Source organism: Gordonia hankookensis (assembly GCF_014673215.1).
Taxonomy (GTDB): Bacteria; Actinomycetota; Actinomycetes; order Mycobacteriales; family Mycobacteriaceae; genus Gordonia; species Gordonia hankookensis.
In genome coordinates, this window is the sequence record NZ_JACWMS010000002.1 from 1,544,306 (window position 1) to 1,597,502 (window position 53,197).

Below are 53,197 nucleotides of genomic sequence, written 5' to 3' on the forward strand. Positions count from 1 at the left end.
GCTCGGCGCCGGCATAGAGGAGCCGTACCGACAGGTCCGCGGCCCGTTCTCCCGCCGCGACCACCTGCATCGTCTCGAACGCCTCGAAGCGCACGTCCCACAGCCAGGACAGATCTTCGCCGTCGGGGACCTGCCCGTTGACCGCGATCACGAGTCCGTCGGCGTCCTGGTCGATCATCGACAGGGCCTCCTGCCATCCGGCCGGGTTCTTGGCCAACAGGGTCCGGACGGAGTGATTGCCGATCTGATGGATGCCATAGCGGCCGGCGACCTCTCCGACGGTGCCGACCGCGGCCACTGCCTTCGCCGGATCGGCGCCCATCGCCACGGCCGCTGCGACTGCCTGCGCGGCGTTGCCACGGTTGGCCCGACCGGGCACCGACAGTGTCATCGGGGCCACGAAACCGTCTGCGCCATAGATGTTCTCGTCATCGAACCACCATTGCGGGGATGGCCTCCGGAACTGGTCGTCGCCGCTGGAGTACCAGTCGTCGCCGTTGCGGACGATGGGTTCGCCGGTGCGCGGGCAGCTCACGGAGTCGCCGACCCAGCCGGCACCGGCCGCCACCCAGATGACCTTCGGTGCGTCGAATGCGGCCGAGGTGATCAGGACGTCGTCACAGTTGGCGACGACAGTTGTCGATGGGTGCCGTGCGATGCCGTCGCGCAGTCGGCGTTCGATCATGTTGATCTCGCCGACCCGATCGAGCTGATCACGGGAGAGGTTCAGCATCACAAGGACTTCGGGATCGACGGCATCGCTGACGTGCGGTACGTGGAGCTCGTCGACCTCGAGCGCGCAGATGGTCGCCGGGCGGTGCAGGGTGAGTGTCGCGATGATCCCCGCGTCCATGTTGGCGCCGTCGGCCTGGGTGGCGACCTCGCCGAGTTCGGACAGTGCGGCGGCAGTCATCCGCGTGGTGGTCGACTTGCCGTTGGTGCCGGTCACCAGCGCGGTACGTTTGCCCGCGGCAAGGCGTCCCATGATGTTCGGATCGATCTTGGCGGCCACCAGACCGCCGATCATCGAGCCCTTGCCGCGGCCTGCGGTTCGTGACGCCCAGCGTGCCGCGGATGCGGCGGCCAGTGCGACGTTGGTGCGCATCGGTGTTCTCACGCGGTCGGGCATGGCATCGAGTCTGACACAAGCCGTGACGGGCAGTACGACGGTGCGCCGGGGGTACGCTCACGATCGTGAGTCAGGCCACAGCGATGTCGCTCCCGTTCCCCGCCCGTGTCCAGCGGGCATTGATGCGCGCAACCGGTCATGCTTCGCCCGCACTGTTGCGCTTCGCGGGTCGATGGGGCCGCGTCAACGCGGACGGGGACAGGCTGGCGCCGGAGATGGCGTTGACCGGCTGGCTGGCCGCGCACCTGCCGGCCTTCGCATTGGCCGGGAAGTCGGTCGAGCGGGCGCGTGCCGATGTGCGCGGCAATGCATCGACCATGGCCGAGAAGCTGCCTCCGATGGCGGTTGAGGAAGATCTGATCATCGACGGACCGGGCGGCCCGATCCCGGCGACGCGGTACCGGGCAAAGGTCGACTCGGTCGGCATCGTCGTCTTCTTTCACGGCGGAGGCTGGGTGGAGGGCGACCGGGTCAGCCACGACAACCTGGTCCGCCGGCTGGCGCTGTCCACCGGTGCCGACGTCCTCTCGGTGGACTACCGGCTCGCACCCGAGCATCGATTTCCCGCTGCGGTCGACGATGCACTCGCGGCGTGGCGGTTCGCGGTCACGAAGGCCCCGGACTGGGGTGTGCCGAGCGATCACATCGCCGTCGCCGGGGACAGTGCCGGAGGCAACCTCGCCGCGGTGGTCTCCCAGCAGGTCCGCGACGACGCTGTCACGCCATGCCTGCAGATGTTGATCTACCCGGTCACCGATGCGTCCACGAAACGGCAGTCGCGTCGTGAGTTCGCCACCGGGTTGTACCTCACCGATGAGCACATGGACTGGTTCCTCGACAACTACGTCCCCGACGTCGATCAGCGCACCGATCCGCGGGTCTCGCCGCTACTGGCCGACGACCTGTCCGGGCTCTCGCCCGCGTACGTGATCGTCGCGGGCTTCGACCCGCTTCGCGACGAGGGCATCGCCTACGCCGACCGACTGAAGGCGGCGGGCGTCCCGGTGACCCTCGACCGGGCAGGCAGTCTCATACACGCGTTCGCGAACATGACGCTGATCAGTCCGGATGCCCGTGCCGCCGTCGACCGGATCGGGGCCGCTCTGGCCGAGTCGCTGCGCTGAGGGTTCTGCCGCCGGCGCCGCCGGGTTCGCCATCGGCGATGCGAGGAGGCCCGCGGCGCATCCGCCGATCACGGTCACCGCACCGATGATCTCGACGACGGTGGGTGTCTCGCCCAGGAACAGCCATGCCGCGGTGATCCCGACGACGGGCACCAGCAGCGACAGTGGGGCGACACGGCTCGCCGGATACCGCGACATGAGGTGCGTCCACAGTCCCGATCCCACGACCGTGCCGAGGACGACCGTGTAGGCGAGTCCGGCGAGTGCGAGCAGCCCGCTGTGCGAACCGAGGGTGGTCATCGACTCGATACCGGCGGTCGGGCCGTCGAATACCAGGCTCATCAGGAAGAACGGGATCGGTGGGACGACCGACATCCAGAGGGTCATGCGCAGTGGGTCATCAGGTCGCGCGCCGGGAGCGGGCGCCCGCTGTTGTGCGAGCCTCGATCCGATGTTGCCGAACGCCCAGCCGAGGCCGCCCAGCACGGTCAGGAGCATGGGGACGATCGCGGCGACGCCCAGCGAACTGTGCACGGAGCGGTCGATGCCGATGACGATGATCCCCGCGACCGCCACCGCGATGCCGATGACCTGCAGCAAGCTCATCCGTTCCCGCAAGAACAGGACACCGAGGAGCACTGTGAAAGGCGCGGAGGTCTGCAGGACCAGCGACGCCAGGCCGGTCGGCATCCCCATGTTCATCGCCACGAACAGGAAGGCGAACTGCAGGATGCCGAAGCCGACGGCGTAGAGGAGGAACCATCTCACCCGGACCGTGGGGAATCGTACGAACAGCACGACCGGTACGGCCATCACCGCGAAGCGCAGTGCGGCGCAGAAGAAGGGCGGGAAGTGGCTGAGGCTGAGGTGGATCGCGATGAAGTTCACTCCCCACAGCACGATCACGCCGAGCCCGAGGAGCCGATCGCGACTTGTCATGACGACCATCGTGCTGGCGACCTTCGTCCAGGACAATCGAAATAAATCGCATCAACGGTGTAGCTGAGCTACACGAATACCGGGAAAGCCAGCGCCAACCGAGTTCCGGCGCGACGTGCGTGAGGATTGCCTCGATCACGTGCGCGTTGTATTCGACGCCGAGTTGATTCGGCACGGTCAACAGCAGGGTGTCGGCGGCGGCGATGGCCTCGTCCTCACGGAGCTGCTCGATCAGCTTGTCCGGCTCATCGGCATAGCTCCGCCCGAACCGGGCGACCGTGTTGTCGATGACGCCGACCTGATCGTCCTGGATGCCGCCCCGACCGAAATAGGCCCGGTCACGGTCGTCGATGAGCGCGAAGATGCTGCGGCTCACCGACACTCGCGGCTCGCGGGAGTGACCTGCCGCGGCCCAGGCGTCGCGGAATCGCTGGATCTGTTCGGCCTGCAGCTTGTGGAACCCGACGCCGGTGTCCTCGGTCAGCAATGTGGAACTCATCAGGTTCATTCCCTGCTGCGCCGTCCATTCCGCGGTCGCGCGGGACCCGGCGCCCCACCAGATCCGGTCCCGGAGACCAGGGGACTGCGGTTCGATGGGTAGCAGTCCGGGCGGATTCGGGAACATCGGCCGCGGATTGGGTTGTGCGAATCCGCTGCCGCCGATGACCTCGAGGAAGACGTCGGCATGCTTTCTGGCCATCTCCGCGTCCGACGAATCCTCCTGTGGCACATAGCCGAAGTACTTGTATCCCTCGATGACCTGTTCCGGGGATCCACGGCTGATACCGAGTTGCAGTCGGCCGCCGGCGATGAGATCGGCGGCCGCCGCGTCCTCGGCCATGTACAGGGGGTTCTCGTAGCGCATGTCGATGACGCCGGTGCCGAGCTCGATGGTCCGGGTCTTGGCGCCCGCGGCGGCCAGTAGCGGGAACGGCGACGCCAGCTGCCGGGCGAAATGATGCACCCGGAAGTAGGCGCCGTCTGCGCCGAGTTCCTCGGCGGCGACGGCCAGTTCGATGGACTGCAGCAGGGCATCGGAGCCGGAGCGGACCTGCGAGCCCGGCGAGTCCGACCAATGGCCGAACGACAGGAAACCGATCTTCTTCATGGTGGGTAAAGGGTAATGGGGACCGGTTGATTCCCGTTCGGGTCTCGATGCAGGCGGACAGGCGTCACACCAGGGCGGTGCTGCCCTCGACAGCGGAGCTCACCAGGTTGTTCTTGGTCAGGGCGCTGCCCGAGTCGAGCGCCGTGCGCCAGTCCGCGGTGGTCGCGACAGCGGCGAAGTTCGACTGCAACAGCACCATCAGAGTCCGGTGCAGATCTTCCGCGGACACCGTCCCGGCCTCGTTGGCGAGATGGATCGTGCCGGTCGCGTCGGAGAGGATCTCGCTGGCCAGTCCGAGCCCCTCGGCCTCGACGGCGGTCGCGATGTCGCAGTTGTTGGCCATGAACCCGACGATGGTGATGGTGTCGACGTCGTGTCCGGCGAGCCAGTCGGCGACGTCGGTGCCGGCGAACACCGATCCGAACTGCTTGCGCACGTGCCTGGCCGAAGCCGGCGCCGCCTCGACGATCGAAGGGTGCAGTTGCCAACCCGGTGTTCCTTCGGCGAAGACCGGCGTCCCATCGGGATAGGTGTGTTGTACGACGACGATCGGGATGCCCGCCGACGTCGCGGCGTCGATGGCGGTCACGATGTTCGCCAGCGCGTCGTCGCGGGATGGGTACTGGATCTGCAGGGGTCCGTCGAAGTACTCCTGCTGGACGTCGACGACGATCAGGGCGCGGCGCGGTGTGGCGGTCATGGTCACTCTCCTCGTGGGTGCCGAACGGGTATGGCCAAGCCTGCTGCGATGTGGTTCCGTTGGGGAGTGGCCCACATGCACACTTTCGATGAAATCGGGCCACATCCCGTCGGTAGAGGATGACCGACCAGATGCGGAGGGTCATGCGCACAGCAATCCATGTCTTCGACGACGCGTCGCTGTTTCACATCGCCGCGCCTCAGATGGTGTTGGGCGAGGTGGCGCGGCTCGGTCTTGCCGAGGACTGGACGACAACGTTGTGGTCGCTCGACGGCCGCGCGGTGCGGACCGCCGAGGGCAACACGTTGTCCGATGTGGCGGATCCGTCGGTGGCCGACGACGCCGACATCGTGGTCATCCCCACCTGGCCGGCGGACCTGCCGCCGATCGACGACGGACTCCGCACCGTGATGTGCGACGCGCATGCGCGTGGGGCGGTGATCGTCGGTCTGTGTCTCGGAGCGGTGGCCGTTGCGGACTCGGGTCTCATCGCCGGGCGGTCGGCGGTCACCCACTGGCAGTGGATGTCTCAACTCGCCCAGCGTGATCCGACCCTGCGGATGGATTCGTCGGTGCTCTACATCGACCACGGCGATGTGATCACGTCGGCAGGGACAGCGGCATCCATCGACGCATGCCTGCACATCGTCCGGCGATTCCTCGGTGCGTCGGCGGCCAATCGGGTGGCGCGCAGCCTGGTCGTGGCACCGCATCGTGACGGCGGCCAGGCGCAGTACATCGAGCGTCCCGTTGCCGACCATCCCGCCGGTGATCCGATCTCGGAGGTATGTGCCTGGGCGCTGGCACACCTCGATCACGATCTCTCGGTCGACGAACTGGCCGCGCGTGCGCGCATGAGCCGTCGGAGCCTTGTCCGCAACTTTCGGGACGCCACCGGGATGTCGCCGGCGAAATGGGTTCTGGACCAACGTCTGGACGAGGCCCGTGTGCTGCTCGAGCGGACGCGCTGGGGCATGGACCGTGTCGCCCACGCCTGTGGATTCGGGAGTGCTGTGACGATGAGGCAGAACTTCGTGAAGGTGTATGCGACCACACCGTCGGCCTATCGAGCGTCCTTCGGTATCGAGGCCGCCGCGACGTCTGCTCCGCAATGATGTAGAAGATCCGAACTGTTGCGGAGCATCGATAGAGTCATTCCTCATGGATGTGAAGCGGCTGCGGTTGCTGCGGGAGTTCGCCGACCGTGGGGCGGTCGGCGCCGTCGCCGACGCGATGCACATGACGCCGTCTGCGGTGTCTCAGCAGCTGAAGGTGCTCGCCAAGGAGTCCGGCGTGGAACTCCTCGAGCAAGACGGCCGGCGGATACGCCTCACCGATGCGGGTCGGGCCCTGGTCCTACGTGCCGACGAGGTGATCGCCGCCGTCGAGCGGGCCCAGGAGGAGATGGCCGGGTACCGGTCGGGGAAGAGTTCGGTGCGCTTGGCGATGTTCCCGTCGGGCGCGACGCTGTTGCTGCCGGCCGTGCTCGATCGGGCCTCAGGTGCGGGGATCGACGTGCACGCCTCCGAACTCGACGTCGGCTACTCGGATGCCGCGCCCTCGCTGGCCGATTTCGACGTCGTGGTGACCCACCGGGACGAGCGTGCGGCGTCGGTGCGTGAACCCCGTGTCGAGGTGACCGAGTTGATGCGTGAGCCGGTCGACGTGGTGGTCGCCCGTGAATCGGCGCTGGCGCACCACGACGAGGTCGACGTCGTCGAGCTGGCCGACCACGACTGGATCAGCGTGGAGGGGGGATTGCCCATCGACGATGTGCTGCTGTCGATCTCGGCGGTGACCGGCGTGGCTCCCCGGGTGACGCAACGGATGCTCGACTTCGCGACCATCGAGGCCATCGTCGCAGCCGGTCACGGTATCGCGCTGATCCCGCGCTTCGCGGTGCGGCATCCCGGGGTGAAACGGTTGGAGCTCAAGGGTGTTCGGGCGGCACGGGTGTACGAGGCGCTGACCCGGCCGTCGTCACGGGTTGCGGTGCAGGCCGTGGTGGGCCACCTCGCGGAGTCGGCTCGGCGTGAATCCGACCGTTCCCGAACATGATTCGCGTGGCGGCGAACTCGAGAGCCCGGCCGGGTCAGCTGCCGGCCGCAGACTTCGCCCGCCGACGCGGCGCCGCCTTGGTGGCCGGGGCCTTGGTGGCGCTCCGTGAACGCTTGGCCGCACTCGTCGGCGCGTTCTTCTGCTCGTCGATGAGCCGGCTGGTGTGGTCGAGAATGCAGCTGAGCCCGTACTCGAAGTTCTGCTCGTCGGGAGCACCGCCCACGCGGCCCTTGGCGGCGGCCTCGGCGAGCAACGGGGTCTGATCGGGCGTGATGATCAGATTCTCGTAGTAGGCCTGGGCGGCCGAGTCCTCGGCCTTGTTCTTCTCGTGCAGGCGCTCGAGCACCACCGATCCTCGCACGTGCAGCTGCACTGCCGAGTAGCTGTCGTAGGCATCCTCGAGGGACAGCCCTTCGCGCATCAGGTTCTCGACCGACCGCTCGATCTCCAGCGCGCCGAGCTGCGCATTGCGCGGCCCGAGCGATGACCTGATGAGGATGAGATCGCAGAGGATCGGGTTCTTCAAGAACACATCCCGCATGGCGTGAGCGTGATCATGCAGACGCGTCCGCCAGTCGTCGCTCGAGTGCTTGAGGGCTGCGGCGAGGCCGTACCGTTCGAGGGCGCGGTCGGTCATCGCATTGAGGAGGTCGTCCTTCTTGCGGAAGTACCAGTAGATACTCGTCACGCCGACGCCGAGATGCTTGCCGAGCAACGGCATGCTCAGGTTGTCGACGCCGATCTCCTCGGCGAGTTCGAAAGCGCCCTTGATGATTTCCTCGGGATCGATCGATCCCCGCTCCCGCCGTTCGCGCTTCGGGGCGTTCTCTTTGCGTGCCATCCCAACAACCAGCCTCTCTGACAGCCCGTATTGCCGCCACTGTAGCGCATACGGGATCCCCATGCCGGTGCGCTGTGGTGCGTGGCTCGGCATGAATCGGGGCGGGTCAGGTGATTTCGGCCGGTCCGCCTCCGTCAGGGCTCGAGGGTGAGTGCCGCCGACGGACAGTGTGCTGCCGCCTCGCGCAGAACCGACTCACCCGCTGTGTCTGCGGCTGCGCCGTCGATGTCGACGTAGCCGTCGTCGTTGACCTCGAAGACCTCGGGTGAGGTGGCCTCGCAGAGACCATGTCCGACGCATCGGTCGGTGTCGACGGTGATGCGCATCGTGATGGTCCTTCCGCACAGGGCCGGCCGGTCCGTCCGGTCATTCGTACTGTATGGGCAACAGTAGTAACTTGCGGCGGTCCGGTCAACGCGGAACGGCGAATCGGCCTCAGTAGGCCATGAACAGGATCTCGTCCCGGCTGTAGTCGTGATCGGGATGGTTCTCGGCCAGGTGCTTCTGCACCAGCGTCACCAGCTCGTCCTCGTCGGCGCCCTTCATCATCTCGCCGCACGGGCAGGTCAGTCGTGTCTTCATGGTGGTCACCTCGGTGTCGATCTCGTATTCGGATGTGGTCGCCGTGGGAATTCCCGGCCGGTGTGTTCGAGATTACCCGCATCGCCGTTTCGGCGACGACGGCCGTCCGGAGGTTGCCGGAACGGCCTCGGTGGCAGCTGTGATTGACAGTACTGGATGGCATACGGTAGACCCATCAGCGCAGCCCGACTCTTTGGAGGAATCATGCCCGAGACCAGCGAACTGACCTCCGCTCACGCATTCCATCCGCTCGACATATCGGCAATCGCCTTCTGGGAAAAGGACTTCCGCAACCGCGACGACACGTTCGCCGAGTTGCGTGCCGTTGACGGCCTGACGTGGCATCGTCCGACCGAATCGATGTTTCCGCACGAGGAGACCGGATATTGGGCGGTGACCCGGCACGCCGACATCCGCCATGTCAGCCAGCACCCGGAACTCTTCAGTTCGAGCAACGGGATCAGCATGGATCCGATGCCTGCGGAGATCCAGCGGAGCATGACCTTCTTCCTGACGATGGACCCGCCCGAGCACACGCGTTATCGCCGGCTGATCTCGATGGCCTTCACGCCGAAGCAGGTCCGTCGCATCGAGGCGCAGATCGAGGCGAATGCGAAGCGGATCGTCGGCGAGTTGCTGGACGACCTGGATTCCGGCGAGCCCGTGGACTTCACCGACGCGGTGTCGAAAAAGCTTCCGATGCTGACGATCTCGGAGATGATCGGCATCCACCCCGACGAGCACGAGGCGGTCGCGTTCGCCGCGGAGAGCGTCTTCAGCGCCAGCGACGACGAGTACGCCGGTGGTCTCGAGGAGCAGGCCGTATTCCTGATGACCCAACTCGGCATCCTGACCGGTGCCGGAGTGGAGTTGGCGAAGAAGCGACGGTTGGACCCGCGCGACGATCTGATGACGAACATCGTCAACGCCGAGGTCGACGGGCACCGCCTCACCGACGACGAGATCGGCGCGTTCATGGTGCTGCTCGGCTCGGCAGGCAACGACACCACCAAGCAGACGACATCACATGCCTTCAAGGCGCTGATCGACAATCCGGATCAGCGCCGGTGGCTGCTCGAGGATCTCGAGGGTCGGATCGGCGGGGCCGTCGACGAGTTCATCAGGTGGTCGACGCCGGTGATCAGCTTCGCCCGGCACGCGGCGGTCGACACCGAGATCGCCGGCACGCCGATCGCGGCAGGGGAGAAGGTCGTCTTGTTCTACTGCTCAGGCAATTTCGACGATCAGGTCTTCGACGACCCGTATCGATTCGACCTGGACCGCTTTCCCAATCCGCACGTCGGATTCGGTGGCGGGGGCCCACACTTCTGTCTCGGAAAGCAGCTCGCCGTGATGGAACTGAAGCATTTGTTCACCGAGCTCCTGACCCGACTGCCCGACGTGGAACTCGGCGATCCCGAGTACGTGCGCAGCGACTTCGTCCACGGGGTGAAGCGGATGCCGATTCGTCGGGTCTGATCCGGCGGGTCTGATCCGACGAGTCTGGGGGCGAGCGGGTGTCAGTGGGCCGGAGTGACCTCGGGCAGTTGATCGTCGACGCGAACCGGAACCGGGCGTGTGCCTGCATGTGCGAGCAGGCCGATCATCGCGCCGATCCCGACGGTGGTGACGATCAGAACGGAGAGCAGGGCAAAGATGAGTGTGGTGTCCATATGAGACCATTCTCCGCGTGAACTGCCCCGATGGCACGCCTCCGGGCGGAATCGTTCGGAGGTTCACAATGGGTGCGCAGATGTGACACACGACCGATGCAGCCCAGTCGCGCGCTTCCGGAACACTAACACCTCCGGATTCAGCCGAGCGCCTTGGCCTTGAGTTGCGCGAACTCCTTCTCGTCGATCGTCCCCGCGTCCAGCAGGGCCTTGGCGTCGGCGATCTGTTCGGCCGATGATCGTCCGCTGACCGAGCGGATGTAGTCGTCACTCTGTTGTCGTGCCTGTGCCTGCGCCTCGGCCGCTCGGTGCGACATGCCGCGCCCGCGAGCGATGAGGTAGACGAGGGCCGTCAACCACGGCACGACGATCAGGAACACCACCCAGACCGCTTTCCACCAGCCGGACAATGCCCGATCTCGGAAGAGGTCGGTGATGATCCAGAACAAGATCATCAGGTAGGCCAGGAAGGCGAACACGACCAGCGTGTACCAGATGAAGTCCCAGAATGAATCCCACATGGTCGTCTCCTTCGATCACGAGGCGCCCGGATACCCCCGAGGTACCGGGCTCGCCTCATTATGCGAGTGATCCGACCGTCGGCGGATCATCCGGAGCGGATGAGTTCGTCTGCATCGGACATCTTCATACCGCCTGGGTGATGCCTGCTGGTCGGGACTGCTGTCATCGTCGGATGATGGACACGGCAGTCGATGCGACGGGCGGTGAGCCGATGATGCCCGCCGGTGCCGACTATCTCTCGATCACCGAGCGCGTGGCGTCCGGGCGCGCCGCCAGGAGACGGGTGGCGCCGGGTGACCTCGGCGAGGTGCCGCCCGGTGTGCTCGATGCGGGCACCCACCGAGACCCGATGGAGTTGCTCCTGCAGCAGGCGGATTCCAGGGTCCCCGAACTGGTACCGATCCGCCACGGGCGGATGGCGCGGTCCCCGTTCACGTTCTATCGCGGCGCCGCACTCCCGATGGCCGACGATCTCTCGCGGACGCCGCACAGTGGCATGACCGTACAACTCTGCGGGGATGCCCATCTGAGCAACTTCGGCTTCTTCGCGACCCCGGAACGTCGACTCGCCTTCGACGTCAACGATTTCGACGAGACGTATCCGGGCCCGTTCGAATGGGATGTCAAGCGGTTGGCCGCGAGCCTGGTGGTGGCGGCGCTCGACAACGGATTCGGACGCAAGGAGGGAAAGGCCGTCGCACGGGAGTGCGCCCGCGAATATCGCGAGACGATGGCCGCGCAGGCGGATCTCGGAACCCTGGACAGCTGGTACAGCCACACCGAGCCGGCCGGGAGCCTGGACGGGATCCGGCAGACGATCAATGCCGCGACCGCCAAGAACCTGGAGAAGCAGATCAAGAAGGCGTGGCGGCACAACAGCCTCCAGGCACTGTCGAAGTTGACCACGGTGACCGACGGGAAGGTCGGTTTCGTCAGTTCTCCGCCGCTGATCGTGCCGGTCGAGGAACTGCTGGAGCCGACCGCGATCGAAGGCGCCTACGCCGAACTCCACGGGCGGCTGCGCGACTTCCGAGAGACGATGCCCCCGCATCATCGTGTCCTGCTGGACAAATTCGAACTCGTCGCGATGGCGCGCAAGGTGGTCGGCGTGGGCAGCGTCGGAACCAGGGCCTGGGTTTTGTTGTTCCGCGGCAAGGGCGATGGCGATCCGTTGTTGTTGCAGGCGAAGGAGGCGCAGGAGTCGGTGCTCGCACGTTATCTCGGCGGTCCCGAGCACCTGAACCAGGGTGAGCGGGTGGTCAACGGCCAACGGCTGATCCAGGCGGTCAGCGACGTGTTCCTCGGCTGGGACTCCGGTGTCGGCTTCGACGGCGTGTACCGGGACTTCTACCTCCGCCAATTGCGAGATGGCAAGGGCTCGGTCGTGATCGAGACCCTCGATCCTGCCGCACTCCGGGCTTACGGGCGGGTGTGCGGTCGAGTCCTCGCATATGGACATACGCGGTCCGGGGATCCGGTCGCGATCTCGGAATACCTCGGGTCGACCGACGAATTCGATCGTGCCATGGGACGATTCGCTATCAGATACGCGGAATGCAACGCCCGCGATCACGCCACATTCGTGGCGGCCATCGACCGTGGAGCGATCGCAGCGATCGCCGACTACTAGGAGGCCCGGACGTGGCGGAAGCCGGATCCGACAGTGCTCACCCTCGTGACGCTCGCCCTCGTGACGCTCGCCCCCTCGACGCCGACGAACGTGCCGAACTCGAGCGCCTGAGGGCCGAGGTGGCGGGCCGAACCGGCCGCCGGCGGGAAGGGCCGTCGATATGGCGGCGTATCGGGGCGACCGTATTGGTCATTTTGTGTGCGCTCCTCGCACTCACCTCCGTGACCACCCGTTATGTCCGTGGCGAGCTCCTCGACACCGAACACTATTTGACCACCGTGACACCGTTGGCCTCCGATCCTGCTGTGCAGGCGCAGGTCTCCGCCGCGGTGACCGAACAGATCGATTCGCGGGTCGACATCCAGCAGATGACCCAGCAGGCGCTGCAGCAGATCGTGGACCTGACCCCCGCGGACCGGCCCCGCGTCGATCAGGCGCTGGTCGGTCTGGCGCCCGTTCTCGCATCGCAGGCCGAGTCGTTCGTGCACAAGACGGTGGACGACTTCGTACGGTCGTCGACCTTCAAGGACCTCTGGGTGGCGGCGAACCGCGCCGCGCATCGATCCGTCGTCGCCGCGGTCACCGGCGAAACCCAACGCGACGCGGTGAACATCGGTTCCGACGGGACGATCAGCATCCAACTGGGTCCGATCATCGAACAGGTGAAGCAGCGACTCCAGGACCGCGGTTTCGCCTTTGCCGGCAGCATCCCGCAGGTCGACAAGCAGTTCGTCGTGTTCCAGTCGCCCGACCTGGCCAAGGCGCAGCGCTGGGTGCGGGCGCTGGACAAGATCGCGTCCATCCTGCCGTGGCTGGCCATCCTCGCGGCCGTGGGGGCCGTGGTGCTGATCGGGTCCGGACGACGTCTTCGCATGCTCGCGATCGTGGGGATCGCGATCACCCTCAGCATGCTCGTCCTCGCCATCGGACTGCTCGTCGGAAGGTCGATCTATCTCGGCCAGGTTCCGCCCGACGTGCTCTCACCAGATGCCGCACGGGTCATCTTCGACACCGTCGTGGCGCCGTTACGTCTCGCGTTGCGGGCGGTCGCGGTGGTGGGCCTCGTGGTCGCGGTGGCGGCGTTCCTCGCCGGTGGTTCGCGGGCGGCCCTTGCGGTACGTCACGGATTCACCCGAGGCGTCGGAGCCGTCGACTCGCGTCGGGCCGCACGAGCGCCCAACACGTTCGAGCGCGTGCTCTGGCAGGCGCGGATCGCGGTGCGGATCGGCGTGGTCGCGATCGCCGCGCTCGTGTTGATGTTCTGGCCCTATCCGACGGGTCTGGTGGTCATCTGGACGGTGGTGATCGCGTGCGTGGTGTTGGCGGCCCTGGAAGTGGCCATGCAGCCTGCGCGCCGTGCCCCTGTCCCGGTGGTCGAGGGCCCGGCAGAGCCGGTGACGGCCGATGACGAGACGACGGGACCAACCGACCCGCCCGTCAGTGCCCGCGGTGACCAGGCCTGATCATTCGTCGCGGCCCTGACTCTCGCCGGAATGTTCCGGCGAGTGTTCCGGCCCAGCCACCCCGGAGCTGTCTCGACGACGGGAGATCGCGCGTTCGAGCAGGGCAGCGGACTCCGGATGAGGCGTCGAGCGAACGATGGGATGACCGATGACGGCCCGCCGATTCGCCCGTCCGGGACGCAGGGCCATGATCACCACCTCCTCCGTGCCTACGGCGAGGCTTCGCCGCGCGCACATCTGATCGTCACAGATCGGACACCGTGGTGTCGCCATTCCATTCGAATGAGTGAAGGGCGCGCCGACTTTACGGATTAGAATCTGTGCAGGTCCCCCCGGCCAGTCGGGGCGTCGTAGACGGGATCCGTGTGAAGGAGCCGATCGGTCACCTGGCGCCGGATGCCAGGCTGCGCATCTCGCGCCCGGAACTCCCTCCGGGCCACGTTCGGCTGCGTCGAATCGACCGTGCGTTGACCGCGTGCCGGCCGGGGCAGGTCGCCGTGGTGTCTGCGGGGCCCGGTTATGGGAAGACACTTGCGGTTGCCGCGTGGAGCCGTCACGTCGCGACGGAGCCGGTGGCGTGGCTGGCGGCCGACGACTCGGATGGCCTCCGGTCGTTCTGGGGCGGCGTCGTCGGGGCGCTGTCGGCCGCCGGTGCTCTTCGTGATCGCACGGCCGTGACCGACGTGGTCCCGGGCGTCGGGTTCGACCGTAGCGAGGTCGAGCTCGTCATCGACGGGCTCGCGGCCACCGAGACGCCGGTGACGTTGGTGCTCGACGACCTCCATCGGATCGCCGACCAGGCCGTTCTGGAGTCCGTCCGTCATCTGATCTCCCGTCAGCCCGCGCAACTGCGGCTGATCCTGATCACCCGTGCGGCCTCTGAGCTCCGGCTCCAGAAGCTGCGACTCACGGATCGGCTCACCGAGATCGGTTCCGACCGGTTGGCGTTCACGCACGCCGATGCACTCGAATTCTGTACGCGCGCAGGGGCAGAACTCTCCGCGGAGGATCTCGATACATTGCTCGTGCGGACGCAGGGGTGGCCCGCGGGCCTCCGACTCGCGCTGCTGAGTACTCATGACGCAGACGTCCACGACGCGCTGACGCAATTCGGAGGCCTCAACGAGACCGTCGCGGCGTATCTCGTCGAGGAGGTGCTGGAGAATCTGGCACCGACCGATCGGAAATTCCTGTTGTCGAGCAGCATCGTGGAGATGATGACCGGTGACCTCGCGCGTGCGCTGACCGGTCGGATCGACAGCCGACATGTCCTGGACAGTCTGGTGGAGGACAACCTGCTCACTGTCCGGCTGTCCGATCGGCCGGACTGGTACGCCTACCACCCACTGTTCCGGGAACTGTTGCTGGATCGTCTTGCGGCCGAGAACCCCGATGCCCCTGCGGATCTCCATCGTCGAGCGGCGGTCTGGTTCATCCAGAGCGGAGATCCGATCTCGGCGATCCGGCATTTCGGTCTGGCCCATGCGTGGGCCGAGGTGGCCGAGGTGTTGTGCCGGATCGCTCTGCCCCTGGTGTTGTCGGCGCAGGCGCCTGCCCTCGCAGCGGCGCTGGCACCGACCGCCGCGCAGGCTGACCGGCAGCCGACCGCCGACACCCTGATCGTGGCGTCGATCCTGGCGTATCACCGCAGTGACTACGGCACGATGACCCGAGACGCCGACGACGCGACGAGCGCCTTGCGTGGCGGGCCGACTCCTCCTGCGGCAACACAGATCGTGCTCGCGCTGACGCGGATGGTCCGCGCCCGGCTGAGTTCACTCGACGATGTCGTCGAGCGGTGCGACGAGGTGCTCGGACTGGTGGCCGGAGTGTCGCGGAGCGAGGTGCCTGCCGCCCAGGCCTATGCGTTGATCGCCAAGAACAACCGTGCCATCGGGCTGTTCCACCGCGGTGAGATCGCTGTGGCCACACAAGAACTCCAATCCAGTCGGGTCAGTGCCGAGGGTGCAGGGCTGAGTCTGATGGCGATGGCGGCGGATGCATACCTCGGGCTCGTCGATCTCGCCGACGGCGCGTTGCCGGACGCCCGTGCCCGGACGACGGCGATCAGGTCGCTCGCCGAGCGTCGCGGGTGGACCCGTCAGCCCCAGGCGATGGCGCTGTACGCAGCCTCCGCCCTGACTCACCTCGAGAGTCATGAGCTCGAGGCGGCCGAGCGCGCGATCGCCATGGGGCGCAGTGCCGTCGAGCTCGGCACGGACAGTGGGGCCTGGTTGGTCCTGGAGATCTCGGCGGTCTGGCTCGCGGTGGTGCGCGGTGATCTCTATGCTGCGCGAACTGCATCCAAACGGCTCGAGGCGGTGCGCGAGCAGTCAGGCCGGCTGCCTTCGCTGCTCAGCACGTGGTACCAGGCCACGACGGCTGAGGTGCAGATTCTCGCAGGCGACGCCGACGCCGTGATAGCCCGGATGCGCGATGCGGCGCGTGCCGACTCGTACGCCGGTGCCCTGACGAGGGTCACCCTCGCCAGGGCGTATCTCTCGGCGGATCGACCCGGTGACGCGGCGGACTTGTTGGGTGCGACGAGTTCCTATGCGCCGCATCGTCTGCAGGCAGTCGAGGCCGCGGTGCTGTCGGCGGTGGCCTCAGCGCGCCTGCAACGGGAGTCGGTGGCGCTCGAACGCATCGGCGACGCGACACGGCTGGCGGCACCGATCGGTCACATACGGCCGTTCGTGACGGCGGGGCCGCCGGTGCGGGCGCTGCTCGAGAGGCACCAACACTTGGCCGACGATGACGTCGGGTTCATCCGGCAGCTCATCGCGGCGTGCGGTGGCACGGTCGGACCGGTCGATGGCGCACCGGTTGGTGTGCTCACCGAGCGGGAATTGGTGGTCTTGCGATACCTGCCGACCATGTACAAGGCTTCGGAGATCGCCGCAGATCTGTTCGTCTCGGTCAACACCGTGAAAACCCATCAGCAGTCGATCTATCGGAAGTTGGGGGTGTCGACGCGTCGTGAGGCGGTCGACCGAGCCCGCGAACAGAATCTGATCTGATCGTCCGCCACGGCGTCATCCAGGGGGCTCGGTGGCCAGAGCCGCGACCACCGCTCCGGTCGGGATGCGTCCCTGGGCGATGATCTGCGATCCCGACCTCTGCGCGAGCGTGACAAGAGGGCGGGCGCACAGGTATTCCCAGACGATCACGATTGCGCTCCGCCCCGGTGTCACCGCAGTCGCGATGTTCTCGACATCCTCGAGGGCCAGGATCTCGGCGAGAGATGTCACGAAGTCCGCGGAGCGGGGATCCTCGACCCCCTCGACCTCGGTCACATCGACCGTGCCGGTGGCGTCGACGGAGATCGCCACCAGGTCGAGGATGCGCATGGAGCCGGTCGCCATGATCCCGGCGAACTCGGCGATCATCTGATCGATGAGAGTCGTTGTGTCGTCGGGGAGTTCGACGACGATGTAGTCGATCGGCCCGAGCTCGGCCCGGTCGGCCATGCTGACCCCTCTCGTGGAGTGGACCGTGCTGCGCGGACGGTGCGCCCGATCCTCACCATGGAGTCTGTCCCGCTACGGGGTGGAAGTCGTCATCCGGAAAGGATGACGATCGTGTCGCATGCCGACAAGGGTGTGGGCCGGCACCCGGTCAGCGGGGATCGCCCGCTGTTCGATGGGTCCCGGCCCACGCCTGGACACGATGAGTCGGGGGTCACCCGACCATCGTGGGTCTGATGGCGCGCCGATGGGGTTGGCGCGTCGATGATCTCGATACGCGGCTCCTCCGTCGCCGCTACTCGATCGGCGGGGCGGACGCGGCTCCTCCGTCGCCGCTACTCGATCGGCGGGTGGAGGTGGCTGCGGGGTGGAGGAGTTCCGGCGGTGCCGTTGGTTGTACTGGGTCGCTACGGGGCCCAGGTGCGCGGTGCGGCGGCGGCATCGTCGGCGACCGGCGCGGTCACGCGGTTCGCGCGGTTGACCGCCGAGACCACCGCACGCAGGCTGGCCGTCGTGATCGACGACGCGACGCCGACGCCCCAGACGGTCTCGCCGTTGACCTCGGTCTCGACATAGGCCGCGGCGCTGGCGTCTCCGCCTGCGGTGAGTGCGTGTTCGCTGTAGTCCAGGACCCGTACGTCGAAGCCGACCGTGGACAGCGCGTCCACGAACGCCGCGAGCGGCCCGTTGCCGCTACCACTGATCTCACGCTCGACGCCGTCGACCTTGACCACCACGGTGATGCTGTCCTCGCCGCCGTCGACCTCGGCCGCATCCACCTTCTGGCGCATGCGCTCGAGCGGTCGGACCGGGTACAGGTACTCCTCGGCGAACACATCCCACATGGCCTTCGGGTTGACCTCGCCACCCTCGCCGTCGGTGATCTTCTGGATCTCGCGGCTGAACTCGATCTGCAGGCGGCGCGGCAGGTTCATGCCGTGGTCGGCCTTCATGATGTAGGCGACGCCGCCCTTGCCGGACTGGCTGTTGACCCGGATCACGGCCTCGTAGTTGCGGCCGACGTCCTTGGGATCGATCGGCAGATACGGCACCTGCCACAGGATGTCGTCCATGTCCTGGTCGGCGTCATCGGCGTCGATCTTCATCTGGTCGAGGCCCTTGTTGATGGCGTCCTGGTGGCTGCCCGAGAAGGCGGTGTACACGAGGTCACCGCCGTAGGGGTGGCGTTCGGGAACGTTCAGCTGGTTGCAGTACTCGACGGTGCGTCGGATCTCGTCGATGTCGGAGAAGCTGATCTGCGGGTCGACGCCACGGCTGAAGAGGTTCATGCCCAGGGTCACCAGGCAGACGTTGCCGGTGCGCTCGCCATTGCCGAACAGGCAGCCCTCGATGCGGTCGGCGCCCGCCTGATAACCGAGTTCGGCTGCGGCGACGGCCGTTCCGCGATCGTTGTGCGGGTGCAGGCTCAGGATGACCGAGTCGCGACGGGCCAGGTTGCGATGCATCCACTCGATGGAGTCGGCGTAGACGTTCGGGGTCGCCATCTCGACGGTGGCCGGAAGGTTGAGGATCATCGGACGCTCGGGGGTCGGCGCGATGATCTCGGTGACGGCGTCGCAGACGTCCTTGGCGAAGCTGAGTTCGGTCCCGGTGTACGACTCCGGCGAGTACTCGTAGCGCCAGTTGGTGTCGGGGTACTTCTTCTGCTCGTCGAGCACCTTGTGCGCCGCGTCGGTGGCGATCTTCTTGATCGCGCCCTTGTCGGCGCGGAACACCACACGTCGCTGCAGTACCGACGTGGAGTTGTAGAAGTGGACGATCACGTTGGCCGCGCCGCGGCACGCGTCGAAGGTGCGCTCGATCAGCTCGTCGCGGCACTGTGTGAGCACCTGGATGGTGACGTCGTCGGGGATCGCGTTCTCTTCGATGATCTCCCGGACGAAGTCGTAGTCGGTCTGGCTGGCCGCCGGGAAACCGACCTCGATCTCCTTGTAGCCCATACGGACCAGCAGATCGAACATCCGTCGTTTGCGGGCCGGGCTCATGGGGTCGATCAGGGCCTGATTGCCGTCGCGCAGATCCACCGCGCACCACATCGGCGCACCGGTGATGGTCTTGTCGGGCCAGGTCCGATCGGGGACGGCGACGTTCTCGACCTCATCGGCGAACTGACGATAACGATGAGAGGGCATCGCCGAACTGCGTTGGGTGTTCCAGACCGGTTGGCCGGAGGGAATCGGGCCGGAAGGCTCGACGATGCGGCTCGTGCCGGAAGTGAATGAGTCTGCTGCTGCCATGGTTGGTCAATCTCCGTGAATCGAATGGGGAAGATGACCGGCGCATGAATAGGCCCGCGACGGAGGGCCGGTCATTCAGACCCCGCCGCGGCAACCGAGAAGGAGCGCGCGCTGCATGTCTCGGACTGTACTCCCCACCGATGGTGCCGATCAAATGCCGTCGGCCCCGGGGCCGGGTGGGCGCAATCGCCGCCGGTGGATTCCGACATGGGGGCACAAACCCGGCAAAAAGGCTCTGACCAGCGAGAAATATGCGCGGACTGTTGGGCGATTCTCAGTTGTATCTCATGTGGCGCCGCTAGTTTTCGTCGCATGCCCGGCCCGTCGGGCCGTGCATGTCACGCGACGGCTCTGCCGTTCGACCGACAACAAAGGATGTGTACATGACTCAGTCAACTCGCCCCGGAAAGCGGTTCGCCCGCGGTGTCGCCTGCAGCGTCGCCGGTGCAGGCATCGCGTCGGCCATCGCGGTCGGAGGCGTCGCGACTGCGGCCCCGACGACGCCCGCGCCGCACTCGAGCGTGCCGGGTACCCATTGCAGCGTGTCCCAGGTGGAGAGCGCTCTCGCGAAGCAGGACCCGGCATTGTGGAAGCGCATCGACGGCAACCCGAAGATGAAGAAGCACTTCGAGTCGGCGATGACTATGACGAAGGATCAGAAGCAGGCCAAGCGCGCGGAGTTCCGCAAGAACCACCCGACCCGCGCGTCGATCAGACAGTTCATGCGGGATCACCACATCATGCCGCCCATGCGTACGGAGATGAAGAAGAACCACGACGCGATCATGAAGGCCAAGGCGACCTGCGAGCAGTTCTGATCGTTCCGGTGTCCCTGACCCGGTGTGCCCCTGATCGGGTGCGCGGGGTCAGGGACTTCCGAAGGCGTGACCCCAGGTCTCGCTGAACGCCACCTCGTCGAGCGGTAGTCGGGTGCGCGGGCGTTCGTCACGCTCGCGGATCTCGGGCGCCACGGTCGCGGGATCGGCGAGCCTGCCGATGCCCAGCAGGACCAACGGTCGGCGGTCGTCGGGGATGGCGAACAACTCCCTCACACGAGTGGGGTCGAACCCGGCCATCGGGTGACCGTTGAACCCGAGATCCGCGGCTTGCAGGATCATCTGTGCCACCGCGAGTCCCGTGTCGACCGCGGCGTAGGTACGGGCCTTCTCGTCGTCGGGTTCGGCGGCCGTGCACACCAGGACCAACGCCGCCGACGCAGGCGCCCACCCGATGTTTCCGCGGGTCAGGGCATCGGTGAGCTTCACGAACGTGGCATCGCCCCGGACCCCGACGACGAACCGGACCGGCTGGACCCGACCCCAGGTCGGCGCCCAACGGCCGGCCTCCAGGATCAAGGTCACGTCGTCGGTGGAGATCGTCGCGCCGGGGTCGTAGCCTCTCGCGCTCCAGCGTCCTTCGATCAGTTCGTGCACGAGGGCAAGGCTAACGCCTCCGACCCGATCAGTCCTGCCGCACGTCGGCCGCGGTGCGCTCGCGCATGACGACGGTCAGCACGACCGCGAGTGCGCCGAGTGCGATCACGCTCGCGAGGGATGCGGCATGCATCCCGTCCACGTAGGCGTTGCGTGCCGCGTCCGCCAATCCTGTTCCGCCGTCGCCCATCTCGAGGGCGCGGTGCATCGTGTCACCGAGGGTGTCGCCGAAGGTCCAGCCATCGGAATTCTCCCGGAACACCAGCGTTGCCAGCGAGCCGAGCAGCGCGAGCCCCAGTGCGGTGCCCAGTTCGAAGCTCGTCTCGGAGATCCCCGATGCCGCACCCGAGCGCTCGACCGGTACCGATCCGACCACCACATCGGAGACCAGGCTGAACTGGATGCCGTAACCGATGCCCGCGATCGAGGTGAACACGAGGTAGATCCACAGCGGGCTGGACATCGACAGCGCGAGCAGGCCGAGGTTGCCGACCGCTGCGAGCAGCACCGACCCGACAAAGGCGGCCCGTAGCCCGAGCGCCGCGACGACCCGGGACGCACCGATCGAGAAGACCGCCACCGCGACCGCCATCGGCAGCCCCGCGAGTGCCGCGGTGAGGACATCGAACCCACGAACCGACTGCAGGTAGACGCCGGTGAGGTACGACATCCCGCCGAGTGCCATCATGCCGACCAGCGCCACCGAGACAGCGGCGCTGAACTGCGGGTTCCGGAACAAGGCGAGGTCGAGCAGTGGTGCGGCCACCCGCCTTTGATGGGCCAGGAACAGCGCGAGCATCACGACGCCGAAGACGCCGATCGCGACGACCGTTCCGCTGATGCCGTCGGCCGCCATCGTCTTCACCGCGTAGACGAGCGGCAGGATGCCCAGCATCGACAGGGCCACGCCGACCACGTCGAACCGTGTGGTGTTGGGCGCGCGGTACTCGGGCACCAGTCGAGGACCGGCGATGAACAGCACCGCCAGCACCGGCACGTTGATGAGGAACACGACGCCCCACCAGAAGTGGTGCAGCAGCACGCCGCCGATCACCGGACCGAGCGCACTGCCGCCGGCGAACGCGGCCGTCCAGACGCCGATCGCCCTGGCCCGGTCCCGGGCATTCGGGAACATATTGGCGATCAGCGACAGGCTCGAGGGCATGAGCGTCGCGCCGCCGACGCCCATCAGGGCGCGGGCGGCGATGAGCACACCGGCAGTGGGTGCGAATGCGGCAATCACCGAGGCGACACCGAACAGCGCCGCGCCGGCCAACAGGATGCGCCGACGACCGAGGCGATCGCCCACGTTGCCCATCGTGATGAGCAGGCCGGCGATGAGGAATCCGTAGATGTCGAGGATCCAGAGCTGCTGGGCGGCGGACGGGTCGAGGGCTTCGGTGATCGCCGGAATGGCCAGGTAGAGGACCGAGAAGTCCATCGACACCAGCAACACGGGGAGAGTGAGGACACCGAGTCCCCACCACATGCGTCGGTCGGCGCCGGAAGGATCCCGTTGGCGCTGATCTGACGATGGGATGAGGGTGGACATGTCGAACTCTCCTGGATCTCGCAATACTGGCGAAGGCGTACGCCGCCCGTTGGCCGCGTACGCCGTACGCCTCGAAGGGTACGAGAATGGGTACGCTGTACGCAAGTGAAATATTCCCACAGGTCACCGGGGTGATCGGTGGGCGACATCGGGGAGAGGGAGCGACGATTGCCGTCTGACGAGAAATCCGCTGCGGACAAGTCCGCGGTCGGCGCGAAGCTGACTCTCGAAGCGATCGTCGATGCCGCGATCGACGTCGCCGACCGGGACGGCATCGGCGCGTTGTCGATGCGCAGGATCGCCGACCAACTCGGCGTCGGCGCGATGTCGCTGTACCGGCACGTCGATGACAAGGACGCTCTGCTCCAGCAGATGTCGGAGGAGATCGGCAGGCGGTTCCCGTACCCGGTCGACGAGGCAGAGCCGTCGTCGTGGCAGGAGCGGGTACGGATCATCGTCGAGATCGACTGGGAGTTGTATCGCCGCCACCCCTGGGTGGTGCTCGCCTACTCGTCACCCAGGCACAGCTTCGGTGATGAGTCCCTGCGCTGTCTGGACTGGTTCGCCGCGGGCTTCCTGGATCTCGGTGTCGACCTCGTCGAGGCCACCGGGATGGCGCTCGCGGTCTGGACGCACGTGCACGGCGTCGCGCTGGTGGCCGTCAGCGACGACCTGCTGCGCACCGAGAAACCCTCGGAGCGGCCGGACGGACTCGAGGACCTGATCGGTGGCCGGAGCAAGGCCGTGGCGCCGCATCTCTCCGAACTGTCCGGATGTGACACGGCGCCACGGCTTCTCGATCCGCGATCCCGCCTCGATGACGGGATCGCCTATCTGTGTGCCGGATTCACTGCACGGGGGCGGCAGGCGCAGGAGTAGGCGTCCGACGCTCACCTTGGGTGATCGCCATCAGCACCGCACCAACCGTGAGCAGGATGGCGGCTGCCAGCACCGTCACCGTCATGCCGTGTGCGAAGGTGGTCGTCGAGGGTGAGAGGCCGCGTGTCGCGGCCCCGAACACGGCGACCATGATGGCGAGACCGACGGTGCCGCCCAATTGTTGTGCGGTGTTGACCAGCCCGGATGCGGCTCCGGCGTCGTCGGGGTGCACCCCCCGCAGCGCCGCGGTGGTCAGCGACAGGAACGCCGTGCCGCCGCCGGCGCCGATGAGCACGAACGGTCCAAGCAGAGCGAGATACGGTGTCTGGGCATCGAGGGTGGTCAGCCAGAACAGTCCCGCTGCCGCCACCGAGAACGCGGTGATGAGGAGGGCTCGCGTGGTGAACCGCCCCACCAGTATGCGGGCGGTCACCTGTGAGGCGGCAAAGGTGGCCACCGTCATCGGGAGGTAGGCGACGCCGGTCTCCAGCGGACCGTAGTGCAGGACCTCCTGTAGATACTGGGTCAGGAAGAACATGATGCCCATGAACCCGGCGACCATCACCAGCCGGCCCAGGTGGGCCGAGCTGCGAGAAACGCTTGCGAACAGCCGCAGTGGCGTGATGGGTTGTGGTGCACGGCTTTCGGTGTAGACGAAGCCGATCAGGAAGGCGAATCCGATGATCAGCGCCACGATCGTCACCGATGATGACCACCCGTGCTCGGCAGCGTTGACCAGACCGTAGACGATCGCTCCGATACCTGCCGTCGAGTACAGGGCGCCCTGGAGGTCGAACGCCCCCGGCTGGGCCGTGGTTCGTGGCAGCGACAGCAGGCCGGCGACGATCACGACCGCACCGATGGGCACGTTGACGAAGAACACCCAGCGCCAGTCCAGCCATTGCACGAGGGCGCCGCCGAGCACGAGTCCCAACGAGAATCCGCCGATCGACACCGCGGTGAACAGCGCCAATGCGCGAGTCCGTTGGTGTCCCTCGGGGAATCGGGTCATCAGCAGGGCCAGCGCGGCCGGCGCGGCGAGTGCGGCGCCGACGCCCTGAAATGCCCGGGCCACCAACAGCATCGAGGTGTCCGTGGCGAAACCGCCGAACATCGATGCCGCGACGAACAGGCTGAGTCCGCCGAGGAAGGTGCCCCGACGACCCAGGATGTCGCCGAGTCGGGCGCCGAGGAGGAGCAGGCCACCGAAGGTGAGGGTGTAGGCGTTGAGGACCCAGGACAGACTCGAGGTCGAGAAGCCAAGGGACCGTTGGATATCTGGTAGGGCGACGTTGACGATCGTCGCGTCCACGACCACCATCAGCTGGCATCCGAGAACCGCGAGGAGAACCAGTGCGTCGGTGTTGATCCGTGACCGCAACCGGTGGGTCCGCGACGGTTGTCCCGGAATCCGGATGCGTTCGAGGGATGGCGAAAGAGACATTGATGAGCTCTTTTCGAGTAGGGATTGTGGAGTACACTCAGCGGTGAAACGGAAGCTTCCTCCGATTAATATACGGAGGATTCCTCCGTTTAGCAACAGCAGCGTGGAACTCGTGCTGTACCGACCGTGAGGAGTGGATGTCGTGGGCGCCCGATCCCGTCCTGCCGCGAAGACCGTCGACGAGACGAATGCGCCGGCTCCGACATCCCAGCGGCCCACCCGGGCGGATGCGGCCCGCAACTACGACAAGTTGGTCGCAGCGGCGCAGGAACTGTTCGCCACCGAAGGCACCGACGTCGCCCTGGACAAGGTCGCCGCCGAGGCCGGGGTGGGTGTGGGGACGCTCTATCGCCATTTCCCGAACCGCGCCGCGTTGCTCGAGGCGACGTTCCGCAGCTACTCGGCGCAGATCGTCGCCGACGGCTGGCGTCTGCTGGACAGCGAGTCCGCCGTCGCCGCACTCGAGGGCATGTTCGCCGCCTATATGGCGACCGCGGGAACGAAGCGTGGGATGCGCGAGGCCATCCTCGTCGCGGTCGGCAATGATGCCCCGGTCTTCGAGGAGACCCGCACCAACTCGCGGGAACTGATGACCGCGATCCTCGAGGCCGGTCGGCGCAGTGGAGATTTTCGCGACGACGTGGAACCGGCCGACATCACGCGTCTGATGGGCGGTTTGTCGATGACGTGCGTGGCAGAGGACACCGAGGAGACCCGCAGGCGGCTGATCGGTGTGGTCCTCGACGGTCTGCGACCGCGGGGGCGGTGATCGGTAGGCCTGCGAACGAGAGCCGGGTCGTGCCACCACCCCCCGCTGGTCGAGCCACCACCCGCCCTGCCGGTCGTGCCACCACCCGCCCTGCCGGTCGAGTAGTCGCGAGGAACGAGCGACGTATCGAGACCGCGCGCGATCTCGATACGCGCTCACTCCGTTCGCGCTACTCGATCGGCGGATGGGGCGCTCACTCCGTTCGCGCTACTCGATCGGCGGGTGGGGCGCTCACTCCGTTCGCGCTACTCGATCGGCGGGTGGGGCGCTCACTCCGTTCGCGCTACTCGATCGGCGGGTGGGGCGCTCACTCCGTTCGCGCTACATCGCGTGTGGGTACACCGTGAGCATGTGAGCTCCGAACCACGCGCTGCCGATGACGATCGGCACCATCGTCGCGATCCCGACGGCTGGGCGCCAGCGGGCGAGGACCATCGCGACGGGTACCAACAGGACAAAGGCCGGTAGGAGCAGTCGGGCGCGGCTCATCATCAGCCCGCTCGACAACACGATGGACGCGATGACCAGCGCACCGTAGAGCAGCACGGGCCACGGCAGCCTCGACCACGCCGCGATGACCAGCATCGCCATCGTCGACAGGATGATCCAGGCGGACGCCACCGGCGCGACCTCCCCTGCGTGCACGAGTGCATCGTTCACGAAGTCGAAGGTGGCGCGGCCCCAGTCGAACTCGGTGCCCCAGCCGACGGTCTGGATGGTGAACCATCCCGTCGGCGATCCGGTGTGGGCCCACACGACGGCAAGGTAGCCGAGATACCCGAGAGGACTGATCACCACCGCCGCCCACGCCCGCCAGCCGTCGCGTCGCGCCAGCAGTGCGGCCAGCATCACCACTCCGATCAGCACCATCGCGGTGGGCCTGCTGGCGCCGGCGAGGCACGCGCAGATGCCTGCCAGCAGCCAGTTCCGCTCCAGGATGCCGATCAGCGCCCAGACCGCGAGGGCGCAGAACAGCGCTTCGGTGTAGGCCATGTTCAGCACCACCGACATCGGCGTCGCGGCGAAGAGGGCGACCAGGAACAGGCCCGTGCGACGGGGATCGGCCGCTCCGATCGGGGACTTGTCGGCCATCGCGCGGGCGCACAGGGCGCCGAGGCGGGCAGCACCCACTGCGGCGATGCAGCCCAGGACCAGATTCACCGTGATCGCCGCTCCGTAGGGAGTGATCAGCGGCAACTTCGCCACGGCGCCGACCAGCATCGGATAACCGGGGAAGAAGGCATACGCGGTGTCCGAGGTGTGCAGGCCACGGGCGTCGGTCTGGGTGAACGGAACGTCGGAGTATCCGTATTGGGCGATCGCCACCATCCACTTGCCGTCCCAGAGCCACAGCGCGTCGCCGAGCGTGGTGTCCCGAAGCGCAGCGAAACGCGCGAGAACCAGGATCCCGACAGCGCGGATGGCGAGGAACAGCAGGACGGGCTGGAGCCAGGTCCGGACCGGCGTGCGACGGCCCAGCCTCGGGCGGGACGGGTGGTCGTCGGAGCCCTTCCGCGCTGTGCGTTGACCCGGCCGACGGTCATCTGGTTCACGACGACCAGCAGGGGTCGTGCCGACGTCGGTTCCAGTTGCCACCTGAGCGATGTTAGGGCGGCGCGACCGCCGACGACCAGAAGACCGTCCGACTCCGGGTGTCCACCGGACTTTCTGCACGTCCGGCGCTCGCACCCACGTCGTGTCTGGCCTGCGCGAACGGCGCTCGATTCGGGCGCTTACCGCGCCGTCGGTAAGGTGATGCCCGCAAGGAAGGCCCCGAATGCTCAATCGGAGACCGATCCCGAGCAGGGGCGATGCATCCGAACCGATGCATCCGACAATCCCGGAAGGTGGTTCGACGTGGCACTCGTTGTGCAGAAATACGGCGGATCGTCGGTCGCGACGGCCGAGCGCATCCGTCGGGTCGCCGAACGCATCGTCGAGACCAAGAAACAAGGCAACGACGTGGTCGTGGTGGTGTCCGCGATGGGCGACACCACAGACGAATTGCTCGACCTCGCGAACCAGGTGTGCCCCGCGCCGCCTGCGCGGGAGATGGACATGCTGCTGACGTCCGGCGAGCGCATCTCCAACGCGCTGGTCGCCATGGCCATCAGCTCCCTCGGTGCGCAGGCGCAGTCGTTCACCGGCTCGCAGGCAGGTGTGATCACCACCGGCACCCATGGCGCCGCGAAGATCATCGACGTGACGCCCGGTCGTGTCCGCAGCGCCCTCGATGACGGCAAGATCGTCCTGGTCGCCGGATTCCAGGGTGTCTCCCAGGACACCAAGGACGTCACCACGCTCGGCCGTGGTGGCTCCGACACGACCGCCGTCGCGCTGGCCGCGGCGTTGAAGGCCGATGTCTGCGAGATCTACACCGACGTCGACGGCATCTACACCGCCGACCCGCGCATCGTGCCGAACGCGCGCCATCTGCAGACCGTCTCCTTCGAGGAGATGCTCGAGATGGCGGCGTGCGGTGCGAAGGTCCTGATGTTGCGTTGTGTGGAATACGCACGCCGATACAACGTTCCCGTTCACGTGCGCTCGTCGTACTCGACAAAACCCGGCACGATGGTGGCCGGCTCGATGGAGGACATTCCAGTGGAAGAAGCGATTCTCACCGGAGTTGCACACGACCGCAGCGAGGCGAAGGTCACCGTGGTCGGTCTCGATGACAAGCCGGGATACGCCGCCAAGGTGTTCCGGGCCGTCGCCGAGGCGGACATCAACATCGACATGGTGTTGCAGAACGTCTCCAAGGTGGACACCGGCAAGACCGACATCACGTTCACCCTGCCGCGTGAGCTCGGCCCGACCGCGGTGGAGAAGCTGACCAAGCTGCAGAACGAGATCGGCTTCACCGAGTTGCTCTTCGACGACCACATCGGCAAGGTCTCCCTCGTCGGTGCGGGTATGAAGAGCCACCCGGGCGTGACCGCGACCTTCTGCGAGGCATTGTCGGATGCCGGCATCAACATCGAACTGATCTCCACCTCGGAGATCCGCATCTCGGTCCTCTGCCGTGACACCGAACTCGACGACGCCGTGCGCGCACTGCATCAGGCCTTCGACCTCGGCGGCGAAGAAGAAGCCGTCGTCTACGCAGGAACGGGGCGGTAGGCGTGGGTATCAGCATCGGAGTTGTCGGCGCGACCGGTCAGGTCGGCGGCGTCATGCGGACCCTGTTGGCGGAACGCAAGTTCCCCGCCGACGAGGTGCGATTCTTCGCGTCGGCGCGGTCGGCAGGCAAGAAGCTGCCGTGGGGCGACGGCGAGATCGTGGTCGAGGATGCCGCGACAGCAGATCCGTCCGGCCTCGACATCGCGCTGTTCTCCGCAGGCGGCACGATGTCGAAGGAGCAGGCGCCGAGGTTCGCCGCGGCCGGCGTCACCGTCATCGACAACTCGTCGGCCTGGCGCAAGGATCCCGACGTCCCGCTGATCGTCGCGGAGGTCAACGGCGAACTCGCGAAGAATCCCCCGAAGGGCATCATCGCGAACCCGAACTGCACCACGATGGCCGCGATGCCGGTACTCAAGCCGCTGCATGATGCCGCGGGCCTGCAGCGCCTGGTCGTGTCGTCGTATCAGGCGGTCTCGGGCAGCGGACTGGCAGGCGTCGAGGAACTCGCGGGGCAGATCCGCGCCGGCGCAGACGACGCCGAGAAGCTGGTCCTCGATGGTGGCGCGGTGTCGTTCCCGGAGCCGGTCAAGTATGTCGCGCCGATCGCCTACAACGTGGTCGCCCTCGCGGGTTCGCTGGTGGACGACGGGTCGGGCGAGACCGACGAGGACCAGAAGCTGCGCAACGAGTCACGCAAGATCCTCGACATCCCGGGTCTGCTCGTCAGTGGCACCTGCGTGCGCGTGCCGGTGTTCACCGGCCACTCGCTGTCCATCAACGCCGAGTTCGCGAATCCGCTCTCGCCGGAACAGGCCAGGGAGATCCTGGGCGGCGCAGCCGGTGTCGAGGTGGTCGATGTGCCGACGCCGCTCGACGCGGCAGGCAAGGACGTCTCACTGGTGGGCCGGATCCGTCAGGACGAGGGTGCACCCGAGGGCCGTGGGCTGGCGCTCTTCGTGTCCGGCGACAACCTGCGAAAGGGTGCCGCCCTCAACACGATCCAGATCGCCGAACTGCTGGTCTGAAGGGCGCTCGCTCAGGAATCCGTCGGTTCGACGACGGCAGACGCCGCTTCGACGATGATCGCCCGCATCGCGGTCTCCGCCGCCACCGGATCTCCGAGCCGGATGGCGCGGGCGACATCGTCGTGCAGCGCAATGGCTTCCGGATTGGGCCGGTCGGGCATCATGCCGTGATGGGTCCGACCGGCCAGCACCTCGTAGACCACCTCGGCGAGCGCGCGGAACATCTCGTTGCCGCTGGCCTCGAGGAGTCCGCGATGAAAGATCTTGTCGGCCAACAGATACGCGTCGAGATCGCCGGTGCGACCATGCACGGCCATGTCCGACGCCGCCGCCGCCAGGATGCGGCACTGATGTTCGTCGGCGCGTTCGGCGGCCAGCGCGGCGGCCACCGGTTCGAAGCCCCTGCGTAGTTCGGAGAGCGTCAGCAAGAACTCGGTGCGGTCGTCGCCGTCGAGGCGCCAGCGGATCAGTCGCGGGTCGAACACGCTCCACCGCGTCCGCGGCTGGATGGTGATCCCGACGCGACGTCGGGATGCGACCATCCCCATCGACTCCAGCACCCGGATCACCTCACGCGCGACGGTCCGTGAGACGCCGTGCTCGGCGCAGATCCCGTCCAGCGTCAGCACGCTGCCGACGGGTTGCGCACCCGAGACGATGGGCCGGCCGACCGCGCCGAGGATCTGGTCGTGCAGCTCTCCCGCCCCTGATGTGTCCTGACTCACGATTTCATCTTCTCATTAGCACCGCTTGCACACCAATTGGCATACGTATTAGACCGACCTATTGCAAAAGTAATACGTTTAAGGCACTCTCTGTGACCAGCGGCACAGCGACGTGAGGAGTGCAGATGCGATCACCAGTGGTGGTGATGGGAGTTTCCGGATCCGGGAAGTCGACGGTCGGAGCGGCGTTGGCCCAGCGCCTGAGGGTGCCGTTCGCCGACGCCGACGACTTCCACTCGCCGGAGAACATCGCCAAGATGTCGGCCGGACATCCGCTCGACGACGATGACCGGCGTCCGTGGCTCGAGGCCATCGGGGACTGGCTCGCCGATCACGCCGACGGTGGCGTGATGAGCTGTTCCGCGCTGAAGCGCGCCTACCGGGACGTGCTGCGCACGCATGCGCCGACGGTGTGCTTCGCACATCTCGACGGTTCGATGGAGGTCATCGCACGCCGACAATCCGCACGTCCCGGGCACTTCATGCCGCCGGCGCTGCTCGAGTCGCAGTTCGCCACGCTCGAGCCGCTCGGTCCCGGTGAACGGGGCGTGGTGATCGACGTCGATCAGAGCATCGACGCGATCGTCGACGACTTCGTCGGTGCGCTCTCGATCGGGGAGGCGAACTCATGATCTCGACCATGACGTCGACAGCATTGCTCGCCGCCGACGCCGAACTCCCCGAACCGGTTGCCGGTGGCGGTCAACTCGTCATCGCCGCAATCGCCGGGATCGCGGTCATCGTCCTCGCGATCACCGTCGGCAAGGTCCATCCTTTCCTCGCCCTCATCGGTGGCGGTGCAACCGTGGGACTCGTTGCCGGCGAAACGGTTCCGAAAGTCATCGAATCCTTCACCGACGGCTTCGGCACGACCGCCGCCGGAGTGGGCATCCTGATCGCACTCGGAGCCATGTTCGCCAAGCTCCTCGCCGACTCGGGTGGTGCCGACCAGATCGTCGACACGATTGTCGGGCACGCATCGCCGCGCATGCTGCCGTGGGCGATGGCCCTCGTGGGCGCGATCATCGGGCTCCCGATGTTCTTCGAGATCGGGCTCGTGTTGCTCATGCCGGTGATCTATCTGGTGGCCCGACGATCCGGTCTGGGACTGATCACGATCGGCATCCCGGCACTCGCCGGTCTCTCGGCGATGCACGGATTCGTCCCGCCGCATCCGGGTCCGCTTGTCGCCATCGACGCCCTCGGTGCCGATCTCGGTACCACCCTCGCCCTCGGAGTGGTGGTGGCCATCCCCACGATCATCGTGTCGGGCCCGCTGTTCGGGGTGCTGGCGGGTCGCTGGGTGACGGTCCCGGTACCGGACACGTTCGACGCGGATCCCGCAGACGGTGCGACCACGAGACGGCCGAGCTTCGCGATCACGATGTTCAGCGTCCTGCTGCCCGTCGTCCTCATGCTCGGCAAGGCTCTCGCCGAGATCTTCGTCGACGACGAGGATCAGATCGTGCGGCGGGTGCTCGACATCCTCGGGACACCCCTCGTGGCGCTGCTCATCGCTGTCGTCGTGGGGATGTTCACCCTCGGCCGCGGGTCGGGAATGGATCGCGAGACGATCTCCACATGCACGGGTGCCGCGCTGCCCGCCATCGCAGGCATCCTGCTGATCGTGGCGGCGGGCGGCGGTTTCAAGCAGGCCCTGGTGGACACGGGTATCGGGACGTTGCTCGCCGATTGGGCCAAGGACGCGAACATCTCGGTGATCTTGCTCGCCTGGGTTCTCGCGGCACTCATCCGCCTCGCGACCGGGTCTGCCACCGTCGCGACGATCACGGCGTCCTCGTTGATGCTCGGACTCGTCGAGGGGCTGGGTTCCGGTGAGATCTCGTTGGTGGTCCTGGCCATCGGGGCAGGCTCGGTGTTCCTGTCCCATGTGAACGATGCAGGGTTCTGGCTGGTCAAGGAGTACTTCGGCATGAGTGTCGGGCAGACGTTCAAGACGTGGTCGGCGATGGAGACGCTGTTGTCGGTGTCGGGTCTGGTGGTGGTTCTGGCGTTGGGGCTCGTCATCTGATCGCCGGTAATGGCCCGGGTCACCTGACCAAGTTACTGTGCGGTAGCTTACTTCTCCATGAGACAGACACGGGGGAAATTCTCTCGGGCCCGGATGCGGCGCCCGAGTTCGGTGCTACGCCTGGCTGCGCTTGCGACCAGTGCCGTGCTCGCGGGCGCGGGCCTCACGATGGCCGCGCCCGCGGCGTCGGCGGCGGGCGACTTCTACACGCCACCGGCGTCGTTCGCGAGTGATCCGGGATCGGTCATCAAGAGTGAGCCCAGTCCGCTGCTCCTGCAGATCCCCGGAGTCGCCGGCCAGTGGCCGGGTACTGCGAAGCGCATCATGTACACCTCGAGCTACCAGGACGGGAAGCCGGTTGCGACGACGGGTACCGTCATCGAGCCGACGGCGCCGTGGCGTGGCAAGGGACAGCGGCCGACCGTTGTGGTGGGGCCTGGCACCATCGGTCAGGGCGACCAGTGCGCGGCCTCCAAGCTGATGGCGTTCCCGATGTCCGTGGATCTCACGAAACCCAGTGTCGCGGTGAACTATACGGCGCCGGAGATGTACCACATGCTCACCCATGGCGTGCGGGTCTTCGTGACCGACTACATCGGTATGGGCACACCGGGCATCCACACCTACGTCAACCGTCGAGAAACCGGCTACGCCATGCTCGACGGCGCCCGGGCGGCTCTGCGCGCATCCGGTGCGGCGACCGACTCGCCGGTCGGCTTCGCCGGATACTCGCAGGGTGGCGGCGCCGCGGCGTCGGCCGCCGAACTCGCCGAGACATATGCGCCCGATCTCAACGTTCGGGCGACCTATGCCGGGGCTCCGCCCGCCGATCTTTCCAAGGTCATCGGTGCCATCGACGGAACCACGATCGCGGGCGCGATCGGTTTCGCGATCAACGGTCTCACCGCCCGCTATCCGGTCGTGTCGAAGGTCGTGAGCGAGGAGACCAATCCGTCCGGACGTGCGGCGTTGCGCAAGATCTCCGGCCAGTGCATCGGTGACATCATCCTGAGCTTCGCGTTCCAGAACACGAAGAACTGGACGCGAACCGGCGAGCCGCTCGGCTCGGTCATCAATCGTTATCCCGAGGTGGAGAAGGTGGTTGCCGAACAGCGGATCGGGCACCTCAAGCCGAACGCCCCGGTGTTCCTCGAGGGTGGCCTCAACGACGATGTCATCCCGTACGGGCAGGTCTCCCAGCTGGCACAGGACTGGCGCGCCCAGGGCGCCGACGTCCGCTTCGTCACCAATCCGACACCACCGATCCTGACGAAGACGATCGTGAACCATGTGGTGCCGATGTTGGCGACATTCCTGCCGGGGATGGATTTCATGCTCACCGAGTTCAACCGCTGAGTGCTGGAGATGCTTCCGACGCAGCGCAAAATGTGATGTGCTGTCGCGGTGTCGGGGCGTAATGCGTTGCGTGGTGTCGGTTCTCGGTGGATGGTGACGGTGGTCGCGGCCGTGGCTGTCGCGGTGGCGGCCGGGGGGACGGCCCAGGCCGCGCCCGCCGCGCCGCAGCCCGCCACGGGCGTCGGCCCGACCGGCACCTCGCTGATGCACGGAGACCTGTGGTCCACCGACTCGACGCCCTACCCCGGTCCGGGCCGGGGTGCACGGCTCGCGGCATCGTCGGTGCCCGGCGGAGCCTGCGCCGCAACGTTCATCGGGCGCGACGGCATGCCGGTGTCGCTGTGCACGCAGTTCGTCGGCGCCTCGCCGCCGTCGGTCGCCGTGCCCACGGTGACCCTGTTCGATCCGGCGACCGCTGCTCCCGTCGCACGTCTGCAACTGGCCAAGGGCGGCTTGCTCGGGGGCGTCTACGGCTACCTCGACGACCGGGACCGGGTGGTCGTGGCCGACGGGTCGGGCGCCATCCTCCGTGTCGCGCACCGGAAGACGGCACGCGGATGGCAGGTCTACATCGCTGAGCGGATCGATGTCGCGCAGCACATCCCGGCGGGGGACGCGATCACCGGCCTGGCGCCCGATTTCTCGGGACGGGTCTGGTTCGCGACGACCCACGGTGTCGTCGGGACAGTGGACGGGGACCGCACAGTCCGGTCGATGCATCTCCCGCGCGGGGAGGAACTCGGCAACGGGATCTCCGTCCGCGCAGACGGGGCCTCCGTCCTCACGACGCACGCGCTCTACGAGATGCGGGCAGGCGCGAACGGCGTCCCGCGAGTGGTGTGGCGCCGCGCATATGACCGGGGGACCGCCCGCATGCCCGGCCAGTTGACCTGGGGATCCGGCACCACGCCGACCTACTTCGGGCCCGGCGGCGATGGCTGGGTCGCGATCGTCGACAACGCCCGGCGGCCGCAGCTGATCGTCTACGACAGCGACACCGGCTCGACCGTCTGCCGGATGCCGGCCTTCGACCGATCCGGCCAGGGCACCGAGAACTCGCCGATGGCCTGGGGTGATTCGTTGGTCATCCCGAGCACCTACGGCTACCAGTACCCGCCGATGGCGGTCACCGGACCGAGCGTGCCTGCCAACGCGCCGTTCGTCGGTGGATCGACCCGCATCGACGTGTCCGCGCAGGGCTGCCGCCGGGTCTGGGAGAACAACGACCGGATCGCGACGCTGCCCAGGCTGTCGCGTGCCGACGGTCTCATCCACGCACTCGGCTACGGTCCGTACGTGCCGGGTGCGGTCCAGCAGCTCGGTCCCGTCGACTACGTGGCCACCGACTTCGCGACCGGACGCCGTGTCCGGACCCTGAAGGTCGGCGATGCGCCCATCGACGAGCCATTGGAGCTGACGGGGACCATCGCCCGCGACGGGACGATGTGGCAGGCGACCCTCGGCCGGATGCTGAAGATCGCTCGATGACCCGGCCGGGACGGCTCGTGGTGCATGGGACAATCGGCCCATGACCCAACCCGACGACCCCGATCGCATCCCGTCCCAGGCCGAGCTCGATGCGGAGGACCTGGCGGAGATCGCGCGGAGTTCGAAGGACCGCGACCAGGCGAATCTGTATCCGCCCCGTACCGACGACCCGGGGCCCGCGCCGGTGGCGCTCACACTGCACGCCCGCGTCGCGTTCTGGGGTGCGGCGGTGGCCGGCCTGCTCAGCGTCGTGTACGGCTTCGTCAACCTCGGACTGATCAGCGACGCACTGCGGCAACGACTGCTCGACGGTGTGATCGACGACCCGCGCAATGCGAGTTCGCAAGGTCAGGTCGACTCACTGGCCGGCTTCTTCCCGCCGTTCATGCTGATCATGATCGTCGTGTTCCTCGCCGTCGAATACGCGCTGCTCGTCGCCGCGGCGCATCACCACAGCCGCAACTGCCGGAACTTCTTCCTCGCGGCCGTGGTGGTCAACCTGCTGTGCATCCCGATCGGGATCGACCTGCTGTTCCAGTACCCGCAGGTGTGGTCGGCGATGGTCGTGATCTCGTGGATCCAGTTCGCGCTGCTGATCGTCGCGGCGATCTTCACCGTGCGCCGCAGCGTCAATCAATGGCTCCCGGAATCCACCCGGATGCGTCCGACGAAGATGATGCGGGCGCGGTGATCCCGATACGGCCTCGGCCGGCGCCTCGGGTCCCGATCACCGGAGCGCGAGCAACTCCTTGGTGAACTCCGCCTCGTCGATCCGGGTGCTGCGGCCATCCTCGACGACGATCTGCCCGTCGACCATCACGGTGTCGACGATCGACCGTGAGCCCGTCGTGAGCAGTGACGCCCCGGGATCCCGGACGGGCAGCGTCGCGTAGTCGCGGTCGAACCGGATCAGGGTCAGATCCGCAGGCGTCCCGACGGTCACGCCGCCGACCACCGCCGGCAGCCCCAGCGCGACGTTGGCGCCACCACAGGCGATGTCGAGCATCTCGCCGAAGCCCAACAGGTCGGCGCGCTTGTGCACCGCGCGCTGCACATAGGACGCGATCCGGAAGGTCTCGAGCATGTCCTGGGTGTCGTTGCTCGCGGCACCGTCGACACCGAGTCCCACGGCGAGTCCACGGTCGAGCATCGCCGGAACCGGTGCGACTCCACTGCCCAACCGCATGTTCGACAGCGGGTTGTGCGAGACGGCCACACCACGGTCGGCGAGGATGCCCTGACCGACGCCGTCGAGCTCGACGCAGTGGACGGCGAGTACCCGCTCCCACAGGAATCCGTTGCTGTCGAGGTACTCGACCGCGCCCATCCCGGCATGCTCGAGACACATCCGGTCATCGGTCGGTGTCTCCAGCAGGTGGATCGACACCGGCAGATCACGCGTCTGCGCGAACTCACGCAGGGCGATCATCCCGGTCTCGGTCACCGACCGGGGGTTGGGCACGGCGAGCGCGAGCGTGATCGGCATGCCTTCGACCTGAGTGCGTAAGTGATCGATGTGGTCGAGGACGTCGCCGAGTGGCTGCATCAGGCGCGGCTCGAAGCCCCATTTACGCGACGCATCACCACGATCCGCGACACCCCGTCCCAGTACGGCGCGAATCCCGGTGTCGCGCACTGCCTGGATCACCGCGCCGTGAACCTCGTCGGACGGATGCGGCCACATGTGTTCGACGACGGTCGTGGTGCCCGACCGCAGTGCTTCGAGACAGGCCGAAACGGCCGCGAGGTAGGCGCGCTCGGGCGTGATCGCGACCGATTCCTCACCGACCGCCAGCAGCCACTCGAGGAGCGGGGTGCATTCGGCGATCCCGCGCATCAGCGACTGCTGCAGATGCGTGTGCGTGTTGACGAATCCCGGTATCAGGAAACCGTTTCCGTCACCGGGAGTACTCGCGTCGCTGATCGCCGCGACGATCCCGTTCTCGATCCGGACATCCTGGTGCGCCACCCATCGTCCGCCGGTGTAGACGCTGACGTCGTCGAAGGTGTTCATTTCGCGAAGTTGGCCGCGATGCGCTGGGCGATGTAGTCGCCGCCGGTGATGGGTGGGTACTTGCCTGCCGCACTCTCGATGACCGCGTCGGTGTTCGCCTGGGCGAAGAACGCGATCGAGTAGCGCGGGCCGGTGTCCTCGCCTCGGCGCGGTGCCCGCACCCGGTGGAAGTTCGAGGGGAGGCGGTCGTCCGACCAGCGCATCAGCATGTCGCCGATGTTGCAGGTGATCGCGTCGTCGGACGGTTCCACCGGTGTCCAGGCCTGGCCCTGTGCTTCGGCGCCGGGAAGCACCTGCAGACCGCCCTGGCCGGTCCGCTGGAACAGCAGGGTGAGCGCATCGAAGTCCGTATGGGCACCGGCGCGCCACGCGTTGTCGGCATCGAGCAGGTCTTCGGGGAAAGCGTAGTAATGCAACAGGCGAAGCGTGCTCTGGTAGGTGTCGACGCCGGGATCATGTGCGCGGGTGAAGAACTCACTGTCGAACCCGAGCCTGGTTGCGAAACACCCGAGCAGATCCATCGCGAGGCGCCAGCATCTGCGCTCGAACTCGAGGATCGTCGTCCGGAATCCCGCGAGTTCGGTGTCGGACGGCCAGAGTCCGTCCATCCGGGGCAGGGTGAGCTGGTAGGACTCCTTCTGGTCGGGCGTGCCGACAGACGGGCGGACCTGGGACGTGTGTTCCCACCCGGCGTTCTGCCCCTTCTTCAACGGGTACTGCGCCTTGACGTCGCCGGGCAGTGCGAAGAACTTGGCGGACATGTCGAACGCGTGCGCCACCTCGTCGAGGTCGATGCCGTGGTCGACGACCTGGAAGAATCCGATATCTGTTGCTGCGGACCACAGTTCGTCGGTGATCTGTTCCCGTCGGGCATCGAAGTCGGCGAGGCTGATGCGACGGACCTCGCGGTCGGTGGTCTCGGTACCGAGACCACCCATGGATGCCTCGCGATTGAGTTCGGCCATCCCATAGGGCGCGTCCGGTCCGGACGTGGTGGCCTCGGGGCGGTGATCGTCGGACAGTGTGGTGATGTCGGACATGGGCGTTCTCTCTCGTGTGCGTGAGTCCGCGTGCGCTTTTCGACGCGACGCCTGAGAGGAGGGTCATCGCGGACGCGAACAGTGGGAACTCCGGCCCGCTGCTACACACGTTCTCGTCCATGACAGGTTAGGCCACGACGGCACGAGGCGCGACTCGACCGCGGGTCCGGCGGCGCGAGGTTAGGTTCCCCTCATTTTCTGGAGTTCATCTAATTTCTGGAACAACTCCAGATAAAGGGGTACGATGAAGTCATGTCCGATCGTCACATGCTTCATCGACAACTCCGAGAGGCCGGTCTGCGCGTCACTGCGCCCCGGCTCGCGGTGCTGGAGATCCTGCATGAGCATCCGCATTCGACGGCGGACTTCGTGACCACCGGTGTTCGCGAGAGTCTCGGTGCGGTGTCCACGCAGACCGTGTACGACGTGCTGCGTGCATGCACCGATCGTGGCCTCTTGCGGAGGATCGAGCCTGCGGGATCGCCGGTGCGGTATGAGACGAGGACGTCGGACAATCACCACCACCTGATCTGCCGAATGTGCGGCGAGATCATCGACATCGATTGCGTGGTGGGTGAGGCACCGTGCCTGTCCCCGGACCGTGACCACGGATACCGCATCGACGAGGCGGAGGTCATATTCTGGGGCGCGTGCCCGGATTGTCGGCGCGCGCAGGCCGGACCGGTTTCGTAACACCCTCGACCACAGCCGAATTCATTTATTGCATCGCAGCCCAACAGATGCCGTTCATCCGAAAGGGGATGTGCCGTATGACGCCACGCACCACCACCAACTCCGGGATTCCCGTCGCCAGCGACAACGAGTCGTTGACCGCCGGCGCGCAGGGGCCCATCCTGCTGCATGACCATTACCTCATCGAGAAGCTCGCACAGTTCAACCGTGAGCGGGTGCCCGAGCGGATCGTGCATGCCAAGGGCGGCGGTGCATTCGGCGAGCTGGTCGTCACCGGCGACGTCTCGAAGTACACCAAGGCCAAGCTCTTTCAGCCGGGCGCGAAGACCGAGTCGCTGGTCCGGTTCTCCACCGTCGCGGGTGAACAGGGCAGTCCGGACACCTGGCGTGACCCACGCGGTTTCGCGATCAAGTTCTACACCGAGGACGGCAACTACGACCTCGTCGGCAACAACACGCCGATCTTCTTCGTCAAGGACCCGATCAAGTTCCCGGACTTCATCCGCTCGCAGAAGCGGCTACCCGGATCGGGCCTGCGTGATCACAACATGCAGTGGGATTTCTGGACGTTGCGGCCCGAGTCGGCGCACCAGGTCACCTGGCTGATGGGCGACCGGGGAATCCCGAAGTCATGGCGGCACATGGACGGATTCGGATCGCACACCTATCAGTGGGTGAACGATGCGGGCGAACGATTCTGGGTCAAGTACCACTTCAAGACCGACCAGGGTATCGACTTCCTGACGCAGGACGAGGCCGACCGGCTGGCAGGTAGCGATCCCGACCATCACCGCAAGGACCTCTACGAGGCCATCGAACGGGGCGAGCATCCGAGCTGGACACTCAAGGTACAGATCATGCCCGTCGAGGACGCGGAAGCCTATCGCTTCAATCCGTTCGACCTCACCAAGGTCTGGTCCCAGCAGGACTATCCGCTGATCGAGGTCGGCACCTGGACGCTGAACCGCAACCCGCAGAACTTCTTCTCCGAAATCGAGCTCTCGTCCTTCGAGCCGTCCAATGTGGTTCCGGGCGTCGGCTTCTCCCCGGACAAGATGCTGCTGGGTCGCGTGTTCAGCTACGCCGACGCGCACCGATACCGGATCGGAACGAATTACGCCCAGCTGCCGGTGAACTCGGCCAAGGCCGCCACGGTCAACACGTACTCGAAGGAGGGCGCGATGGCCTATGAGTTCAGCGCTCCCGAGGTCCCGGTCTATGCGCCGAACTCATTCGGTGGCCCGCATGCCGAACCCGACGAGGCAGGCGACGAAGGGCTGTGGAGCTTCGACGGCGCTGCAGTCCGCGCCGGCTACATCGAACATCCGGAAGACAGTGACTGGGCACAGGCGGGCACCATGGTCCGTGAGGTTCTCGACGACGCGGCCCGGGAACGCCTGGTGGGCAACATCGTCGGCCATGTTCTCGACGGGGTTCGCGAGCCGGTTCTGTCGAGGGTGTTCGACTATTGGAAGAACGTGGACGCCGATCTCGGCAAGAAGGTCGAAGAAGGTGTCCGACAGGGGCTTTGATCGGTGAGGGTGACCTGCGCGATGAAGCTCACAGTTCAAGCCGAAATCAATCGAGACCGAGAACTGCTGAAATAGAGGGCAGTTCACCGAAGAGACATCGACCCACACGAGGAGATCACGATGGCAATCGAACCGGTGTACACGATTTCGTCCAAGGCGTCCGGCGGAGGCCGCGACGGAGAGGTCGTCTCGGCGACCGGCCAGATCGATCTGGAGCTCCGTCCGCCCAAGGAGATGGGTGGCAGCGGTGACGGCAGCAATCCGGAGGAACTGTTCTCCGCAGGCTATGCGGCATGCTTCCTGGGTGCGCTGCGCGCCACGTCGAAACAGGCGGGTTCGCCCGTCCCGGAGGACTCGACGGTTTCGGTGACCATCGGCATCGGCAAAGATCCGGCCGACGGCGGATTCGGGCTGACCGCGACGATCGAGGCCCACATCCCGGGCGTCGACGAGGCGACCGCCCAGAAGCTGGCCGACGGCGCCCACGCCTTCTGCCCGTATTCCAAGGCCACGCGCGGCAACATCGCGCAAACCGTCACCGTCACGGTATGACCTCAGACCTCAGTTGAGCACGGCAAGGGGCCGTGTAGCGAAAGGAGTGGCGACATGACCACCAAGACCCCCATCACCAGCACATTGACCGAGGAACAGCAGGCGGTCACCGGCCAGGCCCTGCAGGACACCCTGGTCGACCTGATCGATCTCTCGCTGATCGCCAAGCAGGCCCACTGGAACGTCGTCGGACGTCAGTTCCGCTCGGTCCACCTCGAACTCGACGAGCTCGTCGCGGTGAGCCGTGAGTTCACCGACGCAGCGGCCGAGCGTGCCACCGCCATCGGGGTCAGCCCCGACGGACGCGCGGAGACCGTGGCCAAGACCGCCCACACCACGGGCTTCGGCGAGGGCTGGACCAAGGACGCGGACGTGGTCGACGGCGTCGTCGAGAACCTCAGGTCCGTCATCGCCGGACTGCGCGAGCGGATCGACGCCACGGAGAAGGCCGACCCGGTGACGCAGGATCTGCTGATCGGTTTCGCATCCAAGCTGGAGCAGCTGCATTGGATGTGGCAGGCGCAGGTGGCCTGACGATCCCGCCCGGCGACGACCGACAGTCCCGGTCGTGGTGGCCGTCTGCCCCGGTCGCCGACGCGCGCCATCCGTTCTACGTGCACGAATCCCGTGCACGACGGAGCGGACGGCGCGCGTTTCGTCGTTTCCGGGCCAATAGTCCGGGTGTGACCGGGCGCACTCCGCCGATTCGGCCGCATGTAGCGTGTCAGCGTGGACAGTTGGGGAGCAGTTGTGGGGTTGGGACTACTCGCGGCAGCGGTGAGCGTGATCGCGTTCGTCCGCTACCGGGAACGAGAGACGACGATTCTGCAGCGAGATGTTGCACTGGCCCGCGAACTGCGTGACCTCGCGGGTGGCGACGACATTCGTGTCGCCGCCGTCGACGAGTTCGAACTGGCCATCTATCAGCGCCTGTTCTATGCGTCGGTGGTGGCGCCGCGTATCCGGAGTGCCGCCTGGGCGCTCCTGGGTGCGGTGTTGGCGGTCGCCGCGGCGCTGGCGACCGGGCCCGGTGACGGTCTCCTGTACTCGGTCGTGCACATCGTCGCCGTCATCGTCGCGGTGGGCTTCGGGGTCGCGGCTGTGGCCTTTGCCGCGTTGGCCGTCTTCCACACCGCTACGACACCGCGGGTGTCCTTCGCCGACTCGTACGCGAACTCCGCCGAGTCGGAGTAGCCGTTCCTCAGCGCGCGAAGCGCTTCCGATAGATCGTCGGGGTCACCCCGACTGTGGCGTTGAAATGGTGTCGGAGCAGGGTGCCGGAGGCGAAACCCACCGAGCCTGCCACCTCGTCGACGGCCAGATCGGTCGACTCCAACAGCCGCCGCGCGTGCAGGACCCGCTGTTCGGTGAGCCATTTGTGCGGTGAGACGCCGACCTCGTCGACGAACCGCCGGGCGAAGGTGCGCGTCGACATGTGCATCCGGCGTGCCAGCTCGTCGACGGAGATCTCGTGGTCGATGTGCTCGATCATCCACTCCAGCACGCCGGCGAAGCCGTCGGACTCGCATTCCGGGATGGGGGACTCGACGAACTGTCGTTGGCCGCCGTCGCGATGCGGCGGTACCACCATGCGGCGTGCGATGCGGTTGGCCACCTCCGGACCGAATTCGTCCCGGACGAGATGCAGCGCCGCATCGATGCCCGCGGCGGTGCCGGCGCTCGTGGTGATGGGACCGTCGTCGACGAACAGGACGTCGGTGTCGACGATCGCCTTCGGGAATGTCTCCGCGAGCTTGGTGCCGAACCGCCAATGGGTGGTGCAGCGCCTGCCGTCGAGCAGGCCTGCGGCGCCCGCCGCGAACGCGCCGGAACACACCGTCAGCACGCGGCCGCCGTTGGCGACCACGCCACGCAGCGTGTCGAGTATCTCGGGCGGGAACTCGGGGTCGGTACTGCCGCCCGGGATGGCGACGAGGTCCGCATCGAGACAGTCCTCGAGTGTGGCCGGGGGTACCACGTAGGCGCCGTTGCCGATGCTGAGCGGGACGCCGGGATCGGGAGACCCGATCACGAACTCGAACGGGGGCACGCCGTCGTCGGTGCGGTCGAGTCCGAACACCTCGTTGACCACGCCGAACTCGAACAAGGAGACCCGTCGGTAGAGGAGCACGGCGACCTTGTTCAACATCTCACCAGTATGGCAGAAAATTTGTGAACGATGTCATTCAAGCCACTGTTGGCGGGATGTTGACGGAGAAATACTTTCTGTCATGAACACCATCCTGATGATCACCCTGCTCCTCGTCATCGTCGCACCGGCCGTCGTCTTCGTGTACCGCGCTGACCGACTCACCTCACATCTGACCCGTGTGCCGTTCGGATTCGGCCCCGATTCCGAACGCATCCACGACGAACTGGTTGTGCTGAACCTCCGACGGAGGGATTGCGCGTGAACTCGAACGCCGTGACCGGGTGAATCCGCGTCGCCCGGGCGCGTCGAGTGGGAGAATCCCCGTTCGGGGGACGAGGAGACGCAGATGCCCGCGACGATTCCCGAATTGGCGGCTTGCCCGGAGCCGGCCGGCCGAGCCGACCCGGTTCGGATACTGACTGCGCAGGCGACCTCGCGTGTCGCGGAGCTGATCCCGGTGCGCAATGCCAGGATGGCGGCGACCCCGTTCACCTTCTATCGCGGCGCCGCTGCCGTGATGACAGCCGATCTTGCCGCCACACCCGATTCGGGGGTCAACACTCAGCTCTGCGGCGACGCCCATCTGAGCAATTTCGGTCTGTTCTACACGCCGGAGCGCCGGATGATCTTCGACCTCAACGACTTCGACGAGACGAGCCCGGGGCCCTTCGAGTGGGACGTCAAGCGGCTGGCGGCCAGCTTCGTGGTCGCGGCGCGCTACAACGGCTACGACGCGAAGACCAGCCGGGCGATCGCCCGTGAAGTGGCGAAGTCGTACCGCAAGTGGATGATCGCCAGTGCCGACCAGTCGACCATGGACTGCTGGTATGCGCGGATCGACGCCGACGAGCTGTTGGCGGAGGTGGGCTCCACCCTCGACACGTCCACGGCCGCCCGCACCGTCAAAGGCCTCCGCAAGGCCCGCCACCGCAACAGCCTGCAGGCGGTCGGCAAACTGTGCGTCACCGACGACGAGGGCAACCTCCGGATCCGGAGCGACCCGCCACTACTGGTGCCCATCGACGAACTGTTCCCCGATCACCACGCCGACGTCGTCGCCGAACGGATCGCGGTGCGCATCGAGGGGTACAGGTCGATGCTGCCGGACTATGTCCGCGCGCTGTTCGACCAGTTCACCGTCGTCGACAGCGCACGCAAGGTGGTCGGCGTCGGCAGCGTCGGCACCCGTTCCTGGATCGTGCTGATGCGTGGGCGGCAGGGCGATCCGCTCTTCCTGCAGCTCAAGGAGGCTCAGCGATCGGTGATCATGGACCATGTTCCGGTACAGCCCTATCCGAACCAGGGGCAACGAGTGGTCGAGGGGCAGCGCCTGTTACAAGCGGCCAGCGACCTCTTCCTCGGCTGGACATCGGGATTCGACGAGAACGACGAGAATCGCGATCTCTATGTGCGGCAATTGCGTGACGGCAAGGGATCGATCGTCGTCGAGGCCTTGACCCCCGGCGAGATGAATCTCTACGCGCGTCTCTGTGGTCGCGTCCTGGCGCAGGCGCATGCCCGTACAGCTGACCGACTCGCGATCATCGACTACCTCCGGAGCGGTAAGGGATTCGCCTCGGCCATCTCCGATTTCGCCGCGGCATACGCCGATCTCAACGACGCGGACCACGCAGCGCTCGTCGCCGCGATCGAGCGCGGCGACGTACCGTCGAACGAGCTGCGCTGAGCGCCAGGGCTGAACGCGGCACCACCGGAGGGCACACGCCGGGCGAACAGTCCCCCAAATCAGCGAGACGTCCGATCGACTCGGGCATGATGAGGGATGGGGGAACGCAGAAGGGTGTGTCGTGGAGCGCATGTCGGCCGGTGTCACGGACGTCCACGGTGCCGAAGCAGGTCCGTTCGTCGCCGAGCGTCCGCGGATCTCGGCACTCCTCGATCAGGCGATCGCGTCGACCGCACACCCCGCTGACGGTTCCCGCCACGGACCGATCGTCCTGGTGAGTGCCCCGGCGAACACCGGCAAGACCTCGGCGGTAGGTGGCTGGGTCCGCACGCTACGGGACGTGTCTACCGTCGAGGTCGCTGTCTCGCCCGCCGAATCCATGGAACGGATCTGGCGTCGGTGCCACGAGCGGCTCGAGGCAGCGGATACCCGGTCGGCATGGGCCGCTGGGCAATTGTCGCCCGGTGGACCGTCGACGGACTTCGCCGACACGGCTCAACGACTCGAGGAGGGGCTGGCACGATCAGATCGGCCGGTCGTCATGATCATCGACGACGTCGACCGATTGACCGACCCCGTCGGAGTGCACAGTCTCGACACCTTCATCGCCGCAGTGCCGGCGCATGTCGCCGTCGTGCTGATCGCGCGACACGATCCGCCGATGTCGTGGCATCGGTACGCCCGTGACGCGCGTTTCACACGGCTGGGTGAGGATGTTCTGTCATTGACGGCCGCCGAGATACGCGACGTGATGCTCCGTCAGCACACCGAGCTGACCGACGGCGCGGCCGAGCGCTTGTTGTTCCTGACCGGCGGATGGGCGGCCCTGGTCAGGGTCGCGGCGAATCACCTCGCCGGGAGAACCGACATCGCCGGCGCGCTGGACCAACTCGAGCGATCCCCACGACCGGTTTCCGATTATCTGGTCGGTGATCTGATCACCGCGTTGCCGGCAGATCTGTTCGACTTCGTATCCGCGACCGCGGTCCTGCCCGAGTTCGAGGTGGACCTCGCCGACACGATCTGCGCGGTCGACGCCGCTCGTGCACTCCGCGGCCTGGTCGACCACGACTTCCCGGTAATCGCGGTCGATCCCGCCTCGGTCAGCAGGTCGTACACGTACCCGGGTATCGTCCGTGCATATCTGCGAGGGGAATTGCGGACTCGACAACCCGCCGCACGGGAACAGATCCTCACGACTGCAATCGCCTGGTCTGTGCGGAACCGACGCAACCGCACCGCAATCCGGCTCGCACTCGACCTTGACGATGACCGAGTGCTAGAGGCGACACTCCTCGAGTGTGGATTGCCGATGGCGATCGACGGTGACCTGAATCAACTTCTCGCACTGCTTGACTCCGCTCATACCGCACTGTCGACCAGCCCTGTCCTGCCGCTGCTGCACGCGTTGATCGCGTGTGACACCGACGATCTCGATCGTGCGGCGACTCATCTAGACCACGCGGTGACCCTTGCTCCTGCGCTCGGTCGTCCCCACGCGCAGCGCGACTCGATGGTGCATCTGTACCGGACGCTGCTGGTACAGGTGTCCGCCCGGCTCCGGGTCCGCGATGTGGCGGAACTGATCCCGGCGCTGGATGATCCGCCGGCCGACGCCACGGAGGATCTCGCCATCGTCGGACTGATCGCAGCCGGTGTCGGATGGCGTGCAGTGGGAGAACATGATTCGGCAGAGCGTCGATTTCGGCGGGCGCTGGCCCTGGCCGAGGGGGCCGCGCGGCCGTCCCTGCGCGTACGGACCGGCACCGAACTGGCGGCCCTGGCCTGGTATCGGGGTGACGCACTGTCGATGAAAACCCTTGCAGTCCAGGCAATGTCGCTGACTCGCACTCACCCCATCGGGGCGTACGAGATCGCGCGGTGCGCCTCGATGGTGGCGATGGCCGACTACCTACTGGGTGACTCTGGTGACACCGCCGGTTCCGCTGCTCTGCCATTCATCGGGCAGCTGCACGAGCCGGACGCGGTCGGTGCTCTGACAGAGCTCAGCGACCTCATAGCGACCTTCGACGGCACCGCCGGACGCCATGCGTCGGCGGACCGTGCACGCCGAATCCTCGCGGTGATGCTGGCCGACGACACCGCCCCGGTGCCGTCGTGTGTGCTGCTGACGAGCGTGGCCAACATGTGCCTGGAGGTCGGTCGGCCGGACTGGGTGAGCGAGGTGATCGCCATCGCGGATCGCTCATTCGGACCTCGCCCCGAGGTTCGACTCGCCTCCGCTGCGGTCCAGGTCTTTCACGGCCGCTGGGAGTCGGCTCGCCGCACATTGGCCCCGGTCCTCCGTGCTGTGGAAGGTCTGCATCCGCACACCGCGTCGTCGGTGTGGACGCTGGAGGCAGCGGTGGCGTGCGAACTGGGCGAGACCCGTGCCGCACACCTGGCGCTGGATGCGGCACTCGGCGTCGCGGAACGCACCGGTGTGGTGGCACCGGTGGTCGAGGCAGGCGCCGCGGTGACGGACGCCCTGGCGCGTGATGCCGGCACCTTCGGGCATCTCGACGGCCTCGCGGATCGGGTCCTGTCGCTGGCGACCAGGCGTGACCGGGTCCACCACGCACACCTCACCCCGTCCGAGATGAGGGTGTTGGGCATGCTCCCGTCGGCCAAGACGGCAGGCGAGATCGCCGAGCTCCTGTCCGTGTCGGTGAACACGGTGAAGACACACATGCGGGGTGTGTACCGGAAGCTGGGCGTCGGATCACGGCGCGACGCGGTGAGCGTGGCCCGTTCCACCGGGCTGATCTGAACTGCGCCGCAACGGCGATCAGCGGACGCGAAACTCCAGGAGCACCAGTCCCAGGGTGTCGATTCTGGCCATCACTCCCCGGACGGCAGCGGTGTCGGTGAGCGCACCGGTGAGTCGGGTGGTCGTGTGTCGGTGATCGATGTCGGCGGTCAGCTCCGGGAAGCATGCGATCGCACGGTCCGACAACGTCCCGTCGACGACGAACTCGTATTCCTCTGCGCTCACGTCCACCTGCCGCCATGGTCCGGGGTCCGATTCCCCTTGCTGATGGTCCTCCACCGGCCGTCGTCGGGGCATCATCCGTGGGGGATGAGGTGTGTGTGTGGTTCCTCGTCGCCGGTGCCGTGACACCCACTGGTCGACCCCAAAAAGCATGCAACACAACGGCAATTGCCGAACGGGTCGTGTGTCGGAGGGCTCGTTCACCATATTCGGGAGCGGTGCCGGGATATTTCACCCGCGGAGGGTGAGGCGTGGCGGCAGGACAGGTGCGAGTGTCGCAATGCTGGGCTCTCTCAACGAACCGTCGCCGGCGGCGGTTCTCGGTGTAGGAGTGTGCTGGATGGGTGAGCATTCCGGAGAAGACGATTCCGCGACCACAGGACGAGCCGCTACGGTTGCCACCCCACGGCCGGTGAACTACATCACCTGGACGGCGCTCGCTCTGATGACGGTGTCGTCGGTCGCGAGTCTCCGGCCGGCCCCGACCATGGCCGTGTACGGGCTGGCCTGTGTGTTCCTGTATGTGCTGCCCGCCGTCTTGTTCCTGATCCCGACGTCACTGGTGTCGGCGGAGCTCGCGTCCGGGTGGTCCGGCGGTGTCTATCGCTGGGTCACCGAGGGGATCTCGCCCAACATGGGCTTCGCCGCGGCGTGGCATCAGTTCGCGATGACGATCTTCTACTACCCGACGTTGCTGTCCTTCGTCGCGAGCACCCTGGCCTACGTGATCAATCCGGACCTCGCGTCGAACGGGGTGTTCACGGCGGTCGTGATCATCGTCGTCTACTGGTCGGGTGTGCTGTTGGCGCTGCGTGGCGGTATCGGTGTGATCGCCAAACTGGCGTCGAGCGGTGTCCTGATCGGCACGCTCATCCCGGGCGCCCTGCTGGTCCTGCTCGGCATCATCTACCTGCTCCAGGGCAACCCGTCGGCGGCGCCGATGACCGGCGGTCATCTGCTCCCGGCTTGGACCGGCATCGCCAGCATCGTGCTGATCGTCAGCAACTTCGGCGCCTACTCGGGCATGGAGATGAATGCCGTGCACGTCAACGAGCTGAAGGAGCCGGCGAAACAGTTCCCGCGCGCCATGTTCGTGGCGGTGGCGCTCGTCCTGGTGATCCTGATCCTGCCACCCTTGGCGATCTCGTGGGTCGTGCCCTCCGACCAGATCAGTCTCACGGCGGGGGTGATGCAGGCCGTCGAGGTGGTGTTCGCGCATTTCGGCCTGCAATGGCTCGTGCCTCTCATCGGGCTGGCCATCGTGATCGCGTCCCTGGCCGGATTCATGACCTGGCTGTCCGGTCCGTCCCGGAGTCTGTTGCTCGTCGCGAAAGACGGTGGGTATCTGCCGCCTTACCTGCAGAAGACAAACAAAGTCGGTGTCCAGCAGAACATCCTGGTCGTCCAGGGCTGGGTGACCACCGTGCTCGCACTGCTGTTCGCCCTGGTCCCTGCGGTGTCGAACGCCTACTGGATCTTCATGACCATCACCACGTCGGTCTATCTGCTCGTGTACTTGTGGTTGTTCATCGCCGCATATCGGCTGCGCAAGATCGCCCCCGACCACCCCCGCGGATACCGCGCACCCGCCCTGCCGCTGCTGTGCGCGGTCGGATTCCTCTCGTCGGTCGCCGCGATCGCGATCAGCTTCGTGCCGCCCTCACAATTCGGCGGCGGCAGTCCATGGGTGTTCGTCGCGATCGTCGGCGGCGGCATCCTGCTCCTGGGCCTCATCATCCCGGCAGCGCTCATCGCGTTCCGGAAACCCAGCTGGCATCTCCCGGTCGAGACCGAGGAGGAGAAGGCATGAGCCCCAAGGCGATCTACTGGACGGTCGGCGCGGTCCTGGCGGTACTGCTGATCGTGATGCTGGTCAGCTTCGACTACGACCGCAACAGTCCCGAGGCACGTGCCAAGGCGACGAGTCTCATCTCCTCGTATGAGGCGAACGGGCTGGCGACACCGTTTTCGGTGGATCAGGTCGCCGAGGTTCTCGGCGACGACGGCGGCACGGTGTGCGCAGCAGCCGGGAGTGAGGCGCAGCTGGGGCAACTGAAGACGCAGATCGGCGTGGGTGGTGAATTCTACGTTCGACCGATCATCTTGAAGCAGAACGTGTTCGAAGGACTTCGGCTGATCGTCGAGGTCTACTGCCCGGAGAACATCTCAAACGTCCGGGATTTCATCGCTGATCAGCGTTACGCACAATGATCCACGCGGAATCCGCAGGCGTGGGTTCGCGCAGGTGGGTCTCGCTGGCGGCGACCTGTACCGCGGCCGGGCCGGGATGCCGGGACTGCAGACGAGACCGGAAAGTCATGAGAGCCTGGAAACAACAGTCGAGATCGAGGGACAGCGATGAGTGACGAAGCCTTGCGCGAACGAATCCGTGCTCTGATGCCGCAGGCTCAGGCAGATCTCACCGAGATGGTGGGATTCCGCTCGGTCCACGATCCGGCGCAGTCGCCGCCTGAGGAGTGCGACAAGATGGTCGACTGGCTGCAGGAGACCTTCACCTCTCTCGGGTTGGCCGAGGTTGCGGCGCATGAGACGTCGGATGGGAGCAAGGCGGTCACCGGCACCCTCGCCGGGCCCGATGACGCGCCGACCGTTCTGCTGTATTTCCACCACGATGTGCAGCCTCCGCTGGACGACGCCGCATGGGATTCGCCGGTTTGGTCGCTCACAGAGCGGGGTGGTCGCTGGTACGGACGCGGGGCGGCCGACTGCAAGGGCAACATCGCAACCCACCTGACCGCGTTGCGTGCACTGGACGGCGACATCCCGGTGAACATCAAGATCATCGGTGAGGGGTCCGAAGAGCAGGGCACCGGCGGTCTCGAAGATTTTGTGCCGAAGAACCCCGAACTGTTGCGGGCAGACGCGATCCTGGTTTGCGATGCAGGCAACTTCGCAGTGGGACGACCGAGCCTCACCACGAGCCTCCGAGGCATCGCGAACATTGTCGTCACCGTCGAAACACTCTCGTCGGCAATGCATTCCGGGATGTTCGGGGGTGCCGCACCGGATGCGTTGGCGGCGCTGATCGCGATGCTCGCAAGCCTCCGGGATGCCGACGGCAACACCACGGTCACCGGCCTGGCAACCGATGCGGTCTGGGAGGGCGTCGACTATCCGGTCGACGCGTTCAGGCGGGACGCCACCGTGCTCGACGGCGTCGACCTCGTCGGCTCGGGACGGGTGTCGGACATGGTCTGGGCGCGTCCGGCTGCGACCGTTCTGGGGATCGATTGCCCGCCGGTGGTCGGATCGTCGGCGGCCATTCAGGCAAAAGCCCGCGCGCGCATCAACCTCCGCGTGCCGCCGGGTATGAACGCCCGTCGTGCGCAGGATGCGCTCATCGCACATCTCGAGGATGCGGCCCCGTGGCACGTGAAGGTGTCCTTCGAGCGGGAGGCCGACGGGTCGCCCTTCACGGGTTCCACCTCAGGAGCCGGTTTCGACACGATGGTCGACGCGATGACGACCGCCTACGGTACCGACGTCGTGCTGCAGGGGCAGGGTGGCTCGATCCCGTTGTGCAACGTGTTCGCCGAGACGTTCCCCGATGCAGAGATCATGCTGCTCGGCGTCGAGGAACCGCTATGCCTCATCCACGCACCCAACGAGAGTGTGGACCCCACCGAGATCGAGAACATGGCGATCGTGGAGGCGATGTTCCTCCGCGACTATCCCGCTCGCCTCAACCGGAGCTGAAACGTGCCACCAGAAGGTCTTTCAGTTGCGGACGGCTGGCCGCGACGAGGGTGAACACCGCCTCGCGTGCCAGCCGCTCGGGGTGGCTGCCGCGGAGCAGTCCGCGTCCGCCGTCGGCGGCCACCAGCGCGGCCGCGGCGTCGAGCGCCAGCGTGGCTGCTTCGGCCCTGGCCGAGATCAGCAGGGCCGCATCGGGAATGCCCTCGTCGAGTCGGGTGCGCGCGACGCTGCCGCGTTCGCGCAGGGCGCGGGCGGCGTCGGTGTGGCCGGAGATGTCGAGCAGTGCCGCGCACCGTCGGAGCAGCCCGAGCGGCAGCGTGCCGTTGATCCGGACGCCGATGTTCTGCGACGCGAAGAAGTCATCGAGGTTCACCCGGCTCACCACTCGGTCGTCGGGAACCGTGAGACCGTCGAGTTTCAGTGACACCGTGTGCGTCCCGTCGGCGGCGCCCAGGTGGATCGGGGTGACGCCGATGGCCGACGGCGCCGGCTCGATCGGCAGGATAGCGGCGATCACGTCGTCGGTGGCCACGTCGCGCGCGGACACCTGCAGCAGATCGACGATGCCCCAACCACTCACGAACGGCGCATACCCGTCAAAGCGCCACCCGCCATCGACGCGGGTGGCCCGCATCCGGGGTGGTGTGGGTACCACGCCGGCGTAGGCGACCCCCGCACGCAGCCGCCCGGACGTGGTGGCCTCGAAGAGCTCGTCGCGCAGCGCCCCGTTTGTGGTGCCTGCCAGGGCGATCACCACGCCGTGATGCTGCAGCCAGGTGAACGCGGTGGTGAGGCAACCGCTGGTCATCACCTCCATGATCTCGATGACCTGGGCGAATTCAAGGCCAGGACCACCGGATTCTTCTGGTGCCGCGATGCCGAACAGTCCGGCGTCGGCGATCGCGTGCCAGTGACCGGCCGGGATCACGCCGGTACGGTCGACCTCCGGCGCTGCCGGGAAGAGGAGCTCGTCGGCGAGGCGGTAGGCGTCCTCGACCAGTCGTGTGCGCCGGTTCTCGGGATCGGTGGTCACCTCGCCAGACTACGGCGGCGAACAATCCCCGGGTGCCGGTTCTTGTCGGTGCTCCCCGATACGCTGTTGTCAGTTGATGGTGATGCGGGTTGTCGTTTCCGATGACGGGCAGATGTTGGTGGTGTCCTGTCGGTGTCGATCTGTGAAGGCCTCGCTGTCGTGTTCGTGTGTTCTGATCCCGCTGCCGCCGATGCGGCGATCACCTCGGCGGCATCGACGGTTGTCGGTGCTGGCGCGCGTGATCATCTGCGGGCGAGCCGCCAACACGAAGCCTGCTCACTGCTGGCGGCCTATCGGTTGGGCCGGTCGGTGTATGAGGACATGCTGGTGTCGTTGAGCACCACCCAACAGATGAGGGTGCGGGGCGCCGCCGACAAAGCCGCGATCGGTGAGATCTCCCTACAGTTGGGATTCTCCCGCACCAAGGCCGGCACCTGGTTGCACCTGGGCGACGCGCTGCAA

Annotated in this window: 48 protein-coding genes and 3 pseudogenes (1 of these 51 only partly in view); 29 read left to right on the forward strand and 22 right to left on the reverse strand. The window is 66.6% G+C overall.

Translation table 11 applies throughout. The features are described 5' to 3' along the window. Nucleotides 1–1,129, reverse strand: the 5' portion of a protein-coding gene (locus tag IDF66_RS14265; RefSeq protein ID WP_190267341.1) for a Mur ligase family protein. 158 nt of this gene lie to the left of the window's left edge; only the first 1,129 of its 1,287 coding nucleotides appear in the window; its start codon is at nt 1,127–1,129; its stop codon lies off the left edge, out of view. Between the two features lie 65 nt (nt 1,130–1,194). Between IDF66_RS14265 and IDF66_RS23840 the strand changes: the two genes are divergently transcribed. Continuing rightward, entirely contained in the window at nt 1,195–2,253 is a 1,059-nt protein-coding gene (locus tag IDF66_RS23840) for an alpha/beta hydrolase (RefSeq protein WP_317628700.1), read from the forward strand. Here the strand turns inward: IDF66_RS23840 and IDF66_RS14270 are convergent. The 3 genes and pseudogenes from IDF66_RS14270 to IDF66_RS14280 form a co-directional block, all read right to left on the reverse strand. Then, nucleotides 2,245–3,192, reverse strand: a pseudogene (locus IDF66_RS14270) (EamA family transporter); the annotation flags it as partial. The gene IDF66_RS23840 and the pseudogene IDF66_RS14270 sit on opposite strands and share 9 nt — an antisense overlap. A 91-nt stretch (nt 3,193–3,283) precedes the next feature. Then, nucleotides 3,284–4,300, reverse strand: a pseudogene (locus IDF66_RS14275) (LLM class flavin-dependent oxidoreductase); the annotation flags it as partial. A gap of 64 nt (nt 4,301–4,364) precedes the next feature. Beyond that, entirely contained in the window at nt 4,365–5,000 is a 636-nt protein-coding gene (locus tag IDF66_RS14280) for a cysteine hydrolase family protein (RefSeq protein ID WP_190267343.1), read from the reverse strand. Nucleotides 5,001–5,143: 143 nt separating this feature from the next. On the opposite strand from IDF66_RS14280, the gene IDF66_RS14285 reads away from it, so the two are divergent. Beyond that, nucleotides 5,144–6,115: a GlxA family transcriptional regulator gene (locus tag IDF66_RS14285; RefSeq protein ID WP_190267344.1), complete on the forward strand. Its 972-nt coding sequence runs from the start codon at nt 5,144–5,146 to the stop codon at nt 6,113–6,115. A 46-nt stretch (nt 6,116–6,161) separates the two neighbouring features. Next, the gene (locus IDF66_RS14290; protein WP_190267345.1) at nt 6,162–7,058 is read left to right on the forward strand and encodes a LysR family transcriptional regulator; all 897 of its coding nucleotides are present in this window, start codon (nt 6,162–6,164) and stop codon (nt 7,056–7,058) included. 34 nt (nt 7,059–7,092) lie between these two features. Here the strand turns inward: IDF66_RS14290 and IDF66_RS14295 are convergent, their stop codons facing one another. The 3 genes from IDF66_RS14295 to IDF66_RS14305 form a co-directional block, all read right to left on the reverse strand. Next, nucleotides 7,093–7,899 carry a TetR/AcrR family transcriptional regulator gene (locus IDF66_RS14295; protein ID WP_190267346.1) on the reverse strand — a complete coding sequence of 269 codons (807 nt, stop codon included), beginning with the start codon at nt 7,897–7,899 and terminating at the stop codon, nt 7,093–7,095. Nucleotides 7,900–8,033: 134 nt separating this feature from the next. Then, complete coding sequence (locus IDF66_RS14300; protein ID WP_190267347.1) at nt 8,034–8,225, reverse strand: ferredoxin; 192 nt, start codon at nt 8,223–8,225, stop codon at nt 8,034–8,036. Between the two features lie 109 nt (nt 8,226–8,334). Beyond that, complete coding sequence (locus IDF66_RS14305; protein WP_164310371.1) at nt 8,335–8,481, reverse strand: DUF1059 domain-containing protein; 147 nt, start codon at nt 8,479–8,481, stop codon at nt 8,335–8,337. A gap of 204 nt (nt 8,482–8,685) precedes the next feature. Here IDF66_RS14305 and IDF66_RS14310 point away from each other — a divergent pair, with 204 nt between their 5' ends. Then, nucleotides 8,686–9,960, forward strand: coding sequence for a cytochrome P450 (locus tag IDF66_RS14310; protein WP_190267348.1), 1,275 nt, complete (start codon nt 8,686–8,688; stop codon nt 9,958–9,960). Nucleotides 9,961–10,001: 41 nt separating this feature from the next. Here IDF66_RS14310 and IDF66_RS14315 read toward each other — a convergent pair whose 3' ends face one another. Together IDF66_RS14315 and IDF66_RS14320 are read right to left on the reverse strand one after the other, a co-directional pair. Then, nucleotides 10,002–10,154: a hypothetical protein gene (locus tag IDF66_RS14315; protein WP_190267349.1), complete on the reverse strand. Its 153-nt coding sequence runs from the start codon at nt 10,152–10,154 to the stop codon at nt 10,002–10,004. 140 nt (nt 10,155–10,294) lie between these two features. Next, complete coding sequence (locus IDF66_RS14320) at nt 10,295–10,675, reverse strand: SHOCT domain-containing protein (RefSeq protein ID WP_164310374.1); 381 nt, start codon at nt 10,673–10,675, stop codon at nt 10,295–10,297. A gap of 176 nt (nt 10,676–10,851) precedes the next feature. Between IDF66_RS14320 and IDF66_RS14325 the strand changes: the two genes are divergently transcribed. Together IDF66_RS14325 and IDF66_RS14330 are read left to right on the forward strand one after the other, a co-directional pair. Then, nucleotides 10,852–12,306 (forward strand): DUF2252 domain-containing protein, encoded by a 1,455-nt coding sequence (locus tag IDF66_RS14325; protein WP_223309458.1) that lies wholly within the window; start codon nt 10,852–10,854, stop codon nt 12,304–12,306. A 221-nt stretch (nt 12,307–12,527) separates the two neighbouring features. Further along, entirely contained in the window at nt 12,528–13,769 is a 1,242-nt protein-coding gene (locus IDF66_RS14330; protein ID WP_190267350.1) for a hypothetical protein, read from the forward strand. Here IDF66_RS14330 and IDF66_RS14335 read toward each other — a convergent pair whose 3' ends face one another. Continuing rightward, nucleotides 13,770–13,958 carry a hypothetical protein gene (locus tag IDF66_RS14335; protein ID WP_190267351.1) on the reverse strand — a complete coding sequence of 63 codons (189 nt, stop codon included), beginning with the start codon at nt 13,956–13,958 and terminating at the stop codon, nt 13,770–13,772. Between the two features lie 176 nt (nt 13,959–14,134). Here IDF66_RS14335 and IDF66_RS14340 point away from each other — a divergent pair, with 176 nt between their 5' ends. After that, on the forward strand, nt 14,135–16,789 hold the full coding sequence (locus IDF66_RS14340) for a LuxR C-terminal-related transcriptional regulator (protein ID WP_190267352.1): 2,655 nt from the start codon (nt 14,135–14,137) through the stop codon (nt 16,787–16,789). 15 nt (nt 16,790–16,804) lie between these two features. Here the strand turns inward: IDF66_RS14340 and IDF66_RS14345 are convergent, their stop codons facing one another. Both IDF66_RS14345 and leuA read right to left on the reverse strand, forming a co-directional pair. Then, nucleotides 16,805–17,239, reverse strand: a complete 435-nt coding sequence (locus tag IDF66_RS14345; RefSeq protein ID WP_190267353.1) for a DUF6325 family protein — start codon at nt 17,237–17,239, stop codon at nt 16,805–16,807. A 404-nt stretch (nt 17,240–17,643) separates the two neighbouring features. After that, complete coding sequence (gene leuA / locus IDF66_RS14350; RefSeq protein WP_190267354.1) at nt 17,644–19,494, reverse strand: 2-isopropylmalate synthase; 1,851 nt, start codon at nt 19,492–19,494, stop codon at nt 17,644–17,646. 383 nt (nt 19,495–19,877) lie between these two features. Between leuA and IDF66_RS14355 the strand changes: the two genes are divergently transcribed. Then, on the forward strand, nt 19,878–20,312 hold the full coding sequence (locus IDF66_RS14355) for a hemophore-related protein (protein ID WP_164310381.1): 435 nt from the start codon (nt 19,878–19,880) through the stop codon (nt 20,310–20,312). A gap of 48 nt (nt 20,313–20,360) precedes the next feature. Here the strand turns inward: IDF66_RS14355 and IDF66_RS14360 are convergent, their stop codons facing one another. Both IDF66_RS14360 and IDF66_RS14365 read right to left on the reverse strand, forming a co-directional pair. Further along, nucleotides 20,361–20,927, reverse strand: a complete 567-nt coding sequence (locus IDF66_RS14360) for a nitroreductase family protein (RefSeq protein ID WP_190267355.1) — start codon at nt 20,925–20,927, stop codon at nt 20,361–20,363. Nucleotides 20,928–20,955: 28 nt separating this feature from the next. Next, complete coding sequence (locus IDF66_RS14365; protein WP_190267356.1) at nt 20,956–22,479, reverse strand: MFS transporter; 1,524 nt, start codon at nt 22,477–22,479, stop codon at nt 20,956–20,958. Between the two features lie 168 nt (nt 22,480–22,647). On the opposite strand from IDF66_RS14365, the gene IDF66_RS14370 reads away from it, so the two are divergent. Further along, nucleotides 22,648–23,358, forward strand: a complete 711-nt coding sequence (locus IDF66_RS14370; protein ID WP_164310384.1) for a TetR/AcrR family transcriptional regulator — start codon at nt 22,648–22,650, stop codon at nt 23,356–23,358. Here the strand turns inward: IDF66_RS14370 and IDF66_RS14375 are convergent. Further along, nucleotides 23,327–24,802: an MFS transporter gene (locus tag IDF66_RS14375; protein WP_190267357.1), complete on the reverse strand. Its 1,476-nt coding sequence runs from the start codon at nt 24,800–24,802 to the stop codon at nt 23,327–23,329. The genes IDF66_RS14370 and IDF66_RS14375 overlap by 32 nt on opposite strands. A gap of 142 nt (nt 24,803–24,944) precedes the next feature. Between IDF66_RS14375 and IDF66_RS14380 the strand changes: the two genes are divergently transcribed. Next, nucleotides 24,945–25,571, forward strand: coding sequence for a TetR/AcrR family transcriptional regulator (locus IDF66_RS14380; RefSeq protein ID WP_164310386.1), 627 nt, complete (start codon nt 24,945–24,947; stop codon nt 25,569–25,571). A gap of 321 nt (nt 25,572–25,892) precedes the next feature. Here IDF66_RS14380 and IDF66_RS14385 read toward each other — a convergent pair whose 3' ends face one another. Then, nucleotides 25,893–27,167: a zinc-binding metallopeptidase family protein gene (locus IDF66_RS14385; RefSeq protein ID WP_387998353.1), complete on the reverse strand. Its 1,275-nt coding sequence runs from the start codon at nt 27,165–27,167 to the stop codon at nt 25,893–25,895. A 261-nt stretch (nt 27,168–27,428) separates the two neighbouring features. Between IDF66_RS14385 and IDF66_RS14390 the strand changes: the two genes are divergently transcribed. Both IDF66_RS14390 and IDF66_RS14395 read left to right on the forward strand, forming a co-directional pair. Further along, a complete protein-coding gene (locus IDF66_RS14390) occupies nt 27,429–28,694 on the forward strand; it encodes an aspartate kinase (RefSeq protein ID WP_164310387.1) in 1,266 nt (421 codons plus the stop codon). Between the two features lie 2 nt (nt 28,695–28,696). Beyond that, complete coding sequence (locus tag IDF66_RS14395) at nt 28,697–29,722, forward strand: aspartate-semialdehyde dehydrogenase (RefSeq protein ID WP_164310388.1); 1,026 nt, start codon at nt 28,697–28,699, stop codon at nt 29,720–29,722. A gap of 11 nt (nt 29,723–29,733) precedes the next feature. Here the strand turns inward: IDF66_RS14395 and IDF66_RS14400 are convergent, their stop codons facing one another. Further along, nucleotides 29,734–30,447: a FadR/GntR family transcriptional regulator gene (locus IDF66_RS14400; RefSeq protein WP_190267358.1), complete on the reverse strand. Its 714-nt coding sequence runs from the start codon at nt 30,445–30,447 to the stop codon at nt 29,734–29,736. Between the two features lie 125 nt (nt 30,448–30,572). Between IDF66_RS14400 and IDF66_RS14405 the strand changes: the two genes are divergently transcribed. The 5 genes from IDF66_RS14405 (at nt 30,573) to IDF66_RS14425 (ending at nt 36,014) form a co-directional block, all read left to right on the forward strand. After that, a complete protein-coding gene (locus IDF66_RS14405) occupies nt 30,573–31,079 on the forward strand; it encodes a gluconokinase (RefSeq protein WP_190267359.1) in 507 nt (168 codons plus the stop codon). Nucleotides 31,080–31,087: 8 nt separating this feature from the next. Beyond that, the gene (locus IDF66_RS14410; protein ID WP_190267360.1) at nt 31,088–32,479 is read left to right on the forward strand and encodes a GntP family permease; all 1,392 of its coding nucleotides are present in this window, start codon (nt 31,088–31,090) and stop codon (nt 32,477–32,479) included. Between the two features lie 57 nt (nt 32,480–32,536). Continuing rightward, complete coding sequence (locus IDF66_RS14415; RefSeq protein WP_417398482.1) at nt 32,537–33,835, forward strand: lipase family protein; 1,299 nt, start codon at nt 32,537–32,539, stop codon at nt 33,833–33,835. Nucleotides 33,836–33,925: 90 nt separating this feature from the next. After that, the gene (locus tag IDF66_RS14420; protein WP_190267511.1) at nt 33,926–35,323 is read left to right on the forward strand and encodes a hypothetical protein; all 1,398 of its coding nucleotides are present in this window, start codon (nt 33,926–33,928) and stop codon (nt 35,321–35,323) included. A 40-nt stretch (nt 35,324–35,363) separates the two neighbouring features. Then, on the forward strand, nt 35,364–36,014 hold the full coding sequence (locus IDF66_RS14425) for a hypothetical protein (protein ID WP_190267361.1): 651 nt from the start codon (nt 35,364–35,366) through the stop codon (nt 36,012–36,014). 36 nt (nt 36,015–36,050) lie between these two features. Here IDF66_RS14425 and IDF66_RS14430 read toward each other — a convergent pair whose 3' ends face one another. Both IDF66_RS14430 and IDF66_RS14435 read right to left on the reverse strand, forming a co-directional pair. Beyond that, nucleotides 36,051–37,337, reverse strand: coding sequence for an amidohydrolase family protein (locus IDF66_RS14430; RefSeq protein WP_190267362.1), 1,287 nt, complete (start codon nt 37,335–37,337; stop codon nt 36,051–36,053). Continuing rightward, nucleotides 37,334–38,377, reverse strand: coding sequence for an isopenicillin N synthase family dioxygenase (locus IDF66_RS14435; protein ID WP_190267363.1), 1,044 nt, complete (start codon nt 38,375–38,377; stop codon nt 37,334–37,336). Before IDF66_RS14435 ends, IDF66_RS14430 begins: the two co-directional genes overlap by 4 nt. 252 nt (nt 38,378–38,629) lie before the next feature. Here IDF66_RS14435 and IDF66_RS14440 point away from each other — a divergent pair, with 252 nt between their 5' ends. From IDF66_RS14440 to IDF66_RS14460, 5 genes are all read left to right on the forward strand, one after another. Further along, entirely contained in the window at nt 38,630–39,070 is a 441-nt protein-coding gene (locus IDF66_RS14440) for a Fur family transcriptional regulator (protein WP_190267364.1), read from the forward strand. Nucleotides 39,071–39,147: 77 nt separating this feature from the next. Then, nucleotides 39,148–40,602, forward strand: coding sequence for a catalase (locus IDF66_RS14445; RefSeq protein WP_190267365.1), 1,455 nt, complete (start codon nt 39,148–39,150; stop codon nt 40,600–40,602). A gap of 120 nt (nt 40,603–40,722) precedes the next feature. After that, nucleotides 40,723–41,154 carry an organic hydroperoxide resistance protein gene (locus IDF66_RS14450; RefSeq protein ID WP_164310397.1) on the forward strand — a complete coding sequence of 144 codons (432 nt, stop codon included), beginning with the start codon at nt 40,723–40,725 and terminating at the stop codon, nt 41,152–41,154. A gap of 54 nt (nt 41,155–41,208) precedes the next feature. Continuing rightward, a complete protein-coding gene (locus IDF66_RS14455) occupies nt 41,209–41,688 on the forward strand; it encodes a Dps family protein (protein ID WP_164310398.1) in 480 nt (159 codons plus the stop codon). A gap of 195 nt (nt 41,689–41,883) precedes the next feature. Continuing rightward, on the forward strand, nt 41,884–42,348 hold the full coding sequence (locus IDF66_RS14460) for a hypothetical protein (RefSeq protein ID WP_190267366.1): 465 nt from the start codon (nt 41,884–41,886) through the stop codon (nt 42,346–42,348). Nucleotides 42,349–42,355: 7 nt separating this feature from the next. Here the strand turns inward: IDF66_RS14460 and IDF66_RS14465 are convergent, their stop codons facing one another. Then, nucleotides 42,356–43,303 carry a GlxA family transcriptional regulator gene (locus IDF66_RS14465; RefSeq protein ID WP_190267367.1) on the reverse strand — a complete coding sequence of 316 codons (948 nt, stop codon included), beginning with the start codon at nt 43,301–43,303 and terminating at the stop codon, nt 42,356–42,358. An 82-nt stretch (nt 43,304–43,385) separates the two neighbouring features. On the opposite strand from IDF66_RS14465, the gene IDF66_RS14470 reads away from it, so the two are divergent. The 3 genes from IDF66_RS14470 (at nt 43,386) to IDF66_RS14480 (ending at nt 47,763) form a co-directional block, all read left to right on the forward strand. Continuing rightward, entirely contained in the window at nt 43,386–43,568 is a 183-nt protein-coding gene (locus IDF66_RS14470) for a hypothetical protein (RefSeq protein WP_164310401.1), read from the forward strand. Nucleotides 43,569–43,652: 84 nt separating this feature from the next. Continuing rightward, nucleotides 43,653–44,993, forward strand: coding sequence for a DUF2252 domain-containing protein (locus tag IDF66_RS14475; RefSeq protein WP_190267368.1), 1,341 nt, complete (start codon nt 43,653–43,655; stop codon nt 44,991–44,993). A 130-nt stretch (nt 44,994–45,123) separates the two neighbouring features. Continuing rightward, nucleotides 45,124–47,763 carry a LuxR C-terminal-related transcriptional regulator gene (locus tag IDF66_RS14480; protein ID WP_223309693.1) on the forward strand — a complete coding sequence of 880 codons (2,640 nt, stop codon included), beginning with the start codon at nt 45,124–45,126 and terminating at the stop codon, nt 47,761–47,763. A gap of 18 nt (nt 47,764–47,781) precedes the next feature. On the opposite strand, the gene IDF66_RS14485 is transcribed toward IDF66_RS14480, so the two are convergent. Beyond that, entirely contained in the window at nt 47,782–47,988 is a 207-nt protein-coding gene (locus IDF66_RS14485) for a hypothetical protein (RefSeq protein ID WP_190267370.1), read from the reverse strand. A 409-nt stretch (nt 47,989–48,397) separates the two neighbouring features. Between IDF66_RS14485 and IDF66_RS14490 the strand changes: the two genes are divergently transcribed. From IDF66_RS14490 to IDF66_RS14500, 3 genes are all read left to right on the forward strand, one after another. After that, a complete protein-coding gene (locus tag IDF66_RS14490; RefSeq protein WP_317628701.1) occupies nt 48,398–49,795 on the forward strand; it encodes an APC family permease in 1,398 nt (465 codons plus the stop codon). Continuing rightward, nucleotides 49,792–50,196, forward strand: a complete 405-nt coding sequence (locus IDF66_RS14495; RefSeq protein WP_190267371.1) for a hypothetical protein — start codon at nt 49,792–49,794, stop codon at nt 50,194–50,196. The genes IDF66_RS14490 and IDF66_RS14495 overlap by 4 nt, the downstream gene beginning before the upstream one ends. 147 nt (nt 50,197–50,343) lie before the next feature. Further along, a complete protein-coding gene (locus IDF66_RS14500) occupies nt 50,344–51,702 on the forward strand; it encodes a dipeptidase (protein WP_164310406.1) in 1,359 nt (452 codons plus the stop codon). Here the strand turns inward: IDF66_RS14500 and IDF66_RS14505 are convergent. Next, nucleotides 51,689–52,735, reverse strand: a complete 1,047-nt coding sequence (locus tag IDF66_RS14505) for an acyl-CoA dehydrogenase family protein (protein ID WP_190267372.1) — start codon at nt 52,733–52,735, stop codon at nt 51,689–51,691. The two genes, IDF66_RS14500 and IDF66_RS14505, sit on opposite strands and share 14 nt — an antisense overlap. A 132-nt stretch (nt 52,736–52,867) precedes the next feature. Here IDF66_RS14505 and IDF66_RS14510 point away from each other — a divergent pair. Then, a pseudogene (locus IDF66_RS14510) lies at nt 52,868–53,197 on the forward strand (HNH endonuclease signature motif containing protein); the annotation flags it as partial.

Excerpts from the sequence above, each read along its gene's own strand:
- IDF66_RS14305 (WP_164310371.1), bottom strand. The coding sequence starts at position 8,481 with ATGAAGACACGACTGACCTGCCCGTGCGGCGAGATGATGAAGGGCGCC.
- IDF66_RS14455 (WP_164310398.1), top strand. The coding sequence starts at position 41,209 with ATGACCACCAAGACCCCCATCACCAGCACATTGACCGAGGAACAGCAG.
- IDF66_RS14310 (WP_190267348.1), top strand. The coding sequence starts at position 8,686 with ATGCCCGAGACCAGCGAACTGACCTCCGCTCACGCATTCCATCCGCTC.
- IDF66_RS14365 (WP_190267356.1), bottom strand. The coding sequence starts at position 22,479 with ATGTCCACCCTCATCCCATCGTCAGATCAGCGCCAACGGGATCCTTCC.
- IDF66_RS14500 (WP_164310406.1), top strand. The coding sequence starts at position 50,344 with ATGAGTGACGAAGCCTTGCGCGAACGAATCCGTGCTCTGATGCCGCAG.
- IDF66_RS14415 (WP_417398482.1), top strand. The coding sequence starts at position 32,537 with ATGAGACAGACACGGGGGAAATTCTCTCGGGCCCGGATGCGGCGCCCG.
- IDF66_RS14290 (WP_190267345.1), top strand. The coding sequence starts at position 6,162 with ATGGATGTGAAGCGGCTGCGGTTGCTGCGGGAGTTCGCCGACCGTGGG.
- IDF66_RS14315 (WP_190267349.1), bottom strand. The coding sequence starts at position 10,154 with ATGGACACCACACTCATCTTTGCCCTGCTCTCCGTTCTGATCGTCACC.
- IDF66_RS14425 (WP_190267361.1), top strand. The coding sequence starts at position 35,364 with ATGACCCAACCCGACGACCCCGATCGCATCCCGTCCCAGGCCGAGCTC.
- IDF66_RS14465 (WP_190267367.1), bottom strand. The coding sequence starts at position 43,303 with ATGTTGAACAAGGTCGCCGTGCTCCTCTACCGACGGGTCTCCTTGTTC.
- IDF66_RS14320 (WP_164310374.1), bottom strand. The coding sequence starts at position 10,675 with ATGTGGGATTCATTCTGGGACTTCATCTGGTACACGCTGGTCGTGTTC.
- IDF66_RS14440 (WP_190267364.1), top strand. The coding sequence starts at position 38,630 with ATGTCCGATCGTCACATGCTTCATCGACAACTCCGAGAGGCCGGTCTG.
- IDF66_RS14300 (WP_190267347.1), bottom strand. The coding sequence starts at position 8,225 with ATGCGCATCACCGTCGACACCGACCGATGCGTCGGACATGGTCTCTGC.
- IDF66_RS14470 (WP_164310401.1), top strand. The coding sequence starts at position 43,386 with ATGAACACCATCCTGATGATCACCCTGCTCCTCGTCATCGTCGCACCG.
- IDF66_RS14295 (WP_190267346.1), bottom strand. The coding sequence starts at position 7,899 with ATGGCACGCAAAGAGAACGCCCCGAAGCGCGAACGGCGGGAGCGGGGA.
- IDF66_RS14450 (WP_164310397.1), top strand. The coding sequence starts at position 40,723 with ATGGCAATCGAACCGGTGTACACGATTTCGTCCAAGGCGTCCGGCGGA.
- IDF66_RS14335 (WP_190267351.1), bottom strand. The coding sequence starts at position 13,958 with ATGGCCCTGCGTCCCGGACGGGCGAATCGGCGGGCCGTCATCGGTCAT.
- IDF66_RS14405 (WP_190267359.1), top strand. The coding sequence starts at position 30,573 with ATGCGATCACCAGTGGTGGTGATGGGAGTTTCCGGATCCGGGAAGTCG.
- IDF66_RS14475 (WP_190267368.1), top strand. The coding sequence starts at position 43,653 with ATGCCCGCGACGATTCCCGAATTGGCGGCTTGCCCGGAGCCGGCCGGC.
- IDF66_RS14325 (WP_223309458.1), top strand. The coding sequence starts at position 10,852 with ATGGACACGGCAGTCGATGCGACGGGCGGTGAGCCGATGATGCCCGCC.
- IDF66_RS14410 (WP_190267360.1), top strand. The coding sequence starts at position 31,088 with ATGACGTCGACAGCATTGCTCGCCGCCGACGCCGAACTCCCCGAACCG.
- IDF66_RS14285 (WP_190267344.1), top strand. The coding sequence starts at position 5,144 with ATGCGCACAGCAATCCATGTCTTCGACGACGCGTCGCTGTTTCACATC.
- IDF66_RS14280 (WP_190267343.1), bottom strand. The coding sequence starts at position 5,000 with ATGACCGCCACACCGCGCCGCGCCCTGATCGTCGTCGACGTCCAGCAG.
- IDF66_RS14420 (WP_190267511.1), top strand. The coding sequence starts at position 33,926 with ATGGTGACGGTGGTCGCGGCCGTGGCTGTCGCGGTGGCGGCCGGGGGG.
- IDF66_RS14345 (WP_190267353.1), bottom strand. The coding sequence starts at position 17,239 with ATGGCCGACCGGGCCGAGCTCGGGCCGATCGACTACATCGTCGTCGAA.
- IDF66_RS14355 (WP_164310381.1), top strand. The coding sequence starts at position 19,878 with ATGACTCAGTCAACTCGCCCCGGAAAGCGGTTCGCCCGCGGTGTCGCC.
- IDF66_RS14495 (WP_190267371.1), top strand. The coding sequence starts at position 49,792 with ATGAGCCCCAAGGCGATCTACTGGACGGTCGGCGCGGTCCTGGCGGTA.
- IDF66_RS14435 (WP_190267363.1), bottom strand. The coding sequence starts at position 38,377 with ATGTCCGACATCACCACACTGTCCGACGATCACCGCCCCGAGGCCACC.
- IDF66_RS14480 (WP_223309693.1), top strand. The coding sequence starts at position 45,124 with ATGTCGGCCGGTGTCACGGACGTCCACGGTGCCGAAGCAGGTCCGTTC.
- IDF66_RS14375 (WP_190267357.1), bottom strand. The coding sequence starts at position 24,802 with ATGTCTCTTTCGCCATCCCTCGAACGCATCCGGATTCCGGGACAACCG.
- IDF66_RS14430 (WP_190267362.1), bottom strand. The coding sequence starts at position 37,337 with ATGAACACCTTCGACGACGTCAGCGTCTACACCGGCGGACGATGGGTG.
- IDF66_RS14445 (WP_190267365.1), top strand. The coding sequence starts at position 39,148 with ATGACGCCACGCACCACCACCAACTCCGGGATTCCCGTCGCCAGCGAC.
- leuA (WP_190267354.1), bottom strand. The coding sequence starts at position 19,494 with ATGGCAGCAGCAGACTCATTCACTTCCGGCACGAGCCGCATCGTCGAG.